48 protein-coding genes (2 of these 48 cut by a window edge) are annotated in these 57,671 nt (G+C 45.4%); 18 read left to right on the forward strand and 30 right to left on the reverse strand.

Going from position 1 to position 57,671, the window contains the following annotated elements:
• The 3 genes from cbiQ to EL628_RS28895 all read left to right on the forward strand — a co-directional run.
• Positions 1–249 carry the final stretch of a cobalt ECF transporter T component CbiQ gene (cbiQ, locus tag EL628_RS28885; RefSeq protein ID WP_126583433.1) on the forward strand. It extends 609 nt beyond the left edge of the window, so 249 of the gene's 858 nt are visible here — the last part of the coding sequence; the start codon falls outside the window, past its left edge; the stop codon is at positions 247–249.
• Entirely contained in the window at positions 246–1,037 is a 792-nt protein-coding gene (locus tag EL628_RS28890; protein ID WP_126583434.1) for an energy-coupling factor ABC transporter ATP-binding protein, read from the forward strand. Before cbiQ ends, EL628_RS28890 begins: the two co-directional genes overlap by 4 nt.
• A 62-nt stretch (positions 1,038–1,099) precedes the next feature.
• A complete protein-coding gene (locus EL628_RS28895; protein ID WP_161975860.1) occupies positions 1,100–1,600 on the forward strand; it encodes a Fur family transcriptional regulator in 501 nt (166 codons plus the stop codon).
• Positions 1,601–1,632: 32 nt separating this feature from the next.
• Here the strand turns inward: EL628_RS28895 and EL628_RS28900 are convergent, their stop codons facing one another.
• Complete coding sequence (locus tag EL628_RS28900; RefSeq protein ID WP_126583436.1) at positions 1,633–1,962, reverse strand: chaperone modulator CbpM; 330 nt, start codon at positions 1,960–1,962, stop codon at positions 1,633–1,635.
• Positions 1,955–2,974 carry a DnaJ C-terminal domain-containing protein gene (locus EL628_RS28905; RefSeq protein ID WP_126583437.1) on the reverse strand — a complete coding sequence of 340 codons (1,020 nt, stop codon included), beginning with the start codon at positions 2,972–2,974 and terminating at the stop codon, positions 1,955–1,957. The genes EL628_RS28900 and EL628_RS28905 overlap by 8 nt, the downstream gene beginning before the upstream one ends.
• Before the next feature lie 427 nt (positions 2,975–3,401).
• Here EL628_RS28905 and EL628_RS28910 point away from each other — a divergent pair, with 427 nt between their 5' ends.
• From EL628_RS28910 to EL628_RS28920, 3 genes are all read left to right on the forward strand, one after another.
• Positions 3,402–4,055 (forward strand): thiamine diphosphokinase, encoded by a 654-nt coding sequence (locus EL628_RS28910; RefSeq protein WP_126583438.1) that lies wholly within the window; start codon positions 3,402–3,404, stop codon positions 4,053–4,055.
• Between the two features lie 89 nt (positions 4,056–4,144).
• Positions 4,145–4,975, forward strand: a complete 831-nt coding sequence (locus tag EL628_RS28915) for a GNAT family N-acetyltransferase (protein ID WP_126583439.1) — start codon at positions 4,145–4,147, stop codon at positions 4,973–4,975.
• 192 nt (positions 4,976–5,167) lie between these two features.
• Entirely contained in the window at positions 5,168–6,766 is a 1,599-nt protein-coding gene (locus EL628_RS28920; RefSeq protein WP_126583440.1) for a hypothetical protein, read from the forward strand.
• Positions 6,767–6,797: 31 nt separating this feature from the next.
• Here EL628_RS28920 and EL628_RS28925 read toward each other — a convergent pair whose 3' ends face one another.
• On the reverse strand, positions 6,798–7,913 hold the full coding sequence (locus tag EL628_RS28925) for a carboxylate-amine ligase (RefSeq protein WP_126583441.1): 1,116 nt from the start codon (positions 7,911–7,913) through the stop codon (positions 6,798–6,800).
• A gap of 539 nt (positions 7,914–8,452) precedes the next feature.
• Between EL628_RS28925 and EL628_RS28930 the strand changes: the two genes are divergently transcribed.
• Positions 8,453–8,851: a hypothetical protein gene (locus tag EL628_RS28930; protein ID WP_126583442.1), complete on the forward strand. Its 399-nt coding sequence runs from the start codon at positions 8,453–8,455 to the stop codon at positions 8,849–8,851.
• Positions 8,852–8,918: 67 nt separating this feature from the next.
• On the opposite strand, the gene EL628_RS28935 is transcribed toward EL628_RS28930, so the two are convergent.
• Positions 8,919–9,914, reverse strand: a complete 996-nt coding sequence (locus EL628_RS28935; RefSeq protein ID WP_126583443.1) for a terpene synthase family protein — start codon at positions 9,912–9,914, stop codon at positions 8,919–8,921.
• 189 nt (positions 9,915–10,103) lie between these two features.
• Positions 10,104–11,693 (reverse strand): choice-of-anchor J domain-containing protein, encoded by a 1,590-nt coding sequence (locus EL628_RS28940; protein ID WP_126583444.1) that lies wholly within the window; start codon positions 11,691–11,693, stop codon positions 10,104–10,106.
• A 584-nt stretch (positions 11,694–12,277) separates the two neighbouring features.
• Here EL628_RS28940 and EL628_RS28945 point away from each other — a divergent pair.
• On the forward strand, positions 12,278–13,159 hold the full coding sequence (locus EL628_RS28945; protein WP_161975861.1) for a class I SAM-dependent methyltransferase: 882 nt from the start codon (positions 12,278–12,280) through the stop codon (positions 13,157–13,159).
• Between the two features lie 112 nt (positions 13,160–13,271).
• Here the strand turns inward: EL628_RS28945 and EL628_RS28950 are convergent, their stop codons facing one another.
• The 3 genes from EL628_RS28950 to EL628_RS28960 form a co-directional block, all read right to left on the reverse strand.
• Positions 13,272–16,238: an ATP-binding protein gene (locus EL628_RS28950; RefSeq protein WP_126583446.1), complete on the reverse strand. Its 2,967-nt coding sequence runs from the start codon at positions 16,236–16,238 to the stop codon at positions 13,272–13,274.
• 195 nt (positions 16,239–16,433) lie between these two features.
• Positions 16,434–18,236 carry an ABC transporter ATP-binding protein gene (locus EL628_RS28955; protein ID WP_126583447.1) on the reverse strand — a complete coding sequence of 601 codons (1,803 nt, stop codon included), beginning with the start codon at positions 18,234–18,236 and terminating at the stop codon, positions 16,434–16,436.
• 11 nt (positions 18,237–18,247) lie between these two features.
• The gene (locus tag EL628_RS28960) at positions 18,248–19,327 is read right to left on the reverse strand and encodes an energy-coupling factor transporter transmembrane component T (RefSeq protein ID WP_126583448.1); all 1,080 of its coding nucleotides are present in this window, start codon (positions 19,325–19,327) and stop codon (positions 18,248–18,250) included.
• Between the two features lie 566 nt (positions 19,328–19,893).
• Here EL628_RS28960 and fgd point away from each other — a divergent pair.
• The gene (gene fgd, locus EL628_RS28965) at positions 19,894–20,907 is read left to right on the forward strand and encodes a glucose-6-phosphate dehydrogenase (coenzyme-F420) (protein ID WP_126583449.1); all 1,014 of its coding nucleotides are present in this window, start codon (positions 19,894–19,896) and stop codon (positions 20,905–20,907) included.
• Positions 20,908–21,003: 96 nt separating this feature from the next.
• Here fgd and EL628_RS28970 read toward each other — a convergent pair whose 3' ends face one another.
• From EL628_RS28970 to queF, 7 genes are all read right to left on the reverse strand, one after another.
• Positions 21,004–22,719, reverse strand: coding sequence for an ArnT family glycosyltransferase (locus tag EL628_RS28970; RefSeq protein ID WP_126583450.1), 1,716 nt, complete (start codon positions 22,717–22,719; stop codon positions 21,004–21,006).
• Between the two features lie 269 nt (positions 22,720–22,988).
• Positions 22,989–23,576, reverse strand: coding sequence for a GNAT family N-acetyltransferase (locus tag EL628_RS28975; RefSeq protein WP_126583651.1), 588 nt, complete (start codon positions 23,574–23,576; stop codon positions 22,989–22,991).
• Between the two features lie 211 nt (positions 23,577–23,787).
• Positions 23,788–24,405, reverse strand: a complete 618-nt coding sequence (gene folE / locus EL628_RS28980; RefSeq protein ID WP_126583451.1) for a GTP cyclohydrolase I — start codon at positions 24,403–24,405, stop codon at positions 23,788–23,790.
• Positions 24,406–24,765: 360 nt separating this feature from the next.
• Entirely contained in the window at positions 24,766–25,512 is a 747-nt protein-coding gene (gene queE / locus EL628_RS28985; protein ID WP_126583452.1) for a 7-carboxy-7-deazaguanine synthase QueE, read from the reverse strand.
• A gap of 1 nt (position 25,513) precedes the next feature.
• Entirely contained in the window at positions 25,514–25,969 is a 456-nt protein-coding gene (locus EL628_RS28990) for a 6-pyruvoyl trahydropterin synthase family protein (RefSeq protein WP_126583453.1), read from the reverse strand.
• A 36-nt stretch (positions 25,970–26,005) separates the two neighbouring features.
• Positions 26,006–26,779: a 7-cyano-7-deazaguanine synthase QueC gene (gene queC, locus EL628_RS28995; RefSeq protein WP_126583454.1), complete on the reverse strand. Its 774-nt coding sequence runs from the start codon at positions 26,777–26,779 to the stop codon at positions 26,006–26,008.
• A gap of 61 nt (positions 26,780–26,840) precedes the next feature.
• Positions 26,841–27,281, reverse strand: coding sequence for a preQ(1) synthase (queF, locus tag EL628_RS29000; RefSeq protein ID WP_126583455.1), 441 nt, complete (start codon positions 27,279–27,281; stop codon positions 26,841–26,843).
• A 476-nt stretch (positions 27,282–27,757) separates the two neighbouring features.
• On the opposite strand from queF, the gene EL628_RS29005 reads away from it, so the two are divergent.
• A complete protein-coding gene (locus EL628_RS29005; protein WP_126583456.1) occupies positions 27,758–28,642 on the forward strand; it encodes a phytanoyl-CoA dioxygenase family protein in 885 nt (294 codons plus the stop codon).
• Positions 28,643–28,741: 99 nt separating this feature from the next.
• Here the strand turns inward: EL628_RS29005 and EL628_RS29010 are convergent, their stop codons facing one another.
• The 4 genes from EL628_RS29010 to EL628_RS29020 all read right to left on the reverse strand — a co-directional run bounded on the left by EL628_RS29010 (position 28,742) and on the right by EL628_RS29020 (position 33,222).
• Entirely contained in the window at positions 28,742–30,490 is a 1,749-nt protein-coding gene (locus tag EL628_RS29010) for a HAMP domain-containing sensor histidine kinase (protein ID WP_126583457.1), read from the reverse strand.
• Between the two features lie 249 nt (positions 30,491–30,739).
• Positions 30,740–31,741: an NADPH-dependent curcumin/dihydrocurcumin reductase gene (gene curA, locus EL628_RS29015; protein WP_126583458.1), complete on the reverse strand. Its 1,002-nt coding sequence runs from the start codon at positions 31,739–31,741 to the stop codon at positions 30,740–30,742.
• A gap of 312 nt (positions 31,742–32,053) precedes the next feature.
• Entirely contained in the window at positions 32,054–32,209 is a 156-nt protein-coding gene (locus tag EL628_RS30185) for a DUF5679 domain-containing protein (protein ID WP_170211163.1), read from the reverse strand.
• Between the two features lie 176 nt (positions 32,210–32,385).
• Positions 32,386–33,222, reverse strand: a complete 837-nt coding sequence (locus tag EL628_RS29020) for a sugar phosphate isomerase/epimerase family protein (RefSeq protein WP_126583459.1) — start codon at positions 33,220–33,222, stop codon at positions 32,386–32,388.
• A gap of 326 nt (positions 33,223–33,548) precedes the next feature.
• Between EL628_RS29020 and EL628_RS29025 the strand changes: the two genes are divergently transcribed.
• Positions 33,549–33,893, forward strand: coding sequence for a transglycosylase (locus EL628_RS29025; RefSeq protein ID WP_126583460.1), 345 nt, complete (start codon positions 33,549–33,551; stop codon positions 33,891–33,893).
• 133 nt (positions 33,894–34,026) lie between these two features.
• Here EL628_RS29025 and EL628_RS29030 read toward each other — a convergent pair whose 3' ends face one another.
• Both EL628_RS29030 and EL628_RS29035 read right to left on the reverse strand, forming a co-directional pair.
• Positions 34,027–35,034 (reverse strand): D-alanyl-D-alanine carboxypeptidase family protein, encoded by a 1,008-nt coding sequence (locus EL628_RS29030; protein ID WP_126583461.1) that lies wholly within the window; start codon positions 35,032–35,034, stop codon positions 34,027–34,029.
• Between the two features lie 106 nt (positions 35,035–35,140).
• Positions 35,141–36,421 carry a phospholipase D-like domain-containing protein gene (locus EL628_RS29035; protein WP_126583462.1) on the reverse strand — a complete coding sequence of 427 codons (1,281 nt, stop codon included), beginning with the start codon at positions 36,419–36,421 and terminating at the stop codon, positions 35,141–35,143.
• A 326-nt stretch (positions 36,422–36,747) separates the two neighbouring features.
• Between EL628_RS29035 and EL628_RS29040 the strand changes: the two genes are divergently transcribed.
• On the forward strand, positions 36,748–37,554 hold the full coding sequence (locus tag EL628_RS29040) for a phosphatase PAP2 family protein (protein WP_126583463.1): 807 nt from the start codon (positions 36,748–36,750) through the stop codon (positions 37,552–37,554).
• Between the two features lie 94 nt (positions 37,555–37,648).
• Here the strand turns inward: EL628_RS29040 and EL628_RS29045 are convergent, their stop codons facing one another.
• Positions 37,649–38,869 carry a 6-phosphofructokinase gene (locus EL628_RS29045; protein ID WP_126583464.1) on the reverse strand — a complete coding sequence of 407 codons (1,221 nt, stop codon included), beginning with the start codon at positions 38,867–38,869 and terminating at the stop codon, positions 37,649–37,651.
• Between the two features lie 290 nt (positions 38,870–39,159).
• On the opposite strand from EL628_RS29045, the gene EL628_RS29050 reads away from it, so the two are divergent.
• Entirely contained in the window at positions 39,160–39,615 is a 456-nt protein-coding gene (locus EL628_RS29050; protein WP_126583465.1) for a PLD nuclease N-terminal domain-containing protein, read from the forward strand.
• Between the two features lie 14 nt (positions 39,616–39,629).
• Here EL628_RS29050 and EL628_RS29055 read toward each other — a convergent pair whose 3' ends face one another.
• Entirely contained in the window at positions 39,630–41,354 is a 1,725-nt protein-coding gene (locus tag EL628_RS29055) for a dihydroxy-acid dehydratase (RefSeq protein ID WP_126583466.1), read from the reverse strand.
• 324 nt (positions 41,355–41,678) lie between these two features.
• Between EL628_RS29055 and EL628_RS29060 the strand changes: the two genes are divergently transcribed.
• The 4 genes from EL628_RS29060 to EL628_RS29075 all read left to right on the forward strand — a co-directional run bounded on the left by EL628_RS29060 (position 41,679) and on the right by EL628_RS29075 (position 46,113).
• Complete coding sequence (locus EL628_RS29060; protein WP_126583467.1) at positions 41,679–42,365, forward strand: GntR family transcriptional regulator; 687 nt, start codon at positions 41,679–41,681, stop codon at positions 42,363–42,365.
• A 30-nt stretch (positions 42,366–42,395) separates the two neighbouring features.
• A complete protein-coding gene (locus EL628_RS29065; protein WP_218029022.1) occupies positions 42,396–43,694 on the forward strand; it encodes an aspartate aminotransferase family protein in 1,299 nt (432 codons plus the stop codon).
• 166 nt (positions 43,695–43,860) lie between these two features.
• Positions 43,861–44,607, forward strand: a complete 747-nt coding sequence (locus tag EL628_RS29070; protein ID WP_126583468.1) for a glycoside hydrolase family 16 protein — start codon at positions 43,861–43,863, stop codon at positions 44,605–44,607.
• Positions 44,608–45,012: 405 nt separating this feature from the next.
• Entirely contained in the window at positions 45,013–46,113 is a 1,101-nt protein-coding gene (locus EL628_RS29075) for an outer membrane protein assembly factor BamB family protein (RefSeq protein WP_126583469.1), read from the forward strand.
• Between the two features lie 13 nt (positions 46,114–46,126).
• On the opposite strand, the gene EL628_RS29080 is transcribed toward EL628_RS29075, so the two are convergent.
• From EL628_RS29080 to EL628_RS29090, 3 genes are read right to left on the reverse strand one after another with little or no spacing between them, the layout of a single operon-like run.
• Positions 46,127–47,221 carry an ABC transporter permease gene (locus tag EL628_RS29080; RefSeq protein ID WP_126583470.1) on the reverse strand — a complete coding sequence of 365 codons (1,095 nt, stop codon included), beginning with the start codon at positions 47,219–47,221 and terminating at the stop codon, positions 46,127–46,129.
• Positions 47,222–47,236: 15 nt separating this feature from the next.
• A complete protein-coding gene (locus tag EL628_RS29085) occupies positions 47,237–48,199 on the reverse strand; it encodes an ABC transporter permease (protein ID WP_126583471.1) in 963 nt (320 codons plus the stop codon).
• A gap of 46 nt (positions 48,200–48,245) precedes the next feature.
• The gene (locus tag EL628_RS29090) at positions 48,246–49,970 is read right to left on the reverse strand and encodes a peptide ABC transporter substrate-binding protein (protein WP_161975862.1); all 1,725 of its coding nucleotides are present in this window, start codon (positions 49,968–49,970) and stop codon (positions 48,246–48,248) included.
• Between the two features lie 270 nt (positions 49,971–50,240).
• Between EL628_RS29090 and EL628_RS29095 the strand changes: the two genes are divergently transcribed.
• Complete coding sequence (locus tag EL628_RS29095; RefSeq protein ID WP_126583473.1) at positions 50,241–52,517, forward strand: sensor histidine kinase; 2,277 nt, start codon at positions 50,241–50,243, stop codon at positions 52,515–52,517.
• On the opposite strand, the gene EL628_RS29100 is transcribed toward EL628_RS29095, so the two are convergent.
• The 4 genes from EL628_RS29100 to EL628_RS29115 form a co-directional block, all read right to left on the reverse strand.
• A complete protein-coding gene (locus tag EL628_RS29100; RefSeq protein ID WP_161975863.1) occupies positions 52,514–53,413 on the reverse strand; it encodes a response regulator in 900 nt (299 codons plus the stop codon). The genes EL628_RS29095 and EL628_RS29100 overlap by 4 nt on opposite strands.
• A 193-nt stretch (positions 53,414–53,606) precedes the next feature.
• On the reverse strand, positions 53,607–54,671 hold the full coding sequence (locus EL628_RS29105) for a hypothetical protein (RefSeq protein WP_126583475.1): 1,065 nt from the start codon (positions 54,669–54,671) through the stop codon (positions 53,607–53,609).
• A gap of 461 nt (positions 54,672–55,132) precedes the next feature.
• The gene (locus EL628_RS29110) at positions 55,133–56,968 is read right to left on the reverse strand and encodes an ABC transporter ATP-binding protein (RefSeq protein WP_126583476.1); all 1,836 of its coding nucleotides are present in this window, start codon (positions 56,966–56,968) and stop codon (positions 55,133–55,135) included.
• Positions 56,965–57,671: the end of an ABC transporter ATP-binding protein gene (locus tag EL628_RS29115; protein WP_161975864.1), read on the reverse strand. It continues 1,174 nt past the right edge of the window; only the last 707 of its 1,881 coding nucleotides appear in the window; its start codon lies off the right edge, out of view — the gene reads right to left on this strand; the stop codon is at positions 56,965–56,967. The genes EL628_RS29110 and EL628_RS29115 overlap by 4 nt, the downstream gene beginning before the upstream one ends.

Below are 57,671 nucleotides of genomic sequence, written 5' to 3' on the forward strand. Positions count from 1 at the left end.
AAAAGTCGAACGGTTGGCCGAACGAGTGGTCGGGAACAACGGCAATGGATTAGCGGATCAATGGGAAGTCTGATGCATCGCTCTTTCAGGATGAGCAATGAGGTCTATGCTGCAATGATGGCACGTGGCTTTACAGGCCAGATCCGCTCATACTCAGCTTACCGTATGCGTTGGTTGGATTGGTTGGCCCTTGGTATCAGCTTTCTCCTCTCCATCGTACTAGTTATATCAGGAGGATATCTTCGATGACCCCTTCATCAGAACCAGTCTTTCAACTAAAAGGCGTACGCTATCTCTATCATAATAAACATGTGGCCCTCGATACCATCAATCTTAGCATTCAACGAGGAGAACAGGTTGTCTTATTAGGGGCCAATGGAAGTGGGAAATCGACATTGCTGAAGATTCTGGATGGCATTTATGCTCCTTCTGAGGGTTCAATGTCAGTTCTGGGTGTTCCAATTAAAACAACTTCTTCTGAATTTGATTCGTATCAATTTCATCGCCAAGTGGGCCTTGTCTTTCAGGATCCCGATATCCAGCTCTTTAGTGCTACGGTTTTTGACGATGTGGCTTTTGGTCCTCTCCAATTAGGCTTGACCATGGAGGAGGTTCAAAAGCGCTGTGCAGAGGCAATGGAGGTGATGGAGGTCACTCATCTAGCCAGGCGAGCCCCCTTTGAACTCTCGGGAGGAGAAAAAAAACGTGCAGCAATTGCGTCTGTTCTCTCTCTCGAACCAGAGGTTCTCTTGCTCGACGAACCAACCGCATCACTTGATCCGCGAACAAAGTGGGTTCTTGTGAATCTTATACGCAAACTTGGGCAGTCAGGCAAAACGATTATTACCACAACTCATGAGTTAGAGATTGTTCCGCTCATTGCTCAAAGAGTGATTGTAATCGGAGAGGAACGCCAGATCATTGCCGATGATACACCGCAAAATATCCTTACCAATCGCCAGTTACTTGTTCAAGCTAATCTGATTCATGAACAACTTCATCCACCACTCGGTGAGTTGCAATTACAATCGTTGTAATTGCAAGCATAGTAGAAGCTCTCAATTGATATTGGGGATAGGATAGGAAGAGGGTTATGCTCATGGGAAAGTATCTCTCATTGTCAGACAAGTCAGGCCATAAAATGAAAGCGAACTCAGCAGATACGGATACGCGTATTCGCGAAAAGGGCTATCGCTTGACGCCTCAACGCGCCCTTATTCTCCGTCTGCTTGAGGATGCAGAGGACCATCTCACTATCGATCAGTTGTTAGAGCTTGTCCACCAGCACTTTCCTAGCATTAATCAATCCACTGTCTATCGCACTATTGATCTTCTTACAGAGTTGGGGTTAGTCAAGGAATCATTTATTCCTGGTCAGCCTTCAACTTATGAAGCGAGAACAGAGACGACCCATCATCATCTGATCTGCAAGGCCTGTGGCAGCGTCCTCCATATTGATGAGCCTCTACAAAAAGAGCTCTTTCTGGCACTCCAACAACACTACCATTATATGAATATTGAAATGAATATTACCTCAACAGGATATTGCCAGCCATGCTGGCAGAAAAACCATTCTAGCCAGGTGCTGCAAGAGGAATAAGATCTTGCTCACAGATCTTATTCCTCTTGCATTTATACTTCATTCTGCTCCAATTGCAGTGAGCGATAACGCTCCAGCTCTTTTTGCAAGTGTTCCAGCCGCGCAGATAGGCGTAAAATAATTTCGACCCCTTCGATATTTACGCCCAGATCTTCATACATACGCCGCACCCTCCGCAAAAGTCGAAGATCTTCCTCGCTATACCTCCGTGACTCTTCCACTACTTTTATTCCTGTCACCAGACCAGCATCGCTCAATTGTCGAATCACAGTAATATCTAAACGACTATATTGGCAGATTTCTTGCTCATTATAGAGGTTATTTCGTTGGATAAAAGTGCTATCTGGCGATTGATCAGACATGGTTACCTGCCTTTTCTTGCTGTGTATCAGTAGCATCAAGTGAACGCGCAAACGCTTCAAAAAGTTGGCGCTGCTGCTGGGTCAATTGAGTTGGGAGCTGAACACTCACGTCGGCATAAAGGTCTCCGCGGACCTCGGCCTTTCCCAGTTGGGGCATCCCTTTACCACGCAGACGAAAGGATCGACCATTTGCTGTACCTGGAGGGATACGCAGCATGAGACGGCGTCCGTCAGGCGTAGGGACTGCAACTTCGCCACCTAACATAGCAGTGGTTAATGGCACGTCGATGCGCTCATGCAGCGTTGTTCCCTCTCGCACAAAATGCTCATCTGGTAGGAGGTGCACAAGGAGATAGAGATCGCCATTGCCTGCTGTACCGGCAAAACCCTGGCCCGCGATACGAATGCGAGAACCTTCATCCACGCCCGCTGGGATCTTTACTTCTAATCGCCGCTTACTTCCATCTGGCTGGCTCAACTCCAAAATTCGGCTCGTCCCCTGGTAGGCCTCTGCCAGACTAACGTCTACTTTTGATTCTGCGTCATTACCGCGTGTAGCCTGTGTCTGTCGTCTGGATCGCGAACGCCTCTCGCTCTGTGCATCAAATCCTGAATGAAAATACGTCTCAAAAAAATCTGAGAATGGGGATGAATTGCCACCAAAGAGATCTCCCAGATCCTCTTCATTCATGGTATAGTACTGATAATTTCCACCGCTAAAACCTCCACCACTTGCACTTGCCTGCCTCTCCTGTTGGCCTGCCCCTGGCCAACTTCCATACTGCTGATAATAGCTTGCCATCTCATCGTATTTTTTGCGCTTCTCTGGATCAGAAAGTACTTCATTCGCTTCGTTGATCTCTTTAAAACGGTCCTCAGCTACCTTATCACCAGAGTTCACATCTGGATGATACTGCCGAGCCAGTTTACGAAAGGCTTGCCGGATTGCATTCTGATCGGCGTTTTTGTTTACACCCAGTATCTTGTAATAATCTTTATACTCAACAGCCATGCAGTTAGCTCCCTGAAATATCTCGCGTTTCTCAAAAAATATCGTCTACAACAGGAATGTGGGCCTACTTCTACCACGAAAAAAATGGTTAAATGTATTCAAGCACGATCATAGCAAGGTTCATTGGCTAAAAAACAGACAAAATGACATCTTCTCTTGCTAATAACAGGAGGTCTCCTTCATCAGAACAGCCAAACGGCTAACCACACAAGTTGGCGTCAGGAGGATTATTGCGAGGGCTTTTGCAGGTTGATCTAGATAAGGCTGGTAGCCATGAGGCAGACGCATGAACTATAATAGAGTGAAGTGCTATCTATGCTATCATGTATCCACTTCAGGTAGAGATGTAACACCATGAGAAATTCTACCTGGTGTATAGCTCAAGCATCGGTAGAAGAATGACGTATAGAAATCTGGATAAAGCAGAATGCATGTTCTTATCTTCGCAGGGGGCTCAGTACAGCCAGGGTCCAGGGTCAATGCTGCTTTGGCACAAGCTGACCTTATTATAGCAGCCGATTCAGGAGCTGCTACGGCTCTAGACTATGGCTATCGGCCCGCCATTGTTGTGGGGGATTTTGATTCGTTAGCAGCACCTCTTGTTCAACAGCTCCAATTGGACGGATGCCAGTTTATTCGGCACCCGGTTGAAAAGGATGAGACTGATACTGAGCTGGCGCTGGAGATCGCAATCTCTCATGGCGCTACAAGGATAACCCTCTTAGGGGCGTTAGGTGGCACGCGCTTCGATCATATGTTGGCAAATATCTTCTTACTTCTGGCCTATCCTCACTTGCCTGTCCGAATTATTGATGGTTCAGCCTGCTGCTGGCTATTAACTGGACCTGACCAGAACACAATTACTGGAGCAGTCGGCGATATTCTCTCATTATTACCAATCGCTGGCTCCGCATCTGGCGTCCGTACGGAAGGACTTTATTATCCTCTGCATGAAGAGACGCTCGCTGGTGGACGTCCTCGTGGGGTCAGCAATGTTCTGATACAGGAGAATGCACTTGTCTACTGTACCCAGGGTCAACTGTTACTCATTCATACAGAACAGCGAAAAAACATCTCCTGACTCTCCTTCTCACTCACAAAACTTGTTGACAGAGAGAGTGAAGTGATAAAATAAGCACACCTGATTCAAAATGTGGGAAGGATGATGTTATGGATTGTTCTCCTGTTCATGAAATCTTTTCGCACAATGCTCTCCTCACTGCCATAGAGGAAAATTTTGCGGAATATCTGTTGTATTGCTGCAAACATATAGAGGCCCATATTGAGGAGCATGATACGTATATCTCTGTACGTACAGGAATTTTGCAGCCCTCTTTAAATGTTATCCTTCGCACACGTATTGCAGACCACGAACTTCCACAAAAAATGTTGCAGGCCCTCTCTCCTTTTCAACAGCATCAATTGGCGATGTCCTGGCGGCTCTTCCCATCTCCTCAACTCAGCCATTTAGAGCAGCTGCTCTTTCAACATGGATTGTCGTATTTTGGCGATGAAGCCGGAATGGCACTGTGCCTGCAACAGCTTCCCCCTGAACCTCTATGGCCTGCTGGTCTACAGATCGAAGAAGTAGAGGATTCAACATCACTTCAAGAATGGATCGTGACGTCCGCACATATCTTTAGCGAGGGTGCAGAACGGATCGATAGAGAATACATCAATTTTGAACAAACAGTAGTCTCCGGACAATACCATCCCCTTCACAGATTTCTTGGGCGGCTTAATGGTGAAGCAGTAGCTACCGCTGCCCTCTTCCTTGGTTCAGAGACGGCTGGACTCTATTCAGTTGGAACACGAGCAGACGTTCGTAGACGTGGCATCGGAACGGCACTCTCATATACTGCTCTTCAACTCGCACAACAGGCTGGCTATCAGCTATGTGTCCTTGAGTCAAGCATTCCTGGGTATCATGTCTATGCGAAACTTGGCTTCCGCGAATACTGCCGTATCCGCTCCTGGCTTGGCGATTTCAGTCCTCACTGATAGTGACTCTCATCAGGTTGAAGTGCAGTATATATGCATAAAAAACGTCTTCTCTATACAAAAACTCAGGACATCCCCATTCAACGTCATTCTATACAAGCCGGGTTACTTCTTATTCCTGGCAGACGTGCTAAAGAAAAGGATCACTTACCATCTACTTTTGAGAAAGTGTTCACGGGGAGCCATCAGACTATGTATGTAAAACCCAAAGTTCAACCACTCTTCTTCTTTTTTCTGATCTTTAGCAGCCTGCTTAGCATGATGATCCTCTTTAACGCTCCCTATGCCAGATCCCTTCAGACGTTAATCTTTGCACTATCACATGAACATTACTTCACCTTTGCTCCAATGGAAACATCCTCTGAAATATGGACGTTTGTCTCCGGCTTTACCGCCATTACGATCGTTTATCTCTTCTCTCTTGCTTATCTTCCCAATAAAATAACCTATACGTATATTATTACTTCTACTTTTATATTAGGAATAGCCTATACTTTTTTACCAATTGTGACATCACAAGATATTTTCTCCTATATCGCTTATGCTCGTATGCAGGACATCTATCATCTGAATCCATTAATCACACTTCCAACGCTCATTCATCAAGATGCGGTCTATCCCTACCTTTATTGGACCCGCCAGCCATCGGCCTATGGTCCTACCTGGATCTGGCTAACAAGCATGCTACAATGGTCAACTATGCAACTGGGAGGGAGCACTATTTTTACTCAGCAACTTCTGTTACGGTGGTTTGGACTCAGTATGCATCTGGCCTCAGTGCAACTCATCTGGTCAATCTGCACTGTCAATCCTCTGACGACACCAGAGCAGCAATCTCACCGCGTTCGAGGAACGCTTGCCTTTGCCTGGAATCCTTTCTTACTGCTGGAGGCCTGTATCAATGCTCATTCAGATACCACAATCCTTTTTATCCTCCTGCTGGCAATCCAGGTTCTCTATCGACAACCACAACGACACCGTGGGATGTTTCTAGTCACAACCCTTTTTGCAGTCGCTGCTTGCATAAAGATCTCTTTGCTCCTGCTATTTCCGGGGTATCTGCTGTATCTTTGGAGTCAAAAGGCAACCTATAGTTTATGGCAACAACGGCTTGAACTCATCCTGGCGCATTGCTGCCTCTATAGTGGAATCATCTTGGTACTATATGCACCATTTTGGCAATTTGGAGAACTATTGACAATAGTGAAGACCTCACCCGTTCTTCTGCGCACCATTAATAGTCCCTATGAGAGCCTGACACGCATTATAGATCATCTAACAGGGAGGTATCGGAGTCAAGATATTGATCAAGGTTCGCTGCTAGAGAGACAATCACATCAAATAAGCGCTATCTTCTTTTGTATCATCTATGGTTACATCTGCGTCCAGAGCGTTCGGCACTCTGTAGTAACACCATCGGCCCTCGTTCGCTGGTTAGCGACTGTCTGGTTGCTGTACTGTTTCGCTGGTTCTCCATGGTTCTGGCCCTGGTATACAACGACCTTCTTTGGACTGGCGGCTTTAATCGAGGCCGAAGGCAAGCCCTATCTACGAATGTCAGCAGGTTTTTTTGCACTATTTATACGATTGCTCTCCATCAGCATGTTGAGTTTCTATAGCTTTAATTCCTGGTCGGCAGAAAGTTCGCTTCCATTTCTACCCCATATACGCTGGATGTATGTTCGCGGTATCTGGATCTGGCTCCCATCTTTACTGATAATAATTTACGCAGCCTACCTTTCCCCATGGATAAAAGTATCCTCTCGTCAGCTACATCTACAAAATCCTTAAAATTTCTCTTTTCTGATCCTTTTGAGCATTTTTAAGGATTGATGCCCCTCATTGTTTGTTGTAATAAATATTGTACAACGTCCTGCACCTGACCACTTTTTTGATAAACAGCAATTTGCTGATCAGCACCAGTCCCATCTGGCTTCTGCAACAGGCTACGCAGATACTCAATCTCGTTTCTGCTCCCCAGCACATCGGCGGCCTCTGCCACAAAATCGAGCAATTCCGCACAAGATTCACGTAATGGCAAACGACACAACTTTGTAAAATCAGCGATCTGGGCATCCAATCCATAACGAACCGCCTGCCACTTATTCTCCATAATATAATCACCTGGAAGCACCTGCGTCTGCATGTTTCGCTCATCCAGCCAGGTAAGTGTGGCAACAAGAGCCTGACAGAGAGCCACCAGCGCTACTGTATCCTCAAGCGTTGCTGGCATATCGAAGATGCGAAACTCTAACGTTCCAAAATGAGCATTCAAGCGTACATCCCACCAGATATCGCCACCGCCAGAGATAAAATGCACTGCCTGTAAATCTTGAATATACTGATCTAATTCAGCATGTGAAGAAAAGATAGGCGTAATACCACTGCGCGGCCCCCCTTGCCAGAGCAGGCTCCGATACGATTTTATGCCTGTATAACGGCCACCCCAGAAAGGCGAGTTTCCTGACAATGCTAACAGATGAGGGAGCCAGGTACGGACTTGATTCATAATACGAAGTGCACGCTCTGGATCTGGTATGCCAACATGAACATGCAGGCCAAAGATCACCTGAGCCCGAATCGCATCCTGTTGTTCCTCAACGAGTTGAAAATAACGCTCTCTCTCTGTAATTTTTTGATCCTGCCATGGAGACAAAGGATGAGTGCCAGCGCTCATTAACGCCAGCCCTTCTTTACGAACTATACGAGTTAACAGAGTTCGATGGCGAGAAAGTTCATCACGTACTCCTTGAATAGAAGAATGGACGCTAGAGATAAGCTCTACCGCTGATTGAACCAGCTCTGCCTTAATATGTTCACCAAGTTCAGTACGACTCTGCTCCAAAATGCGATCAATTGCTGAGCTTAACTCACCCGTTTGCCGATCAACTAACTGGAACTCCTCTTCAACACCTAATGTAAAAGCTTCTTCCTTCATCCGATGTCTCCTTACAGTTCTGAAAATCCTATCACGATAGCGTTTTCCTAACGCACATTGAAACCTACAATCCTTTCTCTATATATACGTGTTGAAAAGGCCATAACGTCGCCTTTTTAATTCAAAAAATCGCCGAAACTCTAAATTGATCACAACTTCTCCTTTTTTAGGTGATGCAGAGAAGGGTCAGATTCGCACTCAAATCACAATCAATCGCCAGCTTTAGCCGAAAACAGATATTAAAACAGAGAAGCTCAGGATCTGAAGCCTCTTTTTATCATACATCATTACCTGCGATGGCACCCTTATCAATGGAAACACATCAGCCGAGACAGGTAAAAGTTTTAACATTCGAGCCTTCTTCAACTCTATGTCAGCATATACATCATAAGTAGAATTTATTTCTCCATAATGGATACCAAAAAGTAATAGTAGGTATGCAATGGTCTGAGCTTTTTGTATGATTGTCATAAGAGGGAATGTAAGCACCACTTCTCACGAACACTGTAGAAGAAAGCAGACGAAGAAAGCAGAAAACGATGTCGAACTATTCACACGCTCAAGAGGAAGTTCCGCCATTGCAGAAGATCGCGGATCTCATCTATGCCCCCCACAGCGACCTTCCGTTCGGAAAAAATGTCCGCATCGGTCTCTCAGAAATGGTTATTTATGAAAGCGCCATTGAGCATGGCTATCAAGCAGGCATTCGAGCACATCAGATATTCTTGCAAGATCATGGAACAACTGAAGTCATTATGTTGGATGATACCCAATTTACTATGATCCTACAAGAACTTGTACCAGAACATCTTTCTGCTTTCGAGCAAGGGTTATGGCGATCTTTCTTTATTGTTGGTTGGACCTGTGTCTATCTAGGTATTGAGGCAAACACAGAAGACGATGATGATGATGGTCTGGATGAAGGATTCGATCAGTAATTACAATAATAATGCAGAGTGTGGAAGAAATAAAACAAGAACACTCTGCATCACTTTTATGAGATCATTAATGTAAAATCTTCTCAATATAACTTACCGACTCACCAGCAGCCGTCTGCTCTACCTGACCATAGCGCCCCGTTTCTAATGACCATACAAAGTTTCCACTCATCCAACAACGGAAGTCGAGAAGATATCGCTGAAGAGCACGATCAACCTCTGGCGCAAACGAAGGGAGCTCTTTCTCAGCATGCATAAAGGTTGCCATCTCTTCATTGATTAAGGCATGCACACGTGCCATGGCAGCCTGCAACGAGAGATGCTCTTTTTTCTGGATAGCGAGCACGAGATTATTAACATCACCACGAGCTCTCTCTTTTGCTAAAGAAAAAAGATCATTACTCCAACAGACCACATTATTTGTGGTCCGAGTAAGAATTTGAAAGATAGGATGCTCGACAACTTCAGAGGGGAGCTCTCGTTTTTCAGTAATCTCAATAAGATCAAAGGCAATCAGCAGCCCCCCTGTATGATAGCGTTTCTCAATATACGTCTCTACCTCTGGCACGTTTCCTTCCAGCCGGTTCTGAGACTCCCAACAGTAGGTCTCAAAGTAAGAAGTCAGATGATCGATCAAACGCGCTTGCCATGCCTCTGTGGTGCACTGCAGCGAACGTTGCCACAGATCATGTAAAGCAAGCTGTATTGGCGTTACAGGAAGAGGTTTGACGTCTTCTTTCAACAAGCTAAGCAGGTCAGCAAATAATGGCCACAATAAATCAGGTTGGCGACCTAACAGACCATCATCAAACTGATCATCAAACATAAACAACCAGACAAGCCAATCATTGGCAAGGGCCAATGTTGTCTCGTCCGCCAGTGGATAGGCACGTGCAGTCAACCAGGCAAAGCGGGAAGAGGAAAAACGCTGAATAGCTGCTTCTTTTTGAACAAGACGGCAGTCTTGAACCCATGCTAATGTATGTTCATGGACAGCTTCTACATGAGGATTCATCAAAGAAGGGAAAGGACAGTCGATAGTTGGCAAGATCAGGTGTTCCATTTGTTCCGCCTTTGCACATTTGCATAGTCAGACAGACCTGGATATACAAAATTTACTAGTGAAATCCAATAAAAAACACAGTACTCTTTTTCAGGTATTTTACCGCACAGTCATAAGACGCTACCATTAAAAGATTATTAAAAAAACCCCTCTGTTGCCTATGTAACAGAGGGGTTGCATACCATATGCTTAGTTGGTCGCAAGTGCGACGTCGTCAATATAAAAGCTTGTAGGAAGCATTGACCCATTTGTGGAGACAAACGCTATCTGAATGGTCTGACCTTTGTAGGCACTAACATCATAACTGGCACTCTGCCAACTATTTGTCGTGCTCCCGTCGCTAAGCGTTTGTAGCGTCTTTAACGTTGAGCCACTCGTGCTTCGTACACGAACATACAAGAAATCATGGGAATGGGACGTCTCATTGGTGGAGACATACCAGTAGTAGCTTAGAGTAGCACTAGAAGCTGTTGCAGGGATAGTAACGGTCTGATAGAGGCTATCACTACAATTGTTATAACCACAGAGATAGGCCTCATTCAATCCAGTATGTGGATTAGAATTATCAATAATTTCATATCCACCACTAGAGCTCTCTGTCCAACTCGTGCTCCCATTTTCAAAACCGCCATTCTGAATCAAATTTCCACCAGGTGTGGGAGTTGGCGTCGGTGTACTGGTTGGGGTCGGTGTTGGTGTTGGTGTACTGGTTGATGTTGGCGTTGGGGTCGGTGTTGGTGTTGGTGTACTGGTTGATGTTGGCGTTGGCGTTGGTGTATTAGTTGATGTTGGCGTTGGGGTCGGCGTATTGGTTGATGTTGGCGTTGGTGTTACAGATGAACTTCCGGAAGCCAACCACTCAGTGCCATTGGGGAAGAGGTTATAATCTTGACCATTAGGATCATTCCAACCATTGTAACAGGTATTTCCTGACGAACAGGTCCCGTCATCAATTGCTGAGCTATCACCAATAGCAAGAACACGGCCACTGCCATAACGGCTACCTGAGAGAAAAGCACCTGTATTTCCCGTATTTGAACTACTACTACGATAAATAATGCCATGGGCACTTGCATTATCTGCTGTATTGATCGTCTCAGTCGTTCCGTTTCTAATGATGCTTCCCTGGGCAACGCCAAATGGCCCACTTAAAACGGGGTCTCCATTCGGGGTATCATTGCTGGGATTCTCCGAAGCAATGTTTAACACATCAAACTGAATACCAAAGAGATCATTACCAATGCCATTGTTGTTCATCAAGTCATTAAAAATATGGAGTGAATCATAGCCATCATTATTGCGATCACTGCCATTATGATCAGCAACCATAAATAGTCCACCACCATTGCGAACAAATGTGAGGATTGCTGTCTTCTCACTACTGGTGAAAAGGGTATTTGGCTCAGGCAGAACGAAGGCATTAAAGTGGCTGAGATCTAATGGATTACTGGTATTGCCGTATGTGATGGCGCTCGTATTAGTCTTAAGACTATAACGACCTGTCTTTTGTAGCGCAACACCCCAGGCGCTAATTCCTCCAGTCCAGTCTGTCTCAACCTGAGGATTCGCATTCTGTGTCAATGGATCAGGTTGGCTGGTACTGATGACCCAATCAGCATTACCTGCCGTTTCAGCATGCGCATTGTCAAACAACACGTTGTACTGAGCTGCTGCATGAACAGGATTATGCTGCAACAACAGAAGAAGTACGCTTGTGATCACGAGGGAGAAGGCAAGAAAAGCGAAGAACAGGCGGGCATAAAAACGGGATTGTAACATACGTTCACTTCCTTTTTTTTCAGTATGACAGTACCCGACGAGCAGAGAACATGAGAATGCTTCACAATCTTCTGAGAAGCTTTCTCAACTGCTTAAAAAGGAGACGTCTCATTGCATTTTGCATGCCTGTCTTTGTTGGCTGCAAAGAACGAACACGCATACCTACAATATTGAAGAGAGACGCGAATGCTGGCTCTCCACGAGCCATACATCTCACCTTTTATTATAATTTATCTTATCAAATAATTCTAGCTATTTTTATTGGTATTCCATATTTATGAATAATTTTACAGCTCCTTAACATATTTGTTCCCATTTAAACTCATCTTTTAATAACTTTAAAGGTCCAAAAAAGTAAATTATACATTTAAGCAAGCCCACAAAAATATTTTTTTTATTCTATAAGAAATTTAAAATCATACTTGGAATTGTGATACATCAAAGAAGACTGGGGCAGGCAAATTGCACTATCCAATATTTCAATTAGTACAATTATTGCCATTATATATTGACATAGTACCAATTAATTTATATTATAGGATTATGTATGATGCTATATGGTATGAATGGAGATCGAATACCTGATGAATTTTTTTAGTCGTTTTTTTGCCAGAACAGAAAAAAAGCAGGCTCTTAGAACAGAAAAGTTTCTACAGCGGCATAATTTTTCACCTGATGCTCCGTATATGCTGCCTAAACATTTGCAGGAGATCAATCGTTTAGATTTTCAACATTATCTGCTGCGTTATGCGTTCCAGGGCCTCTATCTTGCTCCTGTTCAACAACCACTATCAATTTTAGATGTCGCTTGTGGCACTGGACGCTGGCTATTTGAGACGGCTCAGGAGCATCCACAGGCTCAATGTTATGGGATTGATCTCACCCCACCAGCCCCTCAAACAACAACGATTCCATTTACTTCACAATGTCACTTTGTACAAGGTAATATTTTGGAAGGGCTCCCTTTTCCTGATGAGAGCTTCGATTTCGTTCATCAACGTTTTCTGATTCTCGCATTACCTCTCCATACCTGGCCAGATGAGGTGAAGGAACTGGTGCGTGTCACACGCCGAGGAGGCTGGATTGAACTCGTTGAGGTTGATTTGAGCTTTAATAATAAAGGACCTGCTGGCACACGCGTCTATAATTGGTTTAAAGCTGCAAGCGAAAAACGAGGTATTGATCTTAGTGTTGGGCGACGTACAAAAGGATTTTTACTTGATGCTGGTCTCCAGAATGTCAATGAGCAGATTCAAACACTTCCGTTTGGAAATTGGGGAGGCCGTATGGGTTCAATGCTCGTGACAGATCTGAGTAGCGCTATCTCTTCTATCAAACCACTCATTACTACAACACTAAATATTTCATCTCGCGAATATGATGAGACCATTGCCCTCTGGATACAAGAAGCGGAGAAATATTACTGTACGTATGACTTTAATATCGTCTATGGTCAGCGGCTCTGATCTCATTCTTTAGAGCTCCAATTCAGACGCTATTATGGATATACAATGAATAGGAATAAAAAAGAACCAGGTAACAGCTTAAATGTCTGGTTCTTTTTTATTCCATTTACTCCTACATATCTTCTTCTGGCGATGCTTCCTGGATTGGGGATGAGTGACTCTCCACAATTGTCTCTCCATCTGCTTCTTTAGACTCGCTCTTTCGATCCACCTGCATAAATAGCATTAATAAATCTGGAGGTGACTGCTCAATGAGCTGAATGACATCTTTTCCACCTTCAATTTCCTGTAGATCATAGCCAGTCTCTTGCACTAATCGTTCGATTAATTCGTGAACATTTGGCTCATTATGTACTAATAGGATGGGCTTTAATGAAGAAGACTGCGATTGCTCTCCGTTCATCATGGCCAGAGTAGATACTTGATACCCGGTCTCTTCGCGCAGTGGAGCATACGTATTCGTCAGTTGATGAAGGGTTGCAATAAGCGCATCACGAGCGACAGGCTTTACAAGATACTCGTCGGCGCCCAAGACGTAACCCGCAGAACGGTCCTCAAGGACTGTTAAAAGAATGACTGGAATCATAGCTGTGGCAGGATTTGATTTAAGTTGATGCAAAATCTGCCAGCCATTCACTTTTGGCATCATAATATCAAGTGTTACTGCATGCGGCTTTAAAGCCTGAATCACTGATAAAGCCTGGGTCGCATCCTGCACTCCCACCACTCTATACGGTGATTGCTCTAAAGAGGCTGCGATGAGTTGCAATACGTCAGGATTATCATCAATAGCTACCACTAAGAACTCATCATTGTCAGCTAACGATGAAGAATCTGGTAGGGGAATACTGAGTGCACCACCATTAAAACGTGGCGGGGGCAGATCCTGACGCGTCAGCGTATTCAGGCGAAGGTCCTGTAGCGATTGAAGATCGCGTGCATGAAGTGGAAGAATGATGGTAAAGGTGGTTCCTTGACCAGGCTCGCTTTCAATCTCTATTTTACCGCCCAGCAGCGTTGTAAACTCACGGACAATGGAAAGTCCCAGTCCTGTTCCAGCATAGTTACGGCTATTACTATTATCTATCTGGTAAAATGCCTCAAAGATACGAGCCTGCAACTCGGGCTCAATACCGATCCCACTGTCCTTAACGGCAATACTCACCTGTTCAGAGTCACCTTGCCCTGCGTTAGTCGTATGCTTCCTGGCTGTGATCGTCACTCCACCTTTTTCAGTAAATTTGAGAGCGTTCGAGAGCAGATTCAAGACAATCTGACGTAGCTTTAAGGGATCAGTCTCGATGAGAGTAGCGTCACTGGCGACATCCACGGTGACTCTGAGCCTCCGCTCAAGAGCAACCGAACGTGTCTCCTCAACCAGAGAACCCAGGAGATCAGCCAGATTCACTTCCGTCGCATTGATATCCATACGACCTGCTTCTACCTTCGCAAGGTCTAGAACATCGTTGATAAGTGTAAGCAGGTGCTGAGCATTCTTGAGGATACGATCAATATTGCCTGTCTGGCGTTCGGTTAAAGGAGATTTCGCAGTCGTTCGTAACAACATCTGTCCAAAGCCAATAATAGAGGTTAATGGTGTCCTCAGTTCATGAGACATGGTTGAAAGGAAACGGCTACGCGCACGATTGGCTTCTTCTAACGCTGCGTTGAGCGCACTTAACTCATCGCGTTGCTGACGTAATACTCGATTAGCCTCTTCCTGTTCTCCAGCCCAACGCGCCAGTTCCTGAGCCTGCGCCTGAATATGAGCATACGCCTGAGTGTTACTTACCGCAGCCGCAACATTGGTGATGGCAACGTTCAGTACATTGCGCGTCTGCTCGCTGATTGGGTACAGGGAACCAACTACTAACTCTCCAAGGAGATCATTTCCCTGAAGCACTGGCAGATGATAGAGCCCCGCTGGTAAGACGGTCCCATAAATCGTTTTGATCTGAAAATAGGTGGCATCTTTACTCTGAGTACTCGTAAGCATAAATGGCTGACGATCCCGAGCTACACGCCCAATTAAGCCTTCCCCCAATGCAAAAGTCTCCTGGATATGCTCGGTATTCACACCCTGGGAGGCAAACAGACGTAGCTGATTGCTTTGACGATCTAGAAGATAAAAGGCAGCTACCTGGATGTCCAATAACGGGAGGATGGTCCGTAAAAATTGCTCCATCAGATCGGTGAGGTTTAAGCTGTCAGTTAATAGTGCATTAATTCTCGATACCTGTTCCAGAATATCGCGATCTTTTAGCGCTCCCTGTTGTTCCTGGAGAATGGTCGCCATCGAATTAAATGTATAACCAACCTCGCGCATATCTGCATCGGTAAGATCCTCAACACGAACATTGAGATCACCAGCGCCAAAGGCTACGGCTGCTTCCTGTAGGAGCGAGAGCTGTTCACGCTGTTGAATTGCAAAACGCGAGAACGTTTGGGATAGCCAGAAAATAGCAATAATGGCAAATAGAATGGAGGCAGCCAGCGCTCCATAATCTGTCAGGCTTGCCGCTGACTGGAGGTTAGCAAGCTCATCATCACTTGCATTCTGCAAATGAGTGATTTTTGCACGAAAATCGTCAAATAATGTTTTGCCCTGTGTTTGCGTCTGCTCATCACGAACTTCTGCGAAATTTTTTGCCTGCATCTTTGTGAAGACCGGGTCTGCAAAAGTGGTCATCCAGCGTTTCGCGCTTATATCTACCTGATCAAGAGCCTGAGAGGTTGACTGAAATTGAGCATTGGATAAACGTGCCTTAAGGTTCTGAAAGATCTGGCTGTATTGATTGCGACCACTATTATAAGGATCTAGAAAAGTTGGTGTATCTGTGGTGACATAGCCCCGAAGACCGGTCTCTTGATCAACCATGGACTGTAACAACACACTGATATCATTATGAATAGCAACTTTCTGCTCACCCAATTGCTGCTGATTGTTCACCGCAGCAATCCCAACGGTTGATGTGAGAATAAAGCAGCAGACTAATAGCCCAATGGTAAAAATAAGCCGACCTTTTAGCTGATCAATAAGGCGGCGATGTTGACTACGAATTCGCAGACGATCTTTCATTGGCGATAAGTTCTTTTTCTCTCTGGTTCCTCTGAGATAGACAGCATAAGAATGGTGATTGATTCTCTTTATGTGTCAGACGTGATGAGTTACAAGAGCTAGGAAGAGGTTCTATAAATATAGAACAGGATTAGCAAAAGCCTGTTCTATTATACCACGGTTCATCTTTTTCGGACAGCGCTTTCCTCAAAAAGGCTATGCGTGTTTAAGAGCATCACTCCACTGTTGTGCTGTCAATAAAGGCGGAAGATGTGGATAGACTGGACGAAGCGAGGCGCTTAAGGCAGCCGCAGATGGGGCTGAGAGCCCGGTCTGAGCTAAGGTTTCTGGTTGTGCAAAAAGCTCGGTTGGTGTCCCTGTAAAGGAAAGCTGCCCTGAACGGAAGGCGACGACACGCTGACAATATTCTGCAACCAGCGTCATGTCATGGGTGATAATCAAAATAGTTTTTCCCTGCTGCTGAAGCTCTCCTAGCAACTGCATAATGCCAAGGATAGAACGGCGATCCTGTCCAGTGGTTGGCTCATCAACAATCAAGATGTCTGGCCCCATCGCTAACACAGCAGCTACAGCTAAACGCTGCCTCTGTCCTTTGCTTAAAAAGAGGGGATCTTCACTCGCATAAGAGCTTAATTGTACGGCTTCAAGGGTTGTTGCCACAATTTCACGCCGTCTTTTTGGGTCAATGCGGAGATTCTTTAGACCATACTCAATCTCATCGCTCACTTTGCGACAGAACAGCTGGTGATCAGGATTTTGAAAGACATAGCCCACCGAGCGTGCAAGATGTGAGCGGACTTTTCGGCTCGCAAGATCCTGTCCTAAGACTTGAATTTTCCCTTGCGATGCACGATAGATTCCCGCCAGAATTTTCGCAAAAGTCGTCTTTCCACTCCCATTCGGTCCTAAGAGGGCTAACATCTCCCCTTTATTCAATGTCAGGTCGATCCCTTTAAGCGCTGTTGTCCCATCGCCATAATGATAGGTTACACCAACCGCCTCAACGACAGGTTGATCTTGTTTTGGTTGAATAACCGTCTGGGAAGCGAAGGTCTGCTGGGCAACAATTGGAGCAAACGTCTCAATTCCTTCCTCCAGAGTGAGCGGAGGACGCGATTCATATAGATGCCCTGTCTGCCATGAGATCTGAACTAATTCGCCAACGGTAACTCCCGCAGGTTCGAGGATCGAGCGGTTCGCATAGAACTGCCTGGGGGTTGCAACAAGTTCAATGCGCCCTTTGTTAAGTACTGCAATCCGATCACAGAAGGTCGCTAAAATATCAGGATCTTGCTCGACAAGCACAACAGTCATTCGATAATCCTGCCGTAGGCGTGCAATGGTCTCAATCACTTCACGTTTTCCAACAGGATCAAGATCACTGGTTGGTTCATCTAAAATCAGGACTTCGGGCCGTAAAGCCAGAAAAGCCGCAATAGCTACCCGTTGTTTCTGTCCACCGGATAGATCAGAAGGGTGCAAGTAAGCTGCTCCATGCCAGAGGTGCTCCAATCCAACCCATTTCAGTGCCTCAAAGGAGCGACGAAGAATCTCATCATTCGGTACCCCTTGAATCTGCAAACCCATTCCTAGCTCGTGTAGCAGGCTCATCCGCAAAAACTGATTTTCAGGGTCCTGTAACACCATGCCCATCTGATGAGTAGAGCTCGTTGTAGCAGTAATTGGTTGACCCAATAGCGACAGGTGGCCTCGAAAATGGTGAGGCTGCTGCTCCGCATTCAAACGAGCAGTAAAAGGCAGAATCCCCATTAAGGTCCGACAGAGCGTTGTTTTGCCAGCACCACTGGGTCCAGTGATACCAAAACATTCTCCCTGCTCTACACGCAATGAGAGATCTCGCAACGTCCATGTGGAGGGCTGTTCATTAAAGGTAGGATAGCGCCACCAGAGACCAGAGACTTCGAGGGCGGCTACCTTCTTGCTTTGAGGAGCGGGTGAGCTCATATATGACTCATCAAAAGATTCTGTTGTCACCATAACGACACTCCTTACACCAAAATACTCGGCAGGTCGGGATGAGGCCCCAACGCAAGATAAAGTAAAACAAGGCTTAACACCAGCACAAACCAATCAATCAAGCGCCATGGACTCGTCTCATAATAGTCGGTACTCTTCTGCTGCAATGTATATCCGCGAGCCAGGAGAGCATCTCCAATCTCACTCGAACGACGAATCATCATAGCGACCATCGGTACAGCAATGCTACTAAAATCTCGTAAACGCCGGATAAAACTGCGCGGTCGAGCATTAATAGCGCGTGCAATCTGCGCTTGATAGATTGTTTCATAATCAGCTACAGCCAGATTCAATGCACGAAAGACCGTACTCAGGAAAAACGTGACAGGCTGAGGCAAACGTAATTGCATAAGTAATCCAATGAGCTCTGTATCACGGCTCGTCACGACAATCGCCACTGTTGAGAGCATCATCCCAGAATATCCAACCATCTTTGTCAATGCCAGCATCAGACCGCGATCACTTATCTGTAACGTGAGTGGATGAAATAGATGGATCTGAGCGATGGGCCAGGAGGGCAAAACAAGGAAGCTTGTCAGCAAAAGGGTCAGGCAGGAAGCCAGCAAAATACCAGTAAACAGGGCCCGTCGCCAGAGGTAATAGATCACAACCACAGCCAGCCAGAGTACCTGCCAGAAAGAAAATCCAAAGGCTACATTTCCTGAATAAATTGGCTTCTCCACCAGTATGACATGTCCAGGTACAGGATTGAAGAGGGCCCAGGTTAAAAAGAGGCTAACCATTGTTGGCAGAGTCAATAAGAGATACCAGCGGGCAACCTTTTCATGCATTCCACTTAACGTAAAAAAGCCGATACTCACGATCCATAAGAGGAGAGCCCCTGAGAGATCTGGATGAGCAGTATTAATCGTTCTCAACTGTGCGGCTGAGAGACACAGCACAAAGATGAGACGAGCAAGCAAGTGAACTTGAGCAAGAGGAGCATTTACTCGTCGTGAAAAAAGAAACGAACGTACAAAGCGCCGCCCTGGCGGGGGCTGTAAATAAGGTTTATCCTTGGTAGATTGCACCAGGAATTTCTGACTAGCCAACAGTCTATGCCTCCCAAAGTGAGCGTTGGCTCACAAAACTATGCTAGCAACAAGTATACAATATCCACGATATCCACGATATCCAGCCCGTAAGGCTACCAGTGAGTATAATGGAAACAGGCTCAAGCCTCATCTTGCCAGTACTTCATATGCTCACGCTTAGAGAAAGGCTAGGTATTTTTATATCAGGAAAGAGGATAAGCAAGACAGTGCTATTCTCTATGCACAGTACAGGAAATTATCCAGATAGAGAAACAGAGAGACCTGAGAATCGATTGGGTGGCTTCACTATCAGTGAGTATAATCTATTCTTTCTTTATCAGAAGAAAAAATATATACATTTTCTGCGATGCTTGAACTTTGTTATGAGAGATGTATATTACAGATCAGTACACATCGTTTTCCTCTCTCAGGATACACAGAAAAGCAGCGAACTCAAAAGATTCCGTAGGCCATTGTGCTTGATAGAACACGCAAGAAAGCTTTATAGGGCGCGGAGTGTCGTGCGCTTGTGATAGGATAGAGAGAAAGGGTTTCACACTACTACAAACAAGAGGAGATCAGGAATGGCAAATCGTCCCTTGAAGTTAGGTTATAAGGCATCTGCCGAACAGTTTGGTCCACGCCAGCTGCTCGACTTTACCGTAGAGGCTGAAGATCTGGGCTTTGATAGCGTCTGGATCAGCGATCATTTTCAGCCCTGGCGACATACCAATGGACATGCACCTTCGGCTCTCGTCTGGCTAGGTGCAGCAGGTGAGCGGACGAAACGGATAGAGCTTGGTACGAGCGTCCTGACCCCCACCTTCCGCTATCCGCCAGCAGTCATTGCCCAGGCCTTTGGAACGTTGGGTGTCCTCTATCCAGGACGTATCATTCTAGGAGTAGGCTCTGGTGAGTCACTCAATGAGATTGCGGTAACTGGTGCGGAGTGGCCACCAGCCAAAGAGCGTCTGGCTCGCCTGCGTGAAGCAGTTGATCTGATTCAGAAGCTCTGGAAGGATGAACTGGTCAATTACGAAGGACAGTATTACAAGACGCACAATGCAACAATCTATGATCGCCCAGACAAGCCTGTCCCCATCTATATCGGTGCTGGTGGCCCTGTTGCAGCAAAGTTTGCAGGCCGAGCAGGAGATGGTTTTATCTGTACCTCTGGCAAGGGCGATACGCTCTACCGCGACCAATTACTACCAGCAGTTGAAGAGGGCGCCAGAGCTGCGGGCAAAGATCCTGAAAGCCTCGATCGTATGATTGAAGTTAAAGTTTCTTTCGATACTGATCGGAATAAAGCACTGTCTGATACACGTATCTGGGCTGCACTTTCCCTCTCAGCCGAAGACAAAGTCAACATCCATAATGCACGAGAAATGGAACAGAAAGCAGAAGCCGTTGCCGATCAAGCCTACAAGCGCTGGCTGGTCTCCAATGACCCGGAAGAACATATTGAGCAGATTCGCCCATATATCGAACTGGGCTTCAATAATCTCGTTTTCCATGCCCCTGGCGACGACCAATCTCGCTTCTTAAAGCTCTATGCGAAAGAGATCCTTCCCCGGTTGCGCAGCCGCTGGGGATAAGAGCCTCACAATTCACGTCTCAAGAGGAGTTGCCAGAACCATCGTACATGGCAGCTCCTCTCTTTCATAGAAAACGTAGTGTACAACTTATATATTTTATGCATTCGGGTTCAGGCAGGACCTAGTAGGAGAAGATGTTACTGGCACATAAAGATGATAGTTTTCTATCGTTATTTGTTGACAAGGTATTTGGAGCAGAGAGAGCCTCTGTTGCAAGTTTTTATCTCCGGAAGAACCTGAAGGTAAGAGATAAAAGGCCTTCTCAGCCATCTTCACCTCATCTTGATAGGAGGGATAACGATTCTGTCCTTGCTCTAAAGAGTCATCAACGACGCTACAGATAATCCGCTCTCGACTTTGAAAAATCAGCCAGTTACAGGTCCAATAATCTGAATAAATATCTGTCACATTTCTCTGGAGCAAGTTCTGTATTAATGCCTCTTGCTGCTCATTAATCTTTTGCACATCGGGCACTTGCAGAAAAGCTGTATAGGTCCCGTAACCTAGCACGATAACAAGCAGAACAGCGAGGCTTAGAGAGACCTTTTCCAGTACACGTCGAAAAGAGAACAGGGGCAGAGGACATTCCAATAAAAAGGCAACCAGGGTAGGCGTAACAATCAGCAAACCAACAAGATAGCGCGCAGATGTAATCGGCACCAGGGCAGGCGCAGGGCTCAAAAGATAGCTGAAGATCGTTCCCCAACCACAGAGCAACAAAAAGACGCGAGCAACCAGGCGAACTATCTGTGGACGTACTTTCATCGTATCAGCACTCTGCTTGTAAAGACGTGCTAATCGAAACAACTGATAGGCTACGAGACAGGTAGAGCAGGAGAGCAAGAGCAGAAATGTGCCTCCCCATATGCCCTGCCAGACCATACAAGACGAAAGCTGTCCACGCCAGACACCAGGAGTAGTTGAGGCCATACAGATTGGAGTGGCTCCAGTCGCCAGCGGCAGACTGAACAACGTGGTTCCAAGCAGACTATCCCACAAAGAATGTTCTTGCATTGTAGTGCTGGTTGTGGCCATTCCACCAGCATTATTTAAATGAAGAAAAGTAATCAATGAATTCTCAGATGGATGCTGAAGATTAAAAAGCATAAGTGGAAAGGCCCCACAGAGAATACCGCAGCAGAGAGCAAGACCTCCCAATGAAAATAGTTCACGGCGACAGAAACAGAGCAGGAGGAGACAGGCCATTCCAACAAACGGAATGATCAGTAAATGGCTCCAGATTCCCAGTCCAATACTCACGCCTAAACATAGATAGAGCCAACTGCGTTGACGGTATTCTTTAAAGCCATACGTAGGAGACCAGGATAAAACCAGCCATGTACTCAGCAGCATCGCCAAAGCACCAAACAGAAGGGTCTCCAGAGCACCTCCAACTGCTTTCGTCTGGCGCGTCAACATCTCAACCGATCCCAGACTGAGAAGCAAGCATGACCACAGAGCAACTTTTCGCGAATAGAGCAGGCATGAGAGAGCATAGAGCACAAAAAGGAAGAGGGCAAACATGATCACAAGGCTCAGGCGCAATGCGAACAGTGAAGGCGCAAAAAAATGAAAGAAGCCTGCCGCTAGATACGCTTCTAAAGCACCCATGTAATTCTGACCATAAAAAAAGATCGGCAACTCACCATTATTTGCTATATGCAGCGCCATTAATCCCATCGTTGCTTCATCGCTATTTGTACCTGGCCATCCCTGGGCAATGAGCAATATTCGAATAATGACAGCAATGGTAACAATGCCAACAAGCCCGATTTCCGCCCTCCCAAAACGCATTTTTCGCAAATAATTCATAGATAATTGCTCTCCATCCAGCTTCTACAACCCACTCAAAACTGTTTTATGGCATAAATTTTCCATTTATCCAAAATAATTATATCAACAATCGCATCCATACCACAAGAATGAGACAATGAGAATAAAGATACTCTTTTTTTTATAGAGCTTGCTTAATGGTTGTTCAGGTTTACACACCATTACATCTCCTTCATATAATATATAAGATAGCATCTAAACTAACTATATTCATCATATAAAGGAGGTAACTCCAGACAAGAGGTCGACTATTGCTGTAATTTCTCTTCCAGAGAATGCTTTACAGCAGGCCACTCACTCTCAATAATACTGTAATACACAGAATGTCGGTAGCTCCCATCTACTAGAATCACATGATTGCGCAGAACGCCCTCTCTGGTCGCGCCAATTCGTTCAATCGCACGCTGTGAACGAAAGTTTTCATGATGTGTTTTTAATTGAACACGAATGGCACCGAGCTGCTCAAAAGCATGACGTAACAGAAGATATTTACACTCTGTATTAACACGTGTGCGCTGCACACTGGGACTTAACCAGGTCCAGCCAATCTCTAAGCCGCGATTAGGATAGGAGATATCGAGATACCGTGTAGAACCTACAATCTGACCAGTAGCTTGCTCAATAATAGCAAAGGGAAGTGAGGTACCAGCCTGCTGCTCTTCTAAAGCTGAGGCAATCCAACCTTCCATATCACCAGGAGAAGTTGCATAATTCTGCCTTAAAAAGCGCCAGATCGTGGGATCCTGACCAGCCTGAAATAAGGCGTCTGCATGCTCCAATTGGAGAGGCTCTAAACGAACAACAGTGCCAACGAGAGTGACGGGCGCAACTTGCATGAACATTATGACTTAATCCCTTTCTTAGCATGGTATCAATGGTACAGAGACATTATTATAAAAGGAAGACGAGGGCCCGGCTAGCGCCAATTTCGAGGTCGAAGATGAAAAAAAATGGCCTGGTCTGCTGTAACAAAAAAGCGCAAGACCTTTTTACTGGCTTGCGCATCAAAAAGCACATGTAGATTATTCTACGTATCACACAATAGTATTACTCGATCAGACGAAGAAATTCCATTCTGGTCTCGTAGTGTTCACGGAATACTCCACGCATCACAGAAGAAGTCATGACCCCAGGAGTGCGAATGCCACGTCCAGTCATACACAGATGTTCACCTTTAAGAACCACTGCGACATGACTGGTCCCTGTAATACGGCTTATCTCATCTGCAATCTCTTGCCCCAAACGCTCCTGGATCTGGAGTTGATGGGCAAATTGGTGTGCAATACGAGCAAATTTGGAGAGTCCTAAGACTTTTCCATCGGGAATATAGCCAATAGAGACATCACACCACATAGGTAACAAATGATGCTCACAGAGCGAGAAGACTCGCATACCTGAGACACAGACCATCTGATCAGTCGAGGCTGTATTGAAAATTGTCTCTGTTTTTCCCGGATCATACTCAATAAACTCGCGCCACCAGTCAGCCCAACGACGTGGTGTATCAAGCAGTCCTTCACGGTCAGGATTTTCACCAACCGCAATTAATAACTCGCGTCCCAATTCGAGCAGTCGAGCATAATCAACGTGCCTGGCCTGTGGTTGCTCATCGTGGGCATCGTGTCCGTTATTGCGAGCTCGCTCCTGATCCATGTGCATTACCATATGTTTTTTTTCCTCACTTCAACGAGTTTGAATGTATCACTGTGGATATTATACCTCTATCCACATCTCTATCCACTCTGGATGCATCTCTTTTCTTTAAGATGTAAACACTGGTAGATAGAAGATCTCTCTGGCAGTCACATTGAGAGTGCGATAGTTAACTCTCATGCTTCAAAAAAACTATCTCTTCATTTGTGCACCATACTCTAGCAGGACTACAATATGCTGCGACACTCAATGTGAGCTCACAATCCTCTTTAATAGAGAACGCTATTCTTTTAAGAAAACTTCCCTGTTATTCTCAGTTAGATCAGCTTGTCCCCGGAATAGCCGTTCCTGATAAGCGCATCCTGGTCTACCCTATACACCACGCTTATTCCCCCAGAGTAGCGTGTGTAATTGTGGCAGAATGGTAACGGTATACCATTGATCCTCGATTGTCCGTTGGATCAACCAATCCATTCTTTCCAGGATACCAGTGATGTCTATCTTTTCTGCCAGATGAGGTGGCGTATGATTTCCCGCCTGCAAGTAAAGAGGCTGGTCGGGATAACGAGCGGCAATATCTCTAGCATACGCATAGTCCTCTTCATCAAAGACGACTACTTTAAGGCAAGTGTGTACAGTGCGTCCATTTTGCCCATGACTGGCAATTTCAAGACAGCGCTCCAGTCGATCCCATCGGGTTACTTGCCTGCTGCTAGGGGGCTTGGGAGAGAGGGTCAGATAATCAAGCTCGGCAAACCATGGCTGAGCCACACTTCCTTGCGTTTCAATAGCAAACGTATAGCCAGAAGCATGACCAAGGGTGATCAGGTCGGACAGAGGTTGGATGGCTGGATTCCCACCGGAGAGCGTGACCAGAATAGGTTGAAAATTGGAAAGGCGTTGCACTTCGGCAAACACCTCCTCAGCACTCTGTGAGCGCCATTCAGACTTGTGCTCAGGTAAGACTGCATAAAGGCTATCACACCAGCTACAGCGATAATCGCATCCCCCTGTGCGCACAAACACCGTTGGCTTCCCAATTAATAAACCTTCACCCTGGATAGTGGGACCAAAGATCTCTGAAATTTGCAGCAAACGAGTAGCAACATTTACCACCATCTTATATCTCCTCTCGTTCAGCATGCGTAATCTCAATGCAACCTTTTTCAGTCTCCCACAAACGTATTCTATAGAGGAGTTCATCAGGAACACCACCAGCAACAAGCGCATCCCAGATCCAATGCACAAGGTTTTCAGCGGTTGTGCGGATGCCCGTGAGATCATTCAGGTTATTATGATCTAACCCACCCTTTTCTACTGGACGAGCATCCAGCCCTCGCGGAACAGAGTCAGACAGCTCGTCAATAATGGTGGTGTTGACAATATGCTTCAGATCGTCAAAATCCATTACCATTCCATCCTCAGATTGCCCGGGGGCATTGAGAATGGGCCCGCGTAAGGAGATCTGAAGCCGATAAGAATGGCCATGTGGTCGTTTGCATTTACCTTTATGATTCGGCAAATGATGGGCTGCTTCAAACGTAAACTCTCGTGTAATAATGGCAAAGCGTGGCATAGATCCCCTCACAATTACATATTAGATAGTAATAATTTACAAATTTGATTGTCCAGGAATAGCTAAAAAACGCTCTGGATTATTTGCATAGACGGTAGGATCAGGAATACCAGCTAGCTTAAATGCTTCATAACGCTCGACGCACGTTCCACATGAACCACAATGCTGATCCCCTAAACCATTATTACCACCTTCATAACAGCTCCAGGTCAGTTCGAAAGGGACGCTCAGACTTGATCCCAGTGCGGCAATCTGTGCTTTTGTAAAGCGCATAAAAGGTGACTCTACTTTGATCTCTTCAGAATTCATAGCTGCTGCTAACATAGCATTGAAAGAATCTACAAAAACTTCACGGCAATCTGGATATTGAGAATAATCTCCCTGATGGGCTGCAAAGGCAACCACGCTCGCATGCTCATTCCAGGCCACTGTGGCTGCCTGTAATAGCATGTTTGGGTTTCGGTAGGGGACGACGGTAGCTTTCATACTATCGTCGGTATAGTGGCCTTTAGGCATCTCAAGATCAGCATTAATCAGGGCCGAATCCGAATTTGTAAGCAGGCGGGCAATGGGAAGATCGATGATATCATAGCTAACCTGGATTGCGCGCGGCCCCTGTCCAAAGCGTTCTCGTAGATGGGTCACATAACGTTTGGCATACGTGAGCTCCTTGAGATGCTTCTGCCCATAATTAAAAGAGAGCAAATGCAGGTCAAAGCCCGCCGCAGCATAATAATAGGAAAGCACACAGCTATCCATCCCACCACTGACGATCAATACAGCATGGTTTCTGGACTGGGATTTAGACATATCATTTCTCCTTGTTAGCTCAGTCGCGTAAGCTATCCTTGTGGGCACGCTCAATACCAATCTACATTCCCGTTGGTAGATAACGACGATAGTCTGGACGAGGGCCCTGATAATCAGGTTGTGCATAGTCAGCAAACACAATCGTTTTGATATTTCCACGAACGGTGTAATCGCCAACGACACGCATCCAGCGGGGTTTAAGCAATTCAACAAGATCATTGAGAATAGTGTTGGCCGCCGATTCATGGCTGATCTGACGATCACGGTACGCGTTGATGTAGAGCTTTAGACTCTTCAGTTCCACTACATAGCCATCTGGTACATAATCAATCACTATTGTAGCAAAGTCAGGGAAACCAGAGCGAGGACAGAGACAGGTAAACTCAGGAATCTCAAAATGAGTGACATAATCTCGGTCAGGATGAGGATTTGGCCATGGCTCCAGGTGATTGTTTTTAATCTCCTCAAAACCATATCTTCCCGGGACGCGTTGCTCTTCCATAAAAACCTCCTACTTGCTAATTGGAGAATACTCTCATCACTACCAACCTTAGCATATATCTTTGTGTTACCGTGGCAAAAATATGCCAGACCTTAGAAGTGTCACGCAAGAGTTTCAGCGCGAACAAATACGGGTTTGAGGTGGGGATTGCAGAACTAGACGACGTCTGAACTGCCTCTACCAACACTTACTATTTCTATAGGCCACGCCAGAGTATAGACAATTTGGCGCAACAAAGCAAGCACTATTTATGTAAGACTCTCGCAATTGATCACATCTGCAAAGCCAATTTTTGACCAATCTCAAAATGGCTCCTTAGAACTGTCTACGGTATATTTCTATGCTGGTATGCCTATAAATACACGATCTGACACCTCTCTTGTTTAAAGTAACCATTCCTAAAGACAGGTGAATATATTAATATATATAAGTACGGACCTGAAAATTGGCCTTCACAGTGAAAGGAAAATCCTACAATGCAGTTTAAGGTATTAACGGATGCGCAGATTGAACAATTCATTGAATGTGGATATGTGCATCTTGAAGAGGCGTTTTCACATCAACAGGCTCTACGTGCTCAAGATTTTTTATGGCAGCGTTTAAGTGAACTCGGAATTAATAAGGAGCTTCCCTCTACCTGGCAAGAACCAATGGTCCATCTTAAAGAGACTTACGCAAATGATATCTTTAATGCCTGTGCGACTCCCCGGTTCTTTGATGCTATTGAGGATCTTGTGGGGCCTGGTCGCTATACATATGCCTACGATACGACGCGGGATTGGGGCTGGTGGCCAGTCAACTTCAGTCAGGGTGCTGACAAACCCTGGGTTGTTCCTACGCGTGGCTGGCACTGGGATGGCATGTTCTTCAGACATTTTATTCATAGTGCAGGTCAGGGCTTACTCGTGCTCTGTCTGTTCTCAGATGTCGGGCCTCATAGCGGGGGAACCGTCGTAGCGGAGGGCTCTCATAAACTCGTTACACGATTTCTGCAAAACTATCCAGAAGGAATCGAACTCAACGAGGCAATTAAGCTATTTGGTGAAAGCCATCCCTGGATAGCTCAGCTCACCGGGAAAACTGACACTGAGCTGGCAGATCGCAATGAATTTTTTCTGAATTATCAGCAATATGACGATGTTCGCTTACGCGTGGTTGACACGACAGGGAAGGCTGGCGATATCTACTTATGTCATCCGTTCCTGTTCCATGCCGCTTCACAAAACCATTCTGGCATCCCCCGATTTATGTGTAACCGCTCTACGCCTCTGCTTGAATCTATGCAGTTCCAGCGTGATGATAATGCCTACTCACCACTTGAGCTCAGCATTAAAGAGGCTTTGCACACAACAGCCAGATAATCGTTCGACCTGTTTCAATTCATACAGGCAGCAAGAGACTCCTTTCACGTCATCAACGGTGAAAGGAGTCTCTTACCACTATCGCTCCAGTCCGTAGCTTTATGAATCAACACTTTTTACAGAAGCAATCAGAGACTTCTGACTCGAAGAGGTGATGGCAACAGGTAACGCCAGGCAGAAACAACAGCCCTCTCCAGCAATGCCACTACTCTCTACCCAGATCCGACCATTCATCGCTTCTATAAGCTGCTTGCATATGTAGAGTCCTAGACCAGTACCACGTATGGAGCCTGATAGATCCCGTTGGAGACGTGCAAACTTTTGAAATAACAATGGCTGTTCATCTGGTGGAATACCAGGTCCTTTATCTTGAATGCATAAAATAGTGTATTGACTCCCAAGATCAGTTCGTGAAGAGACATAGATCAGTATCGGTGTGGATGCAGGTGTATATTTTATAGCATTAGCAATAATATTACGAATAATTTGAATGAGATAATTCTTATCAATAAATACAAACAAATGAGTAGGGATATCAACCTGAATCGGGTGTTCCCTGGCTTCTCGAGGGTCAATCTGACGCACTGTATTTTGCACCACCATAGATAATACCAACTCTTTTAACTGTGGAGCAGCGATTTCTCGATTGCTATATCTGGCATCGAGAATAGTATCGACCAGTCGAATCAGTTCTTCGCTTCCATGAGTAGCCTGTTCTATAAATATGGCACGTTGCTCTACACTCAGATTATCACTATACTCCTGCAAGAGCTGCAAAAAACCATAGACCTGAGTCAAAGGCGTACGGAACTCATGACTAACGTTGAGAATAAATTGATCTTTCATCTGATTTAATTGTCTCTGCTGCTCATACGCTAAATCTAGCTGCTCCTTCGCTTGCATTGTATGGCGCATTGCGTTGACGAGACTATCAAGCATGACATTCACCGAGGCAGAGACATCGGCAATTTCATCAGTCCCATGGACTTTTACTCGCGCATCAATCTGTCCATGCTCTACTGCTTTAGTCACCTGATGAAGTTGCTTCAGACGGTTGACTAACGTACGCGAAATGAGCACACCCACTGAGACAGTCCCAATAAAAGCCAGTAACGAACCGAGAAGGGTAATCATAAATTGTTGATACGTTTCTCGGCTGGCCGCTTTGTCAATAGACGCAGGCAGCAGATCAGAGTTGAAACGAATCAATGAATGAAGCGAGCTAGACGCGTCTGCATAGTAAAGCGGAAGCACACTAGTCTCTTTCTCTTGCTCCTCTGCAACATTCCCTTGCTGAATAGCACTCAACAGATCGCTTAGAGCCAGATCATATCTGGTCCAGCTACGCCATACGCCTGATACATAAACACGCTGCTGCACAATTTGAATGGTAAACTCATGGTCATTAAGAAGGGTCACTAATCCAGGAGAATGGTCAGGCAAAGCCTTATGAATATAGTCTTGAATTAACTGATCATATTTCTTTATTAGAACAGGGATTTCTTTCATACACTCTGTTCGTTGGTCTCCATATGTGTCGATTTGAGATGCGTATATATTTTTATTCACTTGATTCTGGATCAACTGGAGCACGCTCATAGCCGTATCCAATGAAGAACTTTGTTGCAAAATAGTACGATAAATATTCGACTCCTGGGACAATGTATCAACCCTTTGCAGACCAATTGTTCCAGTTACAAGTGCAGATAATAATGCAGCCAGCAAAAAACCCAATGCCAGACGTCCTACAATGGGAATATCGAGCAGAGGTGGACGCCACCAGGGCTGCTTCTGGCTTTTCTCATTTGCTGCACGAGCAAACAGGGGTGCAAGTGGATGGGTAGGCATAACTGCACTTCTCTACTTTCCTAAAAATCCAGATATGCGTATAATTGCACTCAATAAATAATTATGTCATAACGGGTAAAGAAGACAAGATGCAAATCTTTGATTTCATAAAGTTATGGTAACATACAATTATTATCCACTATATACTTTAAACAGGGATTAAATATGCACTACTCTATGACTTTTGGGGCAAAAAAAGACAGGTTCCTTGTCTTTAGCAACCTGTCTTTTCTCTTATATACGTCGTTTTTACGCTAATTTTACAAGCTGTTTGCCAAAGTTCTCGCCTTTGAGCATCCCAATGAAAGCTTTGGGGGCGTTCTCAAGGCCATTGGCAATTGTCTCGCGGTATTTTAATTTACCTGTGGTGACAAGCTTTCCTAATTCGTCTAAAGCTTGTGGAAAATGTGCAGCATGCTCTCCTACAATAAAGCCCTGGAGCTTTACACGATTCGTTAATAAAGCGCTAAAATGCTTGATCGCATAGGGCTCTGTAACATTGTATTGAGAGATGAAACCACACAAAGGAATACGAGCAAAGGCATTAAGCTGAGTCAGCACTACATCCAGAATTGGTCCACCAACATTCTCGAAATAGATATCAATCCCATCAGGAGCGGCAGCTTGCAGGTCTACTGCCAGGTTACCTGCTTTATAATCAACGCAAGCATCAAACCCTAGCTCATTGACTACATAGTCACATTTGGCTTTGCCACCGGCGATTCCTACTGCCCTACATCCACGCGCTTTAGCCAGTTGACCAACAACGCTCCCGACAGCTCCAGATGCGGCTGAAACCACAACGGTCTCTCCCGCTTTCGGTTGCCCAATATCAATCAGACCAATCCAGGCGGTAAGCCCGGGCATGCCTAAAACACCCAGGTATGTGGAGACAGGAGCAGCATTTGTAGAGACTGTTCTCAATCCCTCCCCTTTGGAGACTGCGTATAACTGCCAGCCCAAATACCCAACTACGGTATCGCCTGCCTTAAATTCTGGATGATTGGACTCCAAAATCGTTCCAACAGTTCCTCCCACCATGACATCCCCTAATTCCATACCCGCTGCATAGGATTTGGCGGCGCTCATTCGCCCTCGCATATAAGGGTCCAACGATAGATACAGGTTTTTTACCAGGACTTCGCCCTGACCAATCGCAGGAACGTCCGTCTCTACAATGCGGAAATCACTCTCTTTAACCCATCCTTCTGGACGACTTGCCAGTTGGACTTGTCTATTTTTTATGCTCATATAGTTCTCTCCCTTTCTCTAAAAAAACCACCACAACACACTCATCCTCCCTCCCTCTCTAACAGAGAAATCACACGTTCTATTCCGCTCTTCATAGGAGAATTTTCCAAGAAATAAATTAATAATATAACTTTTGTAAAATAATTGTATTTAACTATTGATAAATGATAATTTTATAAGAAGGTTTTTCCTTGCAAAAAAAACCTGGCGGATGGTTTTTCATTCATAGAGTGATGATCATATCATCTGTACTATTAAATGAACCATCCGCCAGGAGTATTATTAGAGCAGGGTGCTCTCTGCTTCTTTACCCTAGGCCTTCTGGCTGGAAAGAATGCGGGTCAGTTTCGTTCCGCAAACGGAACACGTGCCCTGCAGAGCGGGTTTGCCATTCTTCATGGTAATCTGATGAGCATCCTTCATGTCGCGCTTTTCTTTGCACTTTACACAATAGGCTACGTCTGCCATGCTTTTCTTGCCTCCTTACTCTCTAAATATACCAGATTGTACACTCCATCTGCACAGGCAGACGTGGTGTTATATAGGTGTAACGTATGTTATCCGAAATAGGATGCAGACGCAAGGGGAAAAGAGGCAATAATACAACAATTTTACGCTACATCCCTAAATTCAGTTCTTTCGTTCTAGCTATTTGAGCTCGATCTGACTTGTGTGAAGTGCGCAAAGTGGGCAAGTTGTCTTTGTGCTTGCCAATCACAGATCTCTTCTAAGTCTGCTACAGGCTGCTGCGTAGTGGGAACAGTGTGCAAATAGGGTGGAGGGCCAAATTCTGGTGTTAAAGTAGACTGCTCTACTCCCTGGGCAGCCTGGGCAGCCCAAATTATCTCCCACCAGCGTTCATGAGCTTCTACATACTGCTGATAGGCCTGAAGACGGGGATCGGGTACCTGAGGACCCTCCTCGTACCCTACACGAGCATGCAGGTGTATTGTCTGCCGGGCACAGACCTTGAGGGTCTCGATCTGATCATCAAGCAAACGCTCACAGACACAGACCCAATGGCTAAGATCAGCACATAATTTTAAATCGGGGAAAGCTTCTACCAGTTGACGAGTAATGCGCGGGTAAAAAAAGATGCGTCCTCGGTGGGTCTCATGGGCAATGGGAATACCTGCTTCCTTCTCGATTGCCAATGCTTGAGCATAAAATTCTTTGCTCTCTTCAAAACTCCATGTATCGGAGCCACTATGACAATTGATTTTTAGTGGCGCAAAGTCTTTTGCTACTGCAACCTGTTGTTGAAATGAGTGGAGATGCTCTTCTACATTTTTCCCTGAAGTAAAGATCTGAGGAATATAGAAAAGCTCGTGAGTAGTCAGTAAAGTATGGAGCGAAGAGCGCTCTTCTTCTGGTGGAATCCCCACTTCAATAGCTTGATACCCCCGGGCTTTAAAACGTGGAAAAAGCTCCGCCCATTCGCCTTCCACTCCCCACAAATGTCGAACTAACAATAACTCCATGTCTATCTCCTTCAATGTAAATATAAAAAATTTTCCATACATGACGCTCTAAGGCTCTCGAACACACATCTTTTCTATCTTATCATTTTTTTATCTGTCCATAGACCGTGTCATTGACTCTCTGAAATGCTGTACAAATACAGATGCCAGACACGCTCTCTGTCCTTCAATGACAGTTATCAAACATACATTGAACTACACCATAATTATAAATTGTTCCATCTCCTTTTTTAGAACACATGATTGAAGCGAAAAGATGACCTTATTCGTGCTAATAAGGAAGTTGAAATTGTTCCATCTTTCATTGACACGGAGGTTATATATATATGCATATTACTGTTACAAATCTCATTGTCTGGCTCATTATCGCTTTAATTGGTGGAGTTATTGGAGAGGTGATTGCACGTCGTCGCGCACGTGATGGGATTGTTGGAGCAACTATCGTCGGATTTATCGGTATGTTTCTTGTTGTTGGGCTGCTTGGCATCCATATCGCAGGTGATATCTGGAAAGCAGATATTCCAATATTCACTTCATTAATCGTCGCTGCCCTGAGTGTGGCTCTCTGGAGTGGGCTCTTTTATCGCCATGTCTATCGCCGTGGTTATGAGCGCTACTATCGCCGCGGAACCTATGTACGTCGCCCACGCCGCCGCTTTCGTCTATTCTAAGATGAATAATCCCATAAAGAAGAGCTCTGCTTGTGTATGCAGAGCTCTTCTTTATGGGAAGTTCAAACCAACGAAAACGACCCTTATCTTTTGTAATGATGTTCTAAAGAGAAAATTCTATCCAGATACTAGCTCAGGCACCCGTTGTAGCTGGCACCTTTAAGGGAAGTGCAAATCCCCAATCTAATAACTGCTCAGCATCCAGGAAGCGCTGCTCTTTCGCTCTGGTATCGTTCTCATCGTCTCCTTGCACTTTCTCATGTAAGATGACACCAATCAAGTGATGGCCCGCACTGAATGCAGAGAAGACCAGACATGGACCAGCCTCAGGGGTGTAACCCGTTTTGACACCCGTCACAGCCGGATAAAACTTAAGTAGTTCATTTGTATTATCCCAGGTCGTATAAGAGCGATGTGTTCCACTGGCAGGCAGTTCATAGTGCTGAAGCTGAACTATTTGCGCAAAGAGGGGATTCTTTAATGCGATTCTGGTTAACTGAGCAAGATCAGCTGCTGTACTATAATGATTCACATTCGTGGCGTCGGTCTTTCCATCTGCTGTCTGAACAGTTAATCCATCGGGGTTAATGAAGTGCGTGTTCTTTAAGTGGAGTTTCTGAGCATAGGCGTTCATCTCTTGCACAAATGCAGCAGGTGAACCACTAATCGCATCAGCAATAGCAACAGCAGCATCATCACCGGAAGGCAGCATTAAAGCATAGAGAAGATCAATTAATGGAAGCTGATCTCCTACTGCAAGTTGAGCCGTACTTCCATTATTGTGTAGAGCCTCGTCTGGAGCATCCTGCTTAATGGTAACGATCTGGTCCAGCTTTCCTTTTTGTAATGCGACCAGTGCTGTCATAATTTTCGTTGTGCTCGCCATTGGCACCCGTTGATCACCATTGATATTGAGTAAGATATTTCCTGTATCTTGATCCAAAAGATACACTTCTTGAGCATGAAGCGTTGGCGGAGTTACACCAATTGACGACAGGACAGGAGCTGGCGGCGGGGCTGGCGGCGGGTTAATTACCGCAAGTAGGCTATTACCAACCGGCGTAAAGGCTGCGAATAAACCTACCACAATAACCTCTACCGCGATCATGATGAAGATGGTTGCAAACACATATCGTTTCATAAAAACCTCAATATATCAATCTTATCCAGATTATACCGTCCAAAAAGAAAAAGAGAAACTATCCTGTCAAAAACTTTGTCAATGCCAGTACAAAGGTACACTTTTACTACATGATAAAACGCAATGGAGTGAGAATACGCTCGCTAAATTTAACATAAAATGGTCTATGTCCCCACTTCTCTAGATGTAATTCGATGACATTTTCAGTGTCACATCTAAAAAGCTCTTCCATCTGCTGTGCAAATTCATCACTATAAATTTCGACATTAATCTCGTAATTACCAATAGAGCTTAAACGGTCAAGATTTGCTGTTCCTATGGTTGACCATTGACCATCGATGGTGCATGTTTTCGCATGGAGCATCGCTGGAAGATAGCCCAATACATGGATTCCTGCTTCGAGACATTCTGTAAAATAGCTACGAGCAATCCAATCTGCAAGCACATGATTCGATCTCCATGGCACAAGAATACTTACCTCTACTCCTCGTTGAGCCGCCATCTTTAACGCTTCCAACAGATCGCGATCTGGCATAAAATAGGCATTCGATAACTTGATTGAGGTCTCTGCGCGCTGAATGGCTTCAATATACATATCGCGAATAGGAAATGTCAGGCGCATAGCATCATTTCCATGAAGTAGTATCAACGGATTAAACGTACGATGATAGTGCTTTGTAATACATTGATCTTTTGGGCAGAACCGATTCCAAAAGTCGATAAAAGATTGTGCTATTTCTGCTGCGAATGGACCGGCAATGCGCAAATGAGTATCACGCCAGGATGATGCATACAGACTGCCAATGTTATAACCACCAATAAAACTGATTTTCCCATCAATGATTAAAAGTTTCCGATGATCCAGGGAATAGCGTCTGGGATCAAGAAGAGACCATGGACGAAGAAAACCTCGGTATTCAACGACATGGATGCGAGGGTCAAATACTTTGAATTCTCTGGGAACGACGAGGTTTCCAAAACTATCAAAAATAACGTAGACCTCAATACCCTCTGCCGCTTTCTGGGCTAAATGGACCTTGAAATCCCAACCAGCAGGATCATCTTTCCAGATATATGATTCTATATAAATAGTCTCTTTCGCCTGATCAATCGCTTCCAACATGGCGGCATAGAGATCTTGACCATAACAATAGAGTTGAAGGCAGTTCTTACCAACAGCTATATCTGGAAATTGCCGATGGGGAAAGATTACCCGCTGCTTGCGCTTTTTATCCAATGACGCAATCACCAGCAAGATAGAGGCTATCAGAAGTTGTAAGGCAGCCAGTCCTCCAATCGCCAGACGAAAGGCCCGTCCAATCAACAGATGGAAATGACGCTTTCTCAGATTCAATCTCTTTATCTGAAGCTGTATATATTCTCGCATTCTTACTTCTTTCTACGTACATTCCTACTCGATACAACAAAGGAGATAACAAACTCTTCCTCGCGCGAGATTGTTATCGCAATAATAGCATACGTTTCTTACTCAAAAGTAGAGTAGTATTTATTGATAAATTACGTTAAGGTAATCCCTTCATAGTAGCAACGATATTTATCTGATAATTCTTGTAAGATTTTTTTTGACCATCTGCAAATATTATAACTTAAATACTTCCTGACTCACAAAGTCTGGTAGGTCATGCATCTAATTGAGGCACAAACTCGTGTATTCATTCAGAGAAATAAAATACGATACAGGAGGAAATTGATATGTCTCAAGCTCAGCCCTTAGGGATGGAGCCTCCAGGCAGTGTACAACACGCGCCTACAGCGACAGAGACAGCCGGTGGCGAAGATCGCCGTGGTGCCTATGTACGACACATTGTTGAGGCCGCATTATGGCTCCTGGGCGCAATTGTGCTGGCAACTGGTGGCTACCTTACGCACCTGCACAAAGGTCCCTGGCCAGGAGAGCTAGAATTTTCACGATGGACTCAATCGGTTCAGTATTGGCCATGGTTTCATGCAGTCCTCACCTTCTTTAGCTCTTTTAATGATGTCCCCCCATCGATTATTGCTACGGTGGTCGCCGTCCTTTTCTTCCTTATTATGCGCTGGTTTCGCCAGGCCTTGTTTTTTGCTTTAACTATTATCTATGGTAATGGCATCAATATTCTGATTGGAGCATATGTAGATCGGCCTCGCCCAAGTGAACATTTAATCCATGTGACTCAGAAGCTTTCAGTGAATAGTTTCCCTTCTGGACATACTGAACATGATGTTGTCTTCTATGGAACACTTCTTTACTTGAGCTTTACTAAATCTGTACGAAATTGGCGCTATTATCGATACCTTATTCCACTTCAGATCTTTGCACTCTGTGCCATTCTTTGTATTGGCTATTCACGCGTCCTTGAAGGTGAGCACTGGCTCACCGATGTTCTTGGGGGCTATCTCTCCGGGCTCCTCTGGCTTTTCCTGTTTATCTTTATCTATCGGCTCGATACGCAGCAACAGGCTGAACGTAAGGCTAACAGGCAGGTAAAGACGCAAGCAGAGCCACACATCCAGGCGTAGAATTACATATCGTTCATTGAGCGACAGGAAAAGAGAGCATGTCAACATTTCGTTGATGATGCTCTCTTTTCCTGTCACCTGTGGTATTTACCCCTTATGAATGGCTCTGTGGGTGGTACGTTCCGCGTAAACGTTCAAAGCGAGGTCGATAACGCTCTGTATGATAGTCAGCAGGATCTACACGACGTGCTGTAAGGTCCTTACCAGGGATATCGGTACAAATAAACTCGCCATGGCGATAAGCTGCCATCACAGCATGTATGCCCTCTTCAACCTGACTCATAATTACATTTGCGTAATAGATAGCCATGTGCTTGTCGTAGACTTCAGGCTCACCACTGCGCAGAAAATAGGTCAGATCAATGGGGAGAAACCTTACGCCTGGAATCCGACTGCTCAACTCGTCGCTTAAGAATTCTGCCACATTCACTTTTTTCTTGTGTCCATAGGCATCCGCCTCGCCAACTGTCGGTACTGGCACGCCCATGTTGGCACCTTCCGACATAATGACAAAAGAATATCCTTCGGGTTCCTCTCGATCTTTCAGAACTAAATCGGCCAGATGGTCAATGTTGATCGGTACTTCAGGAATAATCAGACGATGCGCCCAGGTTACTGTGGCAGTTTCAAGAGCGGTAAAGCCTGCATCACGACCAAACATCCGGAAAAGGACTGTCTCCCGATGTGAACCAGCCGTTGAGCGAATCCGATTGATAAACTCTTCGGCCCGACTAATGGCTGTCTGAAAACCAATACAGTACTCTGTCCCTGGAACATCATTGTCCATTGTTTTAGGAATGCCCCAGACAGGGATGCCTGCCGCAGCTAATTTCGAACCGTAGCTCAACGTATCATCGCCCCCAATGACGACCAAGCCATCTAACTGAAGAAATTCCAGGTTAGCTATCACTTCTTTGGTCAGATCAACACGATCAGTTGAAGCGTGACCATCAGCATATGATGCTAAATGAGCAGGTAGTTCACCAACTTTCGTATTGCCTGGATTTGTGCGAGATGACTGCAAAATAGTGCCGCCCTGTCGATCAATGTTACGAGTATTTAAGCGAGTTAATGGCATAAGATAGCCAGATGTCCAGCTTTCTGGTTTCTCTTCAGAGAAGGTAAGCTCTTCAATACTACGCGAACGATCCAGGAAGGTGATGCCTTCCCACCCGGCACGTAATCCCATGACACGAATACCCATTGTTTCGGCACGATATACTAACGCTTTAATGGCCGCATTGAGTCCCGGCACGTCACCACCACCTGTCAAAACCCCTAACGACCGAATAGGGCTCGATACATGTCCTGGCATAATACATCCCCCCTCACTTACATACAATGCATTTGTATGTCTATAAATAGACTCTTATCGCAATAGTACTGGTTGGCACGTCAAAAAGGTACACTAAAAATTATAGCACCTTCTCTCAGAAGAGGTCATCATATCATCTCTCACCCCCAAACAGTATTTTTACCTATGTTGAGGCTAAACTGTATCTGATAACAATAACAAAACGTTTTGAAAGTGAAGGGCTCTATGGAGTGGATGTATATTCTATACAGAGATGTGCAAACTTCTGATAGGATAGAGGAGGTATTTTCATGTTACACAAAGAGATCTTGCATTTAAAACATGTTCATCATGCGTCTGTACCATCAGGCTGGTCCTTTTATCACCATCCTGTTTTTCATATGCCTGATAGCTATAGTTTTGTTGTGCTTTGCCTGCTTCTTGGTTTCCTTGCTATCTGGATCTGGACATTGATCGATTGTTATACATCCGAGGCCCTGCATGGCAATACGAAAGTGTTATGGTTTGTTCTTCTCATTCTTTTCCCTATTCCTGGAATTATCGGTTATCTCATTTTAGAACGGCGACCGCATGTCCATCAACCTGCACAGAAACATTCGACTCAATTATTTTATCAGCCAGCACAAACATATAAAGCTGGCTATCGACAGACCGAGCAAAAACCTCGTGTCGATTCCGCCTCTCCTACGATCTGGCAAGGTTACGAGGTTCCCTGGGCATCCTATCCAGAACCAATACAAGAATAGCATTTGATCCTTAATTAGGAACGTCCTACAATTGGCAGAATGAAAGGCAGATCCTCTTCTGATGCTGGTTTAAGAAAATCAAAGTCACACCCTTCATCTGGCTGAAGAACATGTTCGGCATATAAACGAGGGTATCCTCGTCTGTGCTCAGGCAGTGCCGGAGACCACGATGCTCTGCGTTGCGCCCACTCTTCTTCGGTTATCAACAAGGATAATGTTCGTGCTTCTACATTCAGTTCAATGAGATCACCATCTTGCACAAACGCAAGAGGTCCTCCAATACTGGCCTCTGGGGATATGTGCAGGATAATTGTACCCGAGCTCGTTCCACTCATACGGGAATCGCTGATGCGCACGATATCTTTGATTCCTTGCATTAATAATTTTTTAGGAATAGGTATTGATCCCCATTCGGGCAGGCCAGGCACCCCTACGGCTCCAGCATTGCGCAACACGAGGACAGACTCTGCCGTAACAGGAAGTTCAGGGTCATCAATTCGCTCAATCAGGTCACTATAAGAATGAAATACTAGTGCTGGCCCACAGTGATTATAGAGCTGTGGAGAGGCTGTACTAACTCTTAAGATAGCTCCGCGCGGAGCAAGATTTCCACGCAGCACAGCCAGTGACCCCAGAGGATACAGAGGCTCCTGCACAGAATGGATGACATCATGATCTCGAAGCGAAATGGTTTCTAAAGTAGCTTTGAGCGGCTGACCGGTCACCGTAATACACTCAAGATGCAGTTGTTCCTGGAGCACTTTCATCAAGGCAGGCACGCCACCAGCCGCATGAAAATCATGCATGAGTCGTGTACCAGAAGGTTGAAGGTTGAGAAGAGTGGGAGTACTTTGAGAGAATACATCAAAATCGTCCAGGGTCAATGGGACACAGAGCCTTCCCGCAATAGCAAGTAAGTGAATGACAGCATTTGTCGATCCGCCCGATGCGAGATAGATACGGAGAGCATTTTCAAAAGCGTTACGTGTCATAATCTGTGCAGGTCTTAGATCACGTAGCACCAGTTCAACCGCTCGACGCCCGCTTAATTCGGCAGCAGACAATCTTTGCGCATTGGTAGCTGGAATAGTCGCTGTTCCAGGAAGCATCATACCTAAAGCTTCAGAGAGAACCGTCATGGTAGATGCAGTTCCCATGGTATTGCAGGTTCCAACTCCACTTGAATAGTCCTCTTCGAACTCTTGCCACTCTTTTTCGCTTAACTTGCCCGTACGATAGGCATCCAGATACTGCCAGAGATCAGTGCCTGAACCAAGCTCTTGACCCTTCCAGCGTCCAGCCGCCTTTGGTCCTGCACAAACCTGTATAGCGGGCAGGTTAGCGCTGGCTGCACCCATCAATTGAGCAGGGGTGATTTTATCGCACCCCGTCAGCAGCACGACGCCATCAAGCGGGTAAGAGCGTAATGTCTCTTCAATCTCCATCGCGAGAAGATTGCGATACAACATCGCACTGGGTTTCATGAGTTCTTCACCCAGAGACATGGTATGAAACTCAAGAGGAACACCACCAGCAGCAATAATGCCCCGCTTAACTGCATCTGCAATCAATTTTAGACCGAGGTTACAATTGTTCAGTTCGCTCCATGAATTAGCAATTCCAATGACTGGCTTGCCAGCAAAGAACTCACGCGACCAACCGAGCGTACGCAAAACAGAACGGCTCTGCGGCCCTAACTCATCTCGTCCTTCAAACCATTCGGCACTACGTAATCTCATCTGTCCTATCAATCCTCTATACGAAGCCACTAGAAGCGCTCTTACTCAACCCATCGTGTTGTTAGAAGTATAAGTCGTCGGCACTATAGCTTCCTTTGTATACAAACATACCGATAGCTTTCGCTAAAAAATAAAGGAATCGCATCTAAATAGCTATTTTCATGAAAATTATATGCGCTCTCTATCATAAAGTCAAGCTTATTTGCACATAAGCCTGCAAAATAGATTGACTTTTCGTCCATTCCTCATGTATCTTTGTATACAAGGTTAGTACTGTATTTATCTCCCCCTTTACTGTAACCATTCCATTGAGAAAGCAGTTTTATGTCTAAAGATCTTGAGCCCTTAAGTATTCAGAAAATGCCAGGCTATCGTGAAGCGGCCTATAACGCCATCAAAGAGTCTATTTTGTCAGGGTATTTTAAGTATGGGGAAGCTCTTGTAGAAGAAGAAATTGCTGCAAAACTACAGGTCAGCCGCACGCCTGTACGAGAGGCTCTGGCGATTCTTCAGCATGAGCAGCTCATCGCTCCACGTCGTGGTAGGGGCTTTCACGTCCGGCAGATGATACGTGAAGAATTTATAGAGCTATTTGTGGCAAATGAAGTAGTCGAACCTTATCTTGCACGCCTGGCAGCCTTACATGCCACTCCAGAGCAGATCCAGGATATGAAAGATACGGTTATCTCTGGCAGACAGTGCGCAATGGATAAGAATGTTCCGGGTCTTCTTCGAGCAGGACGCGACTTTCATCGGGCCATGGGAAATGCGGCTGGCAACAAGGTCTTAACTCGATTTGTGATCGCCAATGAGGAACGAACAGATCTCTACCTTCTGAATAATGGATCTATTATCGATAGCAAAAATCTCAGTCAATCGAACCAGGAACACGAAGCGATTATTCATGCAATCGCTCAAAGAGATCCCGAAGCAGCGGCTCGCCTTGTCATCCATCATTCTCAGTCCGTCAGAGATCGTCTGACAATTTTTTTCGCTGAGAGACCGCTATAGTTCCCCATAGAAAAGCAGGAGGAAGATTCTATGACCATGGATGCAACAACACCAACTTCAACGTCTACGACTCAAGCAATTCTTGAACTGGCCCAGCGGTATATTCCAGGAGGAGTTAGTAGCGCCAATCGGCTTGTTGATCCCAATCTTGTCTTTACACGCAGTCAGGGTGCTTATCTTTTCGACGCGGAAGGTAAACGCTATATTGACTATCATGCAGCCTTTGGTCCGCTTCTCCTGGGGCATAGCCATCCCCTGGTCAATCAACGAGCAGCAGAAGCGGTGATGCAATTAGATGGAGTTGGCATTGGCTCAAACGAACAAGAAGCGCGGCTCGCCGAAAAGATCTGCTCATATGTTCCCTCTGCTGAGAAAGTGCTCTTCTGTAACTCTGGTTCAGAGGCCACATATGCGGCTCTACGCCTGGCACGCGCGGTCACTGGTCGCAACAAGATCATCAAATTTCAAGGGTGCTATCACGGCTGGCATGATGCGGTGCTGATGAATGTTATCAGTCCGGCAGAGAAGATTGGGCAAAAAGATCCTTTATCTGCTGGAATGCTCCCTGAGACGATTGAGAATACGATTGTGCTGCCATTCAATGATCTAGAAGCGGTCCGACAGACGCTTGTGCAGAATGGTGAGGAGATTGCAGCGATCATCCTTGAACTGATTCCACACAATATCGGCTGCGTCCTGCCTCAACTAGCATTTGTGCAAGGATTACGAGATCTGAGCACGCACTATGGAAGCATTCTCATTTTTGATGAGGTTATTACCGGTTTCCGTCATGGATTAGGTGGCTATCAAAAAGTGCTTGGAGTGACACCCGATCTCACAACTCTGGCAAAGGCCATTGCGAATGGCTATCCACTTGCAGCTCTGGCAGGCCGCGCTGACCTGCTTGATCATTGCCGACCGGGCGGAGATGTCTTTTTTGCAGGAACATTCAACGCTCATCCTATGAGTATCGCCGCAGCTCTGACCACCATCGAGATCCTGGAACAACCTGATAGCTACCCTCATCTCTTCCGTCTGGGCGAACGTATGCGCGAAGGACTTCGTGAGATCATTCAGAGACGCGGGATCAATGCCACCGTCGCTGGTTTTGGCTCGATCTTCGTAACCTATTTTATGGAACCACCTGTTGAAACCTATACCGATCTTCTTCGCAATGACGCCACAAAGTTCGTCAATTATCGCCGCCAACTGATTGAACGTGGCATCTACAAACTTCCGGTTAATCTGAAGCGCAATCATATTAGTCTGGCCCATACTACAGCTGATATTGATCAGACGCTTGAAGCGGTTGATCAGGTCCTCAGGTAATAGTATCTGCATTTTACTCATCTAAAAGTACCAGATATTTATAAAGATCAACACAAAGATGAGAAACATTTGTTTTTCATCCATACTTTGCTACAATATATTTGTAGAGCTTTAAAAGCAGAATCTTCGTCTGTTTCATCCAGGGAGGGGACAAGGAGGCATCTTTGTGTTGAGTACAACTCTTGCAGATCAGACAATGCCAGTCGGGGATCTTCCCGGCTGGCGGCAGATATTTACTGAAGATTTCAATCAAAACGTTGAACTTGGTAACTTTCCTGGTCCAGAATATCAGGATAAATTTACAGTCTATCCAGACGGTACAAAAGATACTGCTGGTCAAAAAGGGGGAACATCGGTCTATTATCCCTCAAAAGTAGTGAGTGTGAAGGATAGTATGCTTCGTCTGTATTTACATACAGAAAATGGAGTGCAATTATCCGCTGCAATTCTCCCTATAATACCCGGCACTCATCTCTTTGGCAAATATACGATCCGTTTTCGCTCTGAGTCAATTCAAGGCTTTAAAACTGCCTGGCTGCTCTGGCCTGATAACGGAAATTGGCCCTATGATGGTGAGGTTGACTTCCCCGAGGGGGATTTATCTGGTGGTATTAATGCCTATCTCCACCCTATCCATGCAGCTTCCGCTACTGATCAGACAACCTTCCTCAGCACTATTCCCTATACAGATTGGCACACGGCTAGCATTGAATGGTCGTCAAAATACATCCGCTTTATTCTTGACAATAAGGTACTCGGACAGGCCACCAATCGGATTCCGATCAATCCTATGTCCTGGATTCTCCAAACAGAAGCCTGCTTACCACATCGTTATCCTGTTATTACTGATGGTACTCTCCATATCGATTGGATGGTAGCCTATGCACAGGATGATGGCACTACAGACGAATAATAGAACAGGTTGAATGGCGGTCAGATAGCTACCCTCAGACTCATTGCTACGCTTTAGCATCCAGGAAACGTGCTTCTATTCACCAGGCACAGGGAAAACGTTTCTTGGATAATTATCTGATACGGATCAGGAGGCCCTACCGATTCTTAAGCATCTCTTACGAAGCACCATCAGGTGTCAATTTCTCTATGCAAAGATCTTATCGGTTGAAAAGAACCCTACGCACAAATCTTTTCAATCATTACTATTTAGTGAAAATTTTAATACAATTATAATGCATATTCCCCTTATTTTGGGCAGGAATCATTATATTGATGAGATAAAATATGGTATACTACTCAGGAGATGGCTGGGCTTTACTCTATTTTATCGCACTATTCAGGGTAGAGAAGAGGTTTCACTTCGATGCAGCAATTCGTTTATTTCGGTGATGCGACGTTTTTTCCTGGTCCTACGAGTACAGATATTACAGCGTTGGATGCACAGACTGGTACACAAATATGGCGTACAGCTATCTCCTCTGGTAGTCCAGGAGGCCATTCATCGCTTCAATTATTAAACGATACGCTCTATATAGTTCATGCGGATAGTTCCGATACCCTCTTTCCTGATACGGTCACTGCTATTAATCGTCTCAATGGTCAGATTATCTGGCGCTATCGTCTTACCAATCAGCCCGAGGCACAAATTATTGCGGCACATATTCTCCATGATGTGATCTGCATCCAGACTCTGGCCATTCATGATGGTCGCTTACAGACAGCCATTGAAGCAATTCGTACAAGCGATGCAGCACCATGCTGGCGCTATAGCCAGCCGACAGAGCTATTAGGACAATGTCTCGCAACCGAGAAAGGACTCTTGCTCTTCTCTGGTACTCAAAATCCATTGGATAACCAGGTACATACAACGGTACGTTATCTACATGCGACAACTGGACAACAGCTCTGGCAATTCACACCTTCTTATGCAGTGGAGAAGATAACAGCAACCTCTGATGTTCTGATTGTCAGTGGCTCGCAGGCCGATCAATCTACAACTGAGGTTACGGCCCTGGAGGCCCGAAGAGGAACGCCTCTCTGGAATACGACTATCGCAAAGCCTACCATCCAGGCCCTAGTAACTTTAGACACCACTATTTATCTCAATGATCTTTACTTCCTGGCCGCACTAAATAGTGAAGACGGGAAGGTACTCTGGATGGCTCACGAGATGTATCAGGTCGGAATAGTCACAACTGTACAGGCAGATCGGCTCTATGTCCATCAGAATAATGAAGCCTTGACAGCCCTTGATTGTCGGACTGGCACGCCCATCTGGAGCACAAAGCTTGAAAGCTGTGGAGTCTTTACGCTCGCAGATCGCGATACTGTCTATACTGCAACGAACTTTTTAGGGACGATGAATGCTTTGCAAGCGAGCAATGGGCAGCTACGCTGGAGCTATGCCAATGAGCCAGGACGCCGCATATTTGGCTTGGCCATACGTGCCCGACTATCCTTCTGATCTTTGCAGCAGTTCAGTCTTTTGAACGCGGATCAAAAGCATCGCGTACTCCATCGCCTAAAAAGGAAAAAGCCAGGACAATAATTCCTAACACGACACAGGGTACAAGTGGCATCCAGGGGTTAATACTGATATATTGTGCCCCGTCAGCAACCATCAGACCTATGCTCGATCCCGGAGGCTGGACACCTAAACCTAAAAAGCTGATGCCCGATTCAGAAATGATTGTGTTCGAGATATTTAAAGTAGAGGCAATGATCACTATACTGAAGAGATTAGGCACAATATGGCGTCGAATGATGGATGCATTCGAGCTACCCACTGTGTGTGCTGCCTCTACATACTGTTGTTCTTTCAATTGGAGTGTCTGCCCACGAACGTAGCGTGCCATTAATGGCCAGACGGTAAACGCAAGGGCAAGCGATACCAGTAACAGACGAGCATTCCCATTGGGTCCCAACACCGGAATTTTGCTCAATGTCCGATCCGCCCATGGCCCAAAAATGCCGGAGATTAAGATTAAGAAGAGCAAGCCAGGAAAAGCAAACATAATATCTGTAAAACGAGCCAGTATCTGGTCCACCCAGTGTCCAAAAAAGCCTGCCAATACCCCAACAATCACTCCTATGAGAATATCTATTACCTCCACCAGCACAGCCACAGATAGTGAAATTAACAGACCTTGCATCAGACGAGAGAATATATCCCGTCCCAATGAGTCTGTCCCTAACCAATATTGAGACGAAGGAAGTTCAGCAATACGGTCAGGTTCACTATGCGCAAAGTTATGATACTGCTCAGGACCTACTGTGCCATAGAGTGGACTGTCATAGGGAGGTCCTATATGCGCATAGATGAGTGGGCCAAAGATGGCAAGCAAAATTAAAAACACAATGATACTCATACTTATCACAGCTCGCTTATCTCTCAAGAGGCGACGAAATGATTCTTTAAATGGTGTTGAGGGATGTTTAGACACAGCGATATGTTCGGCGACAGGCGTTGCTGTGGAGCCAATAAGTGCATGAGGATCAGGCGGCAAAGCGGTATTGTCTGGAGCCATTACCTCCGGTACGTTTATTGGCAGGTGCGGTTCCGATTCTCTCATAGCTCTTATTCCCTTCTACTCAATCTTAATTCGTGGATCAACCAGTGTATAGAGGATGTCCGATAGGAGATTTCCCAGGACAACTCCAATAGCAAGCACTACGGTGGTAGCCTGGATAACTGGATAATCACGAGCATTCACAGAGTTTAGTGTGGTCTCCGCAATACCTGGAATATTGAAGACGTGTTCGATAAAAAATGCTCCCGTGACAAGGAGGCCAAAGGAGACGCCCAGGACCGTAACTAATGGGATTAAGGCATTCCGCAATCCATGGCGATAGGTAACAATAGACTCAGCCAGACCCTTCGAGCGCGCTGTACGAATATAATCCTGCTTGAGAACCTCCATCATACTGGTACGTGTCAGACGAGCGTAATAAGCTGTTCCGGCCAGAGCATAGACAAGAATAGGCACAATCTTAAATTGAAGATCACTCCATGTATAGTGCCATGGCGTGCCCCAGTTTGCGACTGGCCAGTTGAGATCTGGAAAGGCCTGATCAAGCAGTACAATTCCAACTTGAATGGTAATCGCTAGAATAAACGAGGGGAGTGCATAAATAGCGAGCATGACGGCCATATTTGTCGTATCAATCCAGGTATTGGCCTTCAGAGCCGAGAGGACTCCCAGCGTGACACCAAACAGGAGCTGCAATAATAAGGCCCACATCCCTAATTCAAGCGAGATAGGTAAGCCATCTTTTAAAATATCCCAGACAGGCCGCCCTTTGTACTGAAATGAATAGCCAAAATCAAAATGGAATAGTCCGACAAGAAAGTTCCAGTATTGCTGATACCAGGGAAGATCAAGACCATACGCATGTTTTAACTGATTATACGATTCAATCGTATAATGTTGACCCAGCAATTGCGTAATGGGGTCGTCAGGGGCTTTATAGCCAATAAAGAAGGTAATAAAGGTGACGCTGATGACTACAAACACCAGGCCAATCAATCGTTTTAACAAAAACTTGATCATGATTGCTTACCTTCCTGATCAACTAGACATCTCATCCGGGATCGATCTAACGTTGAGCAATATATACTGCTCCCCAATCGTCGGGAGGAATAAGAGAGACGGGATTAAATTTATACCCCTGCACATATGGCTTGAGCAACCGCATCTCGGGACGTTGATCGATTGTTAGCCAGGCAACCTGATCAACAAGCTGCTGCTCAATCTGATTATAGGCAGCTGCTCGTGCCAGGGGGTCCATGTTCACATCAGCAGCCTGCATCTGCTTCTGAAGCTCCTGCTGTTGAGAAACCATCGCACTATCATTAAAACCAAAATTATAGGCATTGTTGGGCTGATTCGTTCCAAACTGGAGCGAAATCCAGTCCTGTGGGTCAGGGAAATCGGCTCCCCAGCCAGCAATCCAGATCTGTAGTGGCCCATTATTCTTCCAGGTCTGAGATTGAGCCGTATACATGGAATTCTGACTGAGCGTCGCTGAATTAACCGTAATTCCTAATACTGTCTTCCACATCTGGATCTCAATCGTTGCCTCATTGGCTGTTTCGGGCGATTGGGAGGGGTACGTCATCGTCAATTGAGGAAATGTGCTGGTCGTCATCCCTTCTTCCTTAAGCCCCTGCTGAAAAAGCTCTCTCGCTCTTCTGGCATCTCCTTTTGTCGAAGTCCCAGCAGGGCAGGTCAGAGCAGGATTGTATCCATACATACCTTCAGGCACAATATGACAGCTCGGCTTATAAGCACTATGCCAGGCTGCTTTATTGATAAGATCACGGTTCAAAGCTGCCGCCATCCCCTGGCGAATATGGATGTTTTCCAGTGGCTTGACGCGATAATTTAGCCCTACATAATAGAGCGTCAAATTATTGGTCTGACTAAAATCATCTCTTACCTTCGCTACAGGATATTGTGCCAGGGGAATATCTGTGATCTCGGTCTGATTCGCCTTGTAGGCATTATAGCTTGTATCACGATCTTTATAAGGAACGTAATGAATCTCCCTAAGTTGAGGCTGAGCTCCGTAATAATTCGTATCAGGCACAAACACAATCCCTGTCGTATGGCTATATTCCTTGACCTTAAAAGGGCCAGCGCCACCCTGTCCATCATGATCGTTCAGATGGTCCGTCCATTTGGAGCCCCACTGCTCAATGACGCTTCTTTCTACAATAAAACTTGTTGGATACGTCAATGCCTGAAGAAAATAGGCAGCAGGCTCACGCAATGTAATCTCTACTGTGTCAGGGTCCTGCACCAGAATACCACTTCCAATAATACTCTTTACCTCTCCATTTGTACGTTCTGGTGCATTTTTGATCAGCCCCAGATACGTCAATGCGACTCCAGATTGGCTATTCACCTCTGGTGAAAGTGCTCGATCAATGGTGTAAGCAACATCATTTGCATCTAAAGGATGTCCATCGCTAAATTTTACATTTGGGCGAAGATGAAAGCGGTAGGTCAATCCATTGTCTAATACCTCATAGGATTGAGCCAGTTGGGGCTGCACTTTGAGCTCATCATTAAGCTGGACTAAACCAGTAAAAACAAGGCTCACCGCTTGAAGAGAGATAGTATCCGTGGCAACGCCAGGATCAAAGGAATTGATATCTGGGAGACGAAAAGCCCACCGATAAATCTGCTGAGCATCCATGGCCTTCGTCGTGTTGACTACATGTGGTCCTTTTGAACCACCACATGCCACACACAAGATACTTAAGAGACAAAGAATACAGAATGATGCGTAAGGGATATCCTTGCTATGTCTTCTCATGGAACTCTTCGTGCACTCCTTCTTAATCATCGAAGTCTCGCTACCCACCATTTCAAGCGTTTAAAAGTGGATGCAGGCACAGGAGGTATAGGCCATACTGCTATACACGCTCAAAAAGGAGATAGTGATACTCCTCACAAAAAGATTTGTCATTAAATACTCATAAATATCCATCATTCGTATTCCCACAACTAATTTTTATAAAGATCAGTTTGACAAAGAATTTTTTTTTATTTAAAGTAGAAACATAGTTGAGTGAAAGTTAAAAAAATGACAACAAATAAACAACCTGAAGAAAAAGACTCAGTAGAAAATCATGTCATTCAGGATCTCTACTACACCATCTTTGAGCAGTCTACTGTAAGTATGGCTTGCGTCTATTTGGATGGAGAGATTCACAGTGCCAACGTAGCCTTTAAACTCTTATTTGGCTTGACTGATGAGGATCTGCGGGCTGGCAATCTCCATAATTTGAACCCACCCGAACAACCACAGGTCTGGCATACCTATTTAAACCGACTACTCACAGAGGGAAAGCGCTCCTATGCATTTGAGCAGCAATTTGTCCAAAAAGATAGTGAGATCTTCTGGGCTCGTGTACGTGCCAGTCATATTCAGGTCGAAACAGGGACCAGGCCATTATTTCTCTGTACATTTGAGGATATCTCAGTACGTAAGAGTGCTGAAGCCGAAAGGGTCTCACTCCTCCAACATACCCAGGCGATAAAGGCTGCACATGAAGAGGAACGCTCCAAAGCTATTGAGATGGGAACCCGGCTCAAAGCGCTCTTCTCGGCTATTACGGAACCAATTATTTTCTTTGACCAGGAAGGTCGGGTCCAACAGATCAATGAGGCAGCTAAGTATCTTTTTGGCTGGCCCCAACCTCAGAAATACGAGGGAGTGCCTTTCTATCATCTGACCGAAAATTATACTTTTCATACTCCTGATGGAAAATCAATCCCTCATGACCAGATTCCGATGTATCGTATTCTTCATGGAGAGACAATCCCTCATACTCAGGCAGTCGATATTGTTATCACTGAACCAGAAGGGCAGCAGCTTGCTCTTAGTGTATCAGGGGCACCTGTCTCAATCTCTCAAGGCGCGTTTCAGGGTAGTGTCTGTGTCTTTCGTGATGTTACGGAGACCAATTATAAGCGGGCGAGTATCCAGAAAGCGCTCTCTTCGCTCCTTACACTGGTAGAAAATCTTATTATTATTCCAGAACTCACTGAAACTATTGGTGAAAAGGACCCATTTGTCACAAAAACTATTATGGAAGTGGGACAGCGGCTAGCCGATCTTGTTCAGGAAATACTGGATTGCAATCACGTTGCCCTGGCTACCTTAGAGGCAGAGACAAAAAAGCTTCAGTTAGTCGGCCTTACGAACTATCCGTCATCGAAACAGCAGCAGTTCAGAAATGCCTTTGATAACAAAAGCCTGGAAAAATATCTCGAAACAGACTTGATTGATCGGCTCTACAAGGGAGAAACTGTGCTGCTCAATCTTAAAGCACAGGCTGGCCGTGCACGATTACGTTTTGGGAGCCCTTACCTTCTGCTTGCACCAATGTCAGTAGGGACGCAGATCGTTGGGATTTTTGTGATCAGCCAGAAGCGTTCTGATGAAAACTATTCGCCTGAAGGATTAGCTGTCTTAAGCGCGGTGGCAAAATTAACAGGGCTGATTATTGAACAGGTTCGTCTGGTGAATGAATGGGCGAATTCCAGGGCCAACGCGATCGCCCTGGAAGATACCAATGCCAGATTCGATGCTTTTATGAGCATTGCCAGTCATGAATTACGTACTCCACTGACCACAATTAAGGGGAATATTCAGCTAGCGATGCGCCGCCTGGACACAATTATGGCTCACAATCATGATTTGCCTGAAGTCGTCCAGGAAAAACTCCTTCGCGTTAAAAATCCACTGGAGTATGCTGTCCATCGCGTAGGTGTACAGGATCGTATGATTAGCGATCTTCTCGACACATCACGCATTCGGGCCAATAAATTCATGATGATTATGCATCACCATAATATAGTGGAGATTGTAAAAGCTGCGTATGAGGATGTGAAGCTCTCGGCACCAGAAAGACAGATCATGTACCATCTGGCCGCCGAGGAAAATCTTATGGTGCTGGCTGATGCGGATCGTATAGGCCAGGTTGTCAACAATTATCTGACCAATGCACTAAAATACTCACCTATTGATCAACCGGTCGAGCTGACTATTACACGAGAAGATCAAAACGTTCGTATAAGTGTCAGCGACCATGGGCCTGGACTCTCTTCTGAAGATCAGCAGAGAGTATGGGAGCGTTTTTATCGCTCGACAGTCGTTGACGTTCAATATGGTTCTGGAGTAGGGCTGGGCCTGGGGCTTTATCTCTGTCGCATGATTGTAGAACAACACCATGGTCAGATCGGCCTCACAAGCCAACAGGGTAAAGGTTCCACATTCTGGTTCACGCTCCCCCTGGTGGACGCAACCAGGGAAGAAGCCACGACTGGCAACAATTATAGTCAAATGCCACTCTAATGATCATCAAAATGCTGAAGAAAGTGGCGAAGAAAGACACGTGCTGCTTTAGATAAGCTCGCCCTGGTTGCACGAATAATATACAGGTTTCGTTCTTCTCTCCTCCAGATATAACTGAAAATCCCTGTTGAATGCACGTCCTCACAGAGAAACGTTAGATCGATCTCCATACTGACTGTTCGTGAAAGCAAATCTGACATGTCGGCGACCACATAGTGGATTCTTACCCCTGGATAAAGAGCCTCATACTCAGCCGCTAAAGAGTGTAAAAAAGAGAGCCCCAACTGAGGAGAAACACCTAAAGTCAGGTAACCTCGATGTAAATGCTCTAAATCATATAATATATGCTCAATTTCACGATCCAATGAAAAAAAAGCTGCTTGCGAAAAGCGCGGTGACAGGTTTGAGCGGCTTCGCTGCTTCAAAATATCCTGCTGTTCCTGTCTAATACCACGAGCTTTTTCATCTAATTTCCGTAATTCCAGCTCTTGCGTAAGCAAACGATTCTGTTCCTGTAATTTGAGATAGCTCTGATAACGGGTAAGGGCATGCTCGACAGCAAAAGCAATCTCGCTTTCCCTTACAGGCTTAATTAAATAGTTTAATACGCCCGCGTCTTTTGCACGTTTAATAAGGTCAGGATTGCTCATTGTAGTTGAGACAATAACAGGTGCAATCTTCTCTTGTCGCAATAATCCAGCGACCACAATACCATTCATATCAGGCAAGATAATATCAGTAATAACAACATCAGGTCGTAACTCACGTGCCAATTTGACAACGCTCCATCCTTCCCCTGTCTCTCCTACGATCTCATACCCCCATTTGATCAAGATCTTGCCGAGCTCTGCGCGCTGAAGTGGATCGTTATCAGCGATAATAATCCGGATTCCCATTGCTTTCACCCCTGATGCATCTGGCAACATACTTATTTGATCGCCATGAATACACCTTCATAGCCAGTTATTCACTAATTTCTATCAAGCAGGGGTGAAAGAAGCAGTCTATCTTTGTTTACCCCTTTATATATGACCATGTTCGGAGTCTTCTATTAAAACCTCGTTCATAACGCAAAAAGATTGACCATTGTCATTTATCGCGAAAGTGAGGCGGAGATGGGACAAGATAAGAGTGGAGCAGTTCACTAATCAGTGGATCGACTTCAGTCCCACCAGGCATAAGCTCAATAGACTTTTGTCGCTTCCGCGCTTCTTGCACTGTATAAAGGACACGCGCCAACTCAGAACGCATCTGCTGCAATTGACGCTCATTCTGTTGCGCACGCTGCAAACGTGCAAGCAAAATATTGAGAGCAGAGCCAAGCTGCCAAAGTACATTATCGCGCGAAAGAGGAGCACGCACCTGCATATCACCGTTCGCGGACTGAACCAGCGTCTGAAGAATAGACTGAATCCCCTCATCAAGATTCTTTTTCTGCTGAGCAAGCTCGTGCTCTAATTGAGCAACCAGCTCTGCCTGATCCGCTCGTTTCACTGCCTGAACAGTGTTACGTACCCAGGCATAGGTCACAATCGCAACTAATAGTTGAATGGCCAGTGGGCGAACCATAATCGAATAGTTGGTTCGAAGCAGGAGTTCATGCAGATCGGCGGTGTGTGGCTGGAGATACACATCCGCACAGATAAAAATGCTATGAAAAAGGGAGATATAGAGAATACTCTTCCGTGGGAGTAAAGAGACTGCCACAATATCTGACAGCACAAAAAGATCATAAATAGGAATAGCGTTCTGCGAAAGCATCAAACCTGGATACGATAAAAGGGAGATCATAATCGTCGCATCAATGGCAAGGATTAAAAGCACCCCCACTACTGCCACTCTCCCGGCTCGGTTGAGAGGAATACAGATAAAGAGCACAAGCAATAAACCAAGGACCGGGAATAGCGTATGCATATGCACACTCACAATCGCCGATGGAATAAAAGCGATTGCTGTAATAATCCCCATCAAGAGTAACAGACTGGCCAATTGAGACTGAGACAAAGGATCGGGATGTTGCGCTCTAAACTTAGCGTTTGGTGTACTAAAACGAAACCAGGCACGCATGATACCTCCGCTTATCTCTTGCAAAAGACCAGGATGCTCATGTGCCCGCTCTTGTTCGATGGAAGACCAAAGCTTCCTTTCATCCATGATACAGCTCTCTTTCACGTCAATCTATGGCTTCCCTTAAAGAGAAACAACAGAGAAGATACTAAGTCGGTATGAGAAAAATTCTGTGCTCTTCTTTGTACCATTTATAGTAATCATATAGAGATTAATACGCTCTGAATGCGGTTTTTTTGTCTTTCACAAAACAATTTATAGATCTATCAGATCCTGACAACCATTATGTATAGAAAAAACAGAAGAAAAGCTAAAAATACCTCTCTATCTTCAATTATTAGTTATTTCTATAATTTCCGATAGGATGAGTGTAAGAATTTTCAGATGCATATATGCATTTTTACGGCATATACAATACAAAAATCCCCGGCAGGAATGCAATTTTTGTAGAGAAGAGCTTGATCTGGTAGACGGAGGTCAACCCAAAAAGGGGCAGAGATAGTTCGTGCTGCCTATCTCTGCCTGACTACGAGGAGACTGAAGAAAAGCTATTTAGCGGCTACTGTATGCCGGAAACCCATTGCATATAAGGATGCATACTCTCCTTCAAGTTCTAGCAACTCTTGATGTGTCCCCTGTTCCGCAATCTGTCCAGCTTGCAGTACGACAATCAGGTCTGCATTTTTAATCGTAGAGAGACGATGAGCAATCACAAAAGCCGTCCGTCCATGCAACAATGTATTGAGTCCTTGCTGCACAATTGCTTCAGTAAACGTGTCGATATTGGCTGTTGCCTCATCCAGAATAAGGATACGTGGATCTGCGAGCAAGGCACGAGCAAATGAGATCAATTGGCGCTGTCCCATGCTAAGATTACGTCCGCGCTCCCGAATGGGCGTCTGATATCCCGTTGGCAGTTGCATGATCAGATCATGGGCACCCACCACCGTGGCCGCTGCGATAATCTCGTCATCGGTAGCATCCAGCTGTCCGTACCGAATATTGTCTGCAATCGTTCCCGTAAACAGAAATGGTTCCTGTGGAACAACACCAATCTGCCTGCGTAAAGATGCCTGCGTGACCTCTCTAATATCATGACCGTCAATCAGAATAGCACCCGATTGAATATCATAGAACCGCGTTAACAATCCAGCAATGGTGCTTTTTCCAGCGCCAGTTGGTCCAACAATGGCAATCGTCTGGCCTGCTTGAGCCGAAAGGTTAAGCCCATGGAGCACAGGTCGCTGAGGATTATACCCAAAAACAACCTCCTGAAAGTCTACATCTCCTTTGATCAAAGGCAGCTCGATCGCATCCGGGCTATCAACAATCTCTACGTTCATCTTCAAAATCTGGAAGATACGCTCTGCCGCTACACCTGAGCGCTGTAGTTGCGTATACTGCTGACTCAGATCACGAATAGGATCAAAGAAGCGATTGATATAAAGGGTAAATGCTACCAGGACCCCTACTTGCAGATGGCCATGAGCAACCTGCCAACCACCATAAACAATAATGAGGGCGGTTGAAAGGGCAGCGACAATCTCTACCAGAGGCAGGACCAGTGAGGCAATATTACTGGCTTCAAGATTCGTATCACGATTATAGGCATTCAGATCCTCAAACTCCGTCCGGTTGCGATCTTCTCGCACCAGGCTCTGGATGACACGCATACCTGAGATATTCTCTTGCAGCGTGGAGTTTACCAGCGAGATCGAAGCACGCGTCCGGCGAAAAGAGGTCTGTGCATGACGCTGCCAATAAAACGCAATAATGAACATGATTGGCAAAACGGTAAAAGATAACAAGGCCAGCCAGATATCCATCACTAACATAGCGATAATAATGCCAACCAGTGCCACCACCGATCCGAGCATCGCCAGCAGGCCTGAGCTTAACATGGCTTCAAGGACATCAATATCGCTCTGTAAGCGCGACATGACACGACCAATCTGCGTATGATCATAAAAGCTCAATGAAAGCCGTTGCAGATGTGAAAACATATCAGCACTCAACAGGTAGAGGATCTGTTGCCCTGCCCAGGACATTGTCCAGACCTGCCAGTACTGCGCCTGCCACATGGCGATATTGACCAGCAAAAAGATGATACTCATTATCGCCAGACCGCTCAGATCATTGTTGGTGATATATTTGTCGATGGCTAATCCAATTAAATATGGATTAGCCAGATTTAATACCGTAAAGACAAGCATAAGAACCATACTCAGAATCGCAGGCGTCTTGTAGCGATTGAGGTATGGATAGAACATCTGAACGAGTTTCCAACTAAAATTCAACGATTCGTCTTCATCGGAGTGCGCAAGGCTATTCTCGCGCCAGGTATGGTTACGCTTGTAGTCTGCGTATGTAGTTGCCTTGCTCATCGTTGCGCCTCCTTCGAACGCTCTTCCTCAGGCTCTTCTACAGGTTCAACTACTTGCTCGGAAGCTAATAGTTGAGCTTCAAACTCTTCCTGCTCGCGCAATTGGAGGTCATATAAGCGAGCGTATGGACCATTGAGACTCAAGAGCGATTCGTGCTTGCCTTGCTCAATAATCCGTCCACGCTCCAATACGAGGATCTGATCGGCATTCTTAATCGTGCGCAGACGGGAGGCAACGACAAATGTTGTTCGCCCTTGCATAACCGCCTCCAGCGCTTGTTGGATCAGATATTCTGTCTCCATATCTACACTGGATGTGGAGTCATCTAACACAAGAATACTGGGATTGAGAAGAAGAGTACGCGCAATAGCAACACGCTGCTTCTGTCCACCTGAAAGGGTAACGCCACGTTCACCTACCCAGGTGTCATAACCATCAGGTAAAGTAAGAATAAAATCATGAATACGCGCAATTTTAGCTGCTTCAATGATCTCCTCTTCCGTAGCACTGATAACGCCATATCCAATATTTTCACGAATAGTTGCATTGAAGAGGAAGACATCTTGCAGCACAAGTCCTACGTTCCGACGCAGTGAAGCCTGAGTAACGTGGCGCACATCGTGCCCATCAACAGTGACGCGTCCACTGGTGACATCATAGAAGCGAGGGAGGAGATTTAAGATTGAGCTTTTCCCACTTCCGG

The organism is Tengunoibacter tsumagoiensis (assembly GCF_003967535.1).
GTDB lineage: Bacteria > Chloroflexota > Ktedonobacteria > Ktedonobacterales > Ktedonobacteraceae > Tengunoibacter > Tengunoibacter tsumagoiensis.

Excerpts from the sequence above, each read along its gene's own strand:
- EL628_RS28890 (WP_126583434.1), top strand. The coding sequence starts at position 246 with ATGACCCCTTCATCAGAACCAGTCTTTCAACTAAAAGGCGTACGCTAT.
- EL628_RS28895 (WP_161975860.1), top strand. The coding sequence starts at position 1,100 with ATGGGAAAGTATCTCTCATTGTCAGACAAGTCAGGCCATAAAATGAAA.
- EL628_RS28900 (WP_126583436.1), bottom strand. The coding sequence starts at position 1,962 with ATGTCTGATCAATCGCCAGATAGCACTTTTATCCAACGAAATAACCTC.
- EL628_RS28905 (WP_126583437.1), bottom strand. The coding sequence starts at position 2,974 with ATGGCTGTTGAGTATAAAGATTATTACAAGATACTGGGTGTAAACAAA.
- EL628_RS28910 (WP_126583438.1), top strand. The coding sequence starts at position 3,402 with ATGCATGTTCTTATCTTCGCAGGGGGCTCAGTACAGCCAGGGTCCAGG.
- EL628_RS28915 (WP_126583439.1), top strand. The coding sequence starts at position 4,145 with ATGGATTGTTCTCCTGTTCATGAAATCTTTTCGCACAATGCTCTCCTC.
- EL628_RS28920 (WP_126583440.1), top strand. The coding sequence starts at position 5,168 with ATGTATGTAAAACCCAAAGTTCAACCACTCTTCTTCTTTTTTCTGATC.
- EL628_RS28925 (WP_126583441.1), bottom strand. The coding sequence starts at position 7,913 with ATGAAGGAAGAAGCTTTTACATTAGGTGTTGAAGAGGAGTTCCAGTTA.
- EL628_RS28930 (WP_126583442.1), top strand. The coding sequence starts at position 8,453 with ATGTCGAACTATTCACACGCTCAAGAGGAAGTTCCGCCATTGCAGAAG.
- EL628_RS28935 (WP_126583443.1), bottom strand. The coding sequence starts at position 9,914 with ATGGAACACCTGATCTTGCCAACTATCGACTGTCCTTTCCCTTCTTTG.
- EL628_RS28940 (WP_126583444.1), bottom strand. The coding sequence starts at position 11,693 with ATGTTACAATCCCGTTTTTATGCCCGCCTGTTCTTCGCTTTTCTTGCC.
- EL628_RS28945 (WP_161975861.1), top strand. The coding sequence starts at position 12,278 with ATGAATTTTTTTAGTCGTTTTTTTGCCAGAACAGAAAAAAAGCAGGCT.
- EL628_RS28950 (WP_126583446.1), bottom strand. The coding sequence starts at position 16,238 with ATGAAAGATCGTCTGCGAATTCGTAGTCAACATCGCCGCCTTATTGAT.
- EL628_RS28955 (WP_126583447.1), bottom strand. The coding sequence starts at position 18,236 with ATGGTGACAACAGAATCTTTTGATGAGTCATATATGAGCTCACCCGCT.
- fgd (WP_126583449.1), top strand. The coding sequence starts at position 19,894 with ATGGCAAATCGTCCCTTGAAGTTAGGTTATAAGGCATCTGCCGAACAG.
- EL628_RS28970 (WP_126583450.1), bottom strand. The coding sequence starts at position 22,719 with ATGAATTATTTGCGAAAAATGCGTTTTGGGAGGGCGGAAATCGGGCTT.
- EL628_RS28975 (WP_126583651.1), bottom strand. The coding sequence starts at position 23,576 with ATGCAAGTTGCGCCCGTCACTCTCGTTGGCACTGTTGTTCGTTTAGAG.
- folE (WP_126583451.1), bottom strand. The coding sequence starts at position 24,405 with ATGGTAATGCACATGGATCAGGAGCGAGCTCGCAATAACGGACACGAT.
- queE (WP_126583452.1), bottom strand. The coding sequence starts at position 25,512 with ATGGTGGTAAATGTTGCTACTCGTTTGCTGCAAATTTCAGAGATCTTT.
- EL628_RS28990 (WP_126583453.1), bottom strand. The coding sequence starts at position 25,969 with ATGCCACGCTTTGCCATTATTACACGAGAGTTTACGTTTGAAGCAGCC.
- queC (WP_126583454.1), bottom strand. The coding sequence starts at position 26,779 with ATGTCTAAATCCCAGTCCAGAAACCATGCTGTATTGATCGTCAGTGGT.
- queF (WP_126583455.1), bottom strand. The coding sequence starts at position 27,281 with ATGGAAGAGCAACGCGTCCCGGGAAGATATGGTTTTGAGGAGATTAAA.
- EL628_RS29005 (WP_126583456.1), top strand. The coding sequence starts at position 27,758 with ATGCAGTTTAAGGTATTAACGGATGCGCAGATTGAACAATTCATTGAA.
- EL628_RS29010 (WP_126583457.1), bottom strand. The coding sequence starts at position 30,490 with ATGCCTACCCATCCACTTGCACCCCTGTTTGCTCGTGCAGCAAATGAG.
- curA (WP_126583458.1), bottom strand. The coding sequence starts at position 31,741 with ATGAGCATAAAAAATAGACAAGTCCAACTGGCAAGTCGTCCAGAAGGA.
- EL628_RS30185 (WP_170211163.1), bottom strand. The coding sequence starts at position 32,209 with ATGGCAGACGTAGCCTATTGTGTAAAGTGCAAAGAAAAGCGCGACATG.
- EL628_RS29020 (WP_126583459.1), bottom strand. The coding sequence starts at position 33,222 with ATGGAGTTATTGTTAGTTCGACATTTGTGGGGAGTGGAAGGCGAATGG.
- EL628_RS29025 (WP_126583460.1), top strand. The coding sequence starts at position 33,549 with ATGCATATTACTGTTACAAATCTCATTGTCTGGCTCATTATCGCTTTA.
- EL628_RS29030 (WP_126583461.1), bottom strand. The coding sequence starts at position 35,034 with ATGAAACGATATGTGTTTGCAACCATCTTCATCATGATCGCGGTAGAG.
- EL628_RS29035 (WP_126583462.1), bottom strand. The coding sequence starts at position 36,421 with ATGCGAGAATATATACAGCTTCAGATAAAGAGATTGAATCTGAGAAAG.
- EL628_RS29040 (WP_126583463.1), top strand. The coding sequence starts at position 36,748 with ATGTCTCAAGCTCAGCCCTTAGGGATGGAGCCTCCAGGCAGTGTACAA.
- EL628_RS29045 (WP_126583464.1), bottom strand. The coding sequence starts at position 38,869 with ATGCCAGGACATGTATCGAGCCCTATTCGGTCGTTAGGGGTTTTGACA.
- EL628_RS29050 (WP_126583465.1), top strand. The coding sequence starts at position 39,160 with ATGTTACACAAAGAGATCTTGCATTTAAAACATGTTCATCATGCGTCT.
- EL628_RS29055 (WP_126583466.1), bottom strand. The coding sequence starts at position 41,354 with ATGAGATTACGTAGTGCCGAATGGTTTGAAGGACGAGATGAGTTAGGG.
- EL628_RS29060 (WP_126583467.1), top strand. The coding sequence starts at position 41,679 with ATGTCTAAAGATCTTGAGCCCTTAAGTATTCAGAAAATGCCAGGCTAT.
- EL628_RS29065 (WP_218029022.1), top strand. The coding sequence starts at position 42,396 with ATGACCATGGATGCAACAACACCAACTTCAACGTCTACGACTCAAGCA.
- EL628_RS29075 (WP_126583469.1), top strand. The coding sequence starts at position 45,013 with ATGCAGCAATTCGTTTATTTCGGTGATGCGACGTTTTTTCCTGGTCCT.
- EL628_RS29080 (WP_126583470.1), bottom strand. The coding sequence starts at position 47,221 with ATGAGAGAATCGGAACCGCACCTGCCAATAAACGTACCGGAGGTAATG.
- EL628_RS29085 (WP_126583471.1), bottom strand. The coding sequence starts at position 48,199 with ATGATCAAGTTTTTGTTAAAACGATTGATTGGCCTGGTGTTTGTAGTC.
- EL628_RS29090 (WP_161975862.1), bottom strand. The coding sequence starts at position 49,970 with ATGAGAAGACATAGCAAGGATATCCCTTACGCATCATTCTGTATTCTT.
- EL628_RS29095 (WP_126583473.1), top strand. The coding sequence starts at position 50,241 with ATGACAACAAATAAACAACCTGAAGAAAAAGACTCAGTAGAAAATCAT.
- EL628_RS29100 (WP_161975863.1), bottom strand. The coding sequence starts at position 53,413 with ATGGGAATCCGGATTATTATCGCTGATAACGATCCACTTCAGCGCGCA.
- EL628_RS29105 (WP_126583475.1), bottom strand. The coding sequence starts at position 54,671 with ATGGATGAAAGGAAGCTTTGGTCTTCCATCGAACAAGAGCGGGCACAT.
- EL628_RS29110 (WP_126583476.1), bottom strand. The coding sequence starts at position 56,968 with ATGAGCAAGGCAACTACATACGCAGACTACAAGCGTAACCATACCTGG.